The organism is Chitinophaga sp. CF418, from assembly GCF_900142925.1.
In the GTDB taxonomy this organism is placed as follows: domain Bacteria; phylum Bacteroidota; class Bacteroidia; order Chitinophagales; family Chitinophagaceae; genus Chitinophaga.
Map to the genome: position 1 here is coordinate 807,399 of NZ_FRCN01000001.1, position 57,671 is coordinate 865,069.

The 57,671-nt window shown below is 44.5% G+C and carries 57 protein-coding genes and 1 tRNA gene (2 of these 58 cut by a window edge); 25 read left to right on the plus strand and 33 right to left on the minus strand.

What is annotated here, in order from left to right:
* From F3I09_RS03320 to F3I09_RS03340, 5 genes are all read right to left on the minus strand, one after another.
* Window positions 1-2,051: the 5' portion of a TonB-dependent receptor gene (locus F3I09_RS03320; RefSeq protein ID WP_149693609.1), read on the minus strand. 376 nt of this gene lie to the left of the window's left edge; the window shows 2,051 of its 2,427 coding nt (coding positions 1-2,051); the start codon lies at window positions 2,049-2,051; its stop codon lies off the left edge, out of view.
* Window positions 2,052-2,153: 102 nt separating this feature from the next.
* Entirely contained in the window at window positions 2,154-2,456 is a 303-nt protein-coding gene (locus F3I09_RS03325; protein ID WP_149693610.1) for a hypothetical protein, read from the minus strand.
* A gap of 206 nt (window positions 2,457-2,662) precedes the next feature.
* A complete protein-coding gene (locus F3I09_RS03330) occupies window positions 2,663-4,237 on the minus strand; it encodes a DUF1501 domain-containing protein (RefSeq protein WP_149693611.1) in 1,575 nt (524 codons plus the stop codon).
* 21 nt (window positions 4,238-4,258) lie between these two features.
* Window positions 4,259-5,905, minus strand: coding sequence for a DUF1800 family protein (locus F3I09_RS03335; RefSeq protein ID WP_149693612.1), 1,647 nt, complete (start codon window positions 5,903-5,905; stop codon window positions 4,259-4,261).
* Window positions 5,906-6,099: 194 nt separating this feature from the next.
* Window positions 6,100-7,275, minus strand: coding sequence for an acetyl-CoA C-acyltransferase (locus F3I09_RS03340; protein WP_149693613.1), 1,176 nt, complete (start codon window positions 7,273-7,275; stop codon window positions 6,100-6,102).
* A gap of 110 nt (window positions 7,276-7,385) precedes the next feature.
* On the opposite strand from F3I09_RS03340, the gene F3I09_RS03345 reads away from it, so the two are divergent.
* From F3I09_RS03345 to F3I09_RS03375, 7 genes are all read left to right on the plus strand, one after another.
* Window positions 7,386-7,459 (plus strand) — tRNA-Lys (locus F3I09_RS03345).
* 404 nt (window positions 7,460-7,863) lie between these two features.
* Window positions 7,864-9,588 carry an HAD family hydrolase gene (locus F3I09_RS03350; RefSeq protein WP_149693614.1) on the plus strand — a complete coding sequence of 575 codons (1,725 nt, stop codon included), beginning with the start codon at window positions 7,864-7,866 and terminating at the stop codon, window positions 9,586-9,588.
* A 7-nt stretch (window positions 9,589-9,595) separates the two neighbouring features.
* A complete protein-coding gene (locus F3I09_RS03355; protein WP_149693615.1) occupies window positions 9,596-9,832 on the plus strand; it encodes an acyl carrier protein in 237 nt (78 codons plus the stop codon).
* Window positions 9,832-10,224 (plus strand): MaoC/PaaZ C-terminal domain-containing protein, encoded by a 393-nt coding sequence (locus F3I09_RS03360; RefSeq protein WP_149693616.1) that lies wholly within the window; start codon window positions 9,832-9,834, stop codon window positions 10,222-10,224. Before F3I09_RS03355 ends, F3I09_RS03360 begins: the two co-directional genes overlap by 1 nt.
* Complete coding sequence (locus F3I09_RS03365; protein WP_149693617.1) at window positions 10,221-10,937, plus strand: SDR family NAD(P)-dependent oxidoreductase; 717 nt, start codon at window positions 10,221-10,223, stop codon at window positions 10,935-10,937. The genes F3I09_RS03360 and F3I09_RS03365 overlap by 4 nt, the downstream gene beginning before the upstream one ends.
* A 12-nt stretch (window positions 10,938-10,949) precedes the next feature.
* The gene (locus F3I09_RS03370) at window positions 10,950-11,984 is read left to right on the plus strand and encodes a hypothetical protein (RefSeq protein WP_149693618.1); all 1,035 of its coding nucleotides are present in this window, start codon (window positions 10,950-10,952) and stop codon (window positions 11,982-11,984) included.
* A gap of 17 nt (window positions 11,985-12,001) precedes the next feature.
* Window positions 12,002-12,976, plus strand: a complete 975-nt coding sequence (locus F3I09_RS03375; protein WP_149693619.1) for a polysaccharide deacetylase family protein — start codon at window positions 12,002-12,004, stop codon at window positions 12,974-12,976.
* A 145-nt stretch (window positions 12,977-13,121) separates the two neighbouring features.
* Here the strand turns inward: F3I09_RS03375 and F3I09_RS03380 are convergent, their stop codons facing one another.
* Both F3I09_RS03380 and F3I09_RS03385 read right to left on the minus strand, forming a co-directional pair.
* Window positions 13,122-14,675 (minus strand): vanadium-dependent haloperoxidase, encoded by a 1,554-nt coding sequence (locus F3I09_RS03380; protein ID WP_149693620.1) that lies wholly within the window; start codon window positions 14,673-14,675, stop codon window positions 13,122-13,124.
* Between the two features lies 1 nt (window position 14,676).
* On the minus strand, window positions 14,677-15,636 hold the full coding sequence (locus F3I09_RS03385) for a transporter (RefSeq protein ID WP_149693621.1): 960 nt from the start codon (window positions 15,634-15,636) through the stop codon (window positions 14,677-14,679).
* A 458-nt stretch (window positions 15,637-16,094) separates the two neighbouring features.
* Here F3I09_RS03385 and F3I09_RS34560 point away from each other — a divergent pair, with 458 nt between their 5' ends.
* Window positions 16,095-16,229: a hypothetical protein gene (locus tag F3I09_RS34560; protein ID WP_255479288.1), complete on the plus strand. Its 135-nt coding sequence runs from the start codon at window positions 16,095-16,097 to the stop codon at window positions 16,227-16,229.
* A 119-nt stretch (window positions 16,230-16,348) separates the two neighbouring features.
* Here the strand turns inward: F3I09_RS34560 and F3I09_RS34565 are convergent, their stop codons facing one another.
* Window positions 16,349-16,471: a hypothetical protein gene (locus F3I09_RS34565; protein WP_255479289.1), complete on the minus strand. Its 123-nt coding sequence runs from the start codon at window positions 16,469-16,471 to the stop codon at window positions 16,349-16,351.
* A 140-nt stretch (window positions 16,472-16,611) separates the two neighbouring features.
* On the opposite strand from F3I09_RS34565, the gene F3I09_RS03390 reads away from it, so the two are divergent.
* Window positions 16,612-17,001, plus strand: a complete 390-nt coding sequence (locus tag F3I09_RS03390; RefSeq protein WP_149693622.1) for a hypothetical protein — start codon at window positions 16,612-16,614, stop codon at window positions 16,999-17,001.
* A 36-nt stretch (window positions 17,002-17,037) separates the two neighbouring features.
* On the opposite strand, the gene F3I09_RS33955 is transcribed toward F3I09_RS03390, so the two are convergent.
* The gene (locus F3I09_RS33955; protein ID WP_188133664.1) at window positions 17,038-17,190 is read right to left on the minus strand and encodes a hypothetical protein; all 153 of its coding nucleotides are present in this window, start codon (window positions 17,188-17,190) and stop codon (window positions 17,038-17,040) included.
* 93 nt (window positions 17,191-17,283) lie between these two features.
* Here F3I09_RS33955 and F3I09_RS03395 point away from each other — a divergent pair, with 93 nt between their 5' ends.
* A complete protein-coding gene (locus tag F3I09_RS03395; RefSeq protein WP_223233117.1) occupies window positions 17,284-18,318 on the plus strand; it encodes a class I SAM-dependent methyltransferase in 1,035 nt (344 codons plus the stop codon).
* 65 nt (window positions 18,319-18,383) lie between these two features.
* Here F3I09_RS03395 and F3I09_RS03400 read toward each other — a convergent pair whose 3' ends face one another.
* The 5 genes from F3I09_RS03400 to F3I09_RS03420 form a co-directional block, all read right to left on the minus strand.
* A complete protein-coding gene (locus F3I09_RS03400; protein ID WP_149693624.1) occupies window positions 18,384-18,749 on the minus strand; it encodes a hypothetical protein in 366 nt (121 codons plus the stop codon).
* Window positions 18,750-18,931: 182 nt separating this feature from the next.
* Window positions 18,932-22,066, minus strand: coding sequence for a PQQ-dependent sugar dehydrogenase (locus F3I09_RS03405; RefSeq protein WP_188133665.1), 3,135 nt, complete (start codon window positions 22,064-22,066; stop codon window positions 18,932-18,934).
* Between the two features lie 483 nt (window positions 22,067-22,549).
* Window positions 22,550-23,134, minus strand: coding sequence for a YdeI family protein (locus tag F3I09_RS03410; RefSeq protein WP_149693626.1), 585 nt, complete (start codon window positions 23,132-23,134; stop codon window positions 22,550-22,552).
* A 5-nt stretch (window positions 23,135-23,139) separates the two neighbouring features.
* Complete coding sequence (locus tag F3I09_RS03415) at window positions 23,140-23,553, minus strand: DUF1761 domain-containing protein (protein ID WP_149693627.1); 414 nt, start codon at window positions 23,551-23,553, stop codon at window positions 23,140-23,142.
* A gap of 78 nt (window positions 23,554-23,631) precedes the next feature.
* Window positions 23,632-24,324: a YafY family protein gene (locus F3I09_RS03420; protein ID WP_149693628.1), complete on the minus strand. Its 693-nt coding sequence runs from the start codon at window positions 24,322-24,324 to the stop codon at window positions 23,632-23,634.
* A gap of 261 nt (window positions 24,325-24,585) precedes the next feature.
* Here F3I09_RS03420 and F3I09_RS33960 point away from each other — a divergent pair, with 261 nt between their 5' ends.
* The 5 genes from F3I09_RS33960 (at window position 24,586) to F3I09_RS03440 (ending at window position 28,030) form a co-directional block, all read left to right on the plus strand.
* Window positions 24,586-24,762 carry a hypothetical protein gene (locus F3I09_RS33960; RefSeq protein ID WP_188133666.1) on the plus strand — a complete coding sequence of 59 codons (177 nt, stop codon included), beginning with the start codon at window positions 24,586-24,588 and terminating at the stop codon, window positions 24,760-24,762.
* Window positions 24,763-24,799: 37 nt separating this feature from the next.
* Window positions 24,800-25,807 carry a bestrophin family protein gene (locus tag F3I09_RS03425; RefSeq protein WP_149693629.1) on the plus strand — a complete coding sequence of 336 codons (1,008 nt, stop codon included), beginning with the start codon at window positions 24,800-24,802 and terminating at the stop codon, window positions 25,805-25,807.
* 78 nt (window positions 25,808-25,885) lie between these two features.
* Window positions 25,886-26,344, plus strand: coding sequence for a carboxymuconolactone decarboxylase family protein (locus F3I09_RS03430; RefSeq protein ID WP_149693630.1), 459 nt, complete (start codon window positions 25,886-25,888; stop codon window positions 26,342-26,344).
* Window positions 26,345-26,378: 34 nt separating this feature from the next.
* The gene (locus F3I09_RS03435) at window positions 26,379-26,720 is read left to right on the plus strand and encodes a YciI family protein (RefSeq protein WP_149693631.1); all 342 of its coding nucleotides are present in this window, start codon (window positions 26,379-26,381) and stop codon (window positions 26,718-26,720) included.
* 65 nt (window positions 26,721-26,785) lie between these two features.
* The gene (locus F3I09_RS03440; RefSeq protein WP_149693632.1) at window positions 26,786-28,030 is read left to right on the plus strand and encodes an RNA polymerase sigma factor; all 1,245 of its coding nucleotides are present in this window, start codon (window positions 26,786-26,788) and stop codon (window positions 28,028-28,030) included.
* 25 nt (window positions 28,031-28,055) lie between these two features.
* Here F3I09_RS03440 and F3I09_RS03445 read toward each other — a convergent pair whose 3' ends face one another.
* The 7 genes from F3I09_RS03445 to F3I09_RS03475 form a co-directional block, all read right to left on the minus strand.
* Window positions 28,056-28,838, minus strand: coding sequence for a succinate dehydrogenase cytochrome b subunit (locus F3I09_RS03445; RefSeq protein WP_149693633.1), 783 nt, complete (start codon window positions 28,836-28,838; stop codon window positions 28,056-28,058).
* Between the two features lie 68 nt (window positions 28,839-28,906).
* Window positions 28,907-29,263 (minus strand): YciI family protein, encoded by a 357-nt coding sequence (locus F3I09_RS03450; protein ID WP_149693634.1) that lies wholly within the window; start codon window positions 29,261-29,263, stop codon window positions 28,907-28,909.
* 77 nt (window positions 29,264-29,340) lie between these two features.
* A complete protein-coding gene (locus F3I09_RS03455; protein ID WP_149693635.1) occupies window positions 29,341-29,553 on the minus strand; it encodes a general stress protein CsbD in 213 nt (70 codons plus the stop codon).
* A 221-nt stretch (window positions 29,554-29,774) separates the two neighbouring features.
* Window positions 29,775-30,530, minus strand: coding sequence for an SDR family oxidoreductase (locus tag F3I09_RS03460; protein ID WP_149693636.1), 756 nt, complete (start codon window positions 30,528-30,530; stop codon window positions 29,775-29,777).
* 333 nt (window positions 30,531-30,863) lie between these two features.
* Window positions 30,864-34,061 (minus strand): sigma 54-interacting transcriptional regulator, encoded by a 3,198-nt coding sequence (locus F3I09_RS33965; protein WP_223233118.1) that lies wholly within the window; start codon window positions 34,059-34,061, stop codon window positions 30,864-30,866.
* A 441-nt stretch (window positions 34,062-34,502) separates the two neighbouring features.
* Window positions 34,503-35,279 (minus strand): alpha/beta fold hydrolase, encoded by a 777-nt coding sequence (locus F3I09_RS03470; protein WP_149693637.1) that lies wholly within the window; start codon window positions 35,277-35,279, stop codon window positions 34,503-34,505.
* A gap of 8 nt (window positions 35,280-35,287) precedes the next feature.
* Window positions 35,288-36,295: a hypothetical protein gene (locus tag F3I09_RS03475; protein WP_149693638.1), complete on the minus strand. Its 1,008-nt coding sequence runs from the start codon at window positions 36,293-36,295 to the stop codon at window positions 35,288-35,290.
* Window positions 36,296-36,675: 380 nt separating this feature from the next.
* Between F3I09_RS03475 and F3I09_RS03480 the strand changes: the two genes are divergently transcribed.
* From F3I09_RS03480 to F3I09_RS03490, 3 genes are all read left to right on the plus strand, one after another.
* A complete protein-coding gene (locus F3I09_RS03480) occupies window positions 36,676-37,521 on the plus strand; it encodes a family 16 glycosylhydrolase (RefSeq protein ID WP_149693639.1) in 846 nt (281 codons plus the stop codon).
* 78 nt (window positions 37,522-37,599) lie between these two features.
* Window positions 37,600-38,229, plus strand: coding sequence for a hypothetical protein (locus tag F3I09_RS03485; protein WP_149693640.1), 630 nt, complete (start codon window positions 37,600-37,602; stop codon window positions 38,227-38,229).
* 100 nt (window positions 38,230-38,329) lie between these two features.
* Window positions 38,330-38,881, plus strand: coding sequence for a hypothetical protein (locus F3I09_RS03490; RefSeq protein ID WP_149693641.1), 552 nt, complete (start codon window positions 38,330-38,332; stop codon window positions 38,879-38,881).
* Between the two features lie 61 nt (window positions 38,882-38,942).
* On the opposite strand, the gene F3I09_RS03495 is transcribed toward F3I09_RS03490, so the two are convergent.
* The 3 genes from F3I09_RS03495 to F3I09_RS03505 all read right to left on the minus strand — a co-directional run bounded on the left by F3I09_RS03495 (window position 38,943) and on the right by F3I09_RS03505 (window position 41,682).
* Complete coding sequence (locus tag F3I09_RS03495) at window positions 38,943-39,389, minus strand: hypothetical protein (RefSeq protein WP_149693642.1); 447 nt, start codon at window positions 39,387-39,389, stop codon at window positions 38,943-38,945.
* A gap of 566 nt (window positions 39,390-39,955) precedes the next feature.
* Window positions 39,956-40,873: an AraC family transcriptional regulator gene (locus tag F3I09_RS03500; RefSeq protein WP_149693643.1), complete on the minus strand. Its 918-nt coding sequence runs from the start codon at window positions 40,871-40,873 to the stop codon at window positions 39,956-39,958.
* A 68-nt stretch (window positions 40,874-40,941) separates the two neighbouring features.
* On the minus strand, window positions 40,942-41,682 hold the full coding sequence (locus tag F3I09_RS03505; RefSeq protein ID WP_149693644.1) for an SDR family oxidoreductase: 741 nt from the start codon (window positions 41,680-41,682) through the stop codon (window positions 40,942-40,944).
* Between the two features lie 167 nt (window positions 41,683-41,849).
* Here F3I09_RS03505 and F3I09_RS03510 point away from each other — a divergent pair, with 167 nt between their 5' ends.
* The gene (locus tag F3I09_RS03510) at window positions 41,850-42,500 is read left to right on the plus strand and encodes a DUF6304 family protein (protein ID WP_149693645.1); all 651 of its coding nucleotides are present in this window, start codon (window positions 41,850-41,852) and stop codon (window positions 42,498-42,500) included.
* 69 nt (window positions 42,501-42,569) lie between these two features.
* Here F3I09_RS03510 and F3I09_RS03515 read toward each other — a convergent pair whose 3' ends face one another.
* From F3I09_RS03515 to F3I09_RS03525, 3 genes are all read right to left on the minus strand, one after another.
* Entirely contained in the window at window positions 42,570-42,983 is a 414-nt protein-coding gene (locus F3I09_RS03515) for an OsmC family protein (protein ID WP_149693646.1), read from the minus strand.
* Window positions 42,984-43,120: 137 nt separating this feature from the next.
* Window positions 43,121-43,531, minus strand: a complete 411-nt coding sequence (locus F3I09_RS03520) for a nuclear transport factor 2 family protein (protein WP_149693647.1) — start codon at window positions 43,529-43,531, stop codon at window positions 43,121-43,123.
* 12 nt (window positions 43,532-43,543) lie between these two features.
* Window positions 43,544-44,083 carry a TetR/AcrR family transcriptional regulator gene (locus F3I09_RS03525; protein WP_149693648.1) on the minus strand — a complete coding sequence of 180 codons (540 nt, stop codon included), beginning with the start codon at window positions 44,081-44,083 and terminating at the stop codon, window positions 43,544-43,546.
* Between the two features lie 124 nt (window positions 44,084-44,207).
* Between F3I09_RS03525 and F3I09_RS03530 the strand changes: the two genes are divergently transcribed.
* The 4 genes from F3I09_RS03530 to F3I09_RS03545 all read left to right on the plus strand — a co-directional run bounded on the left by F3I09_RS03530 (window position 44,208) and on the right by F3I09_RS03545 (window position 49,121).
* Window positions 44,208-45,824, plus strand: a complete 1,617-nt coding sequence (locus F3I09_RS03530; protein WP_188133687.1) for a TonB-dependent siderophore receptor — start codon at window positions 44,208-44,210, stop codon at window positions 45,822-45,824.
* 11 nt (window positions 45,825-45,835) lie between these two features.
* Window positions 45,836-46,627: a DUF4249 family protein gene (locus tag F3I09_RS03535; protein ID WP_149693650.1), complete on the plus strand. Its 792-nt coding sequence runs from the start codon at window positions 45,836-45,838 to the stop codon at window positions 46,625-46,627.
* A 200-nt stretch (window positions 46,628-46,827) separates the two neighbouring features.
* A complete protein-coding gene (locus F3I09_RS03540) occupies window positions 46,828-48,153 on the plus strand; it encodes a cytochrome P460 family protein (RefSeq protein ID WP_223233119.1) in 1,326 nt (441 codons plus the stop codon).
* 92 nt (window positions 48,154-48,245) lie between these two features.
* Window positions 48,246-49,121 carry an NAD(P)-dependent oxidoreductase gene (locus tag F3I09_RS03545; protein WP_188133667.1) on the plus strand — a complete coding sequence of 292 codons (876 nt, stop codon included), beginning with the start codon at window positions 48,246-48,248 and terminating at the stop codon, window positions 49,119-49,121.
* A 313-nt stretch (window positions 49,122-49,434) separates the two neighbouring features.
* Here the strand turns inward: F3I09_RS03545 and F3I09_RS03550 are convergent, their stop codons facing one another.
* A complete protein-coding gene (locus F3I09_RS03550) occupies window positions 49,435-50,412 on the minus strand; it encodes a c-type cytochrome (protein WP_149693652.1) in 978 nt (325 codons plus the stop codon).
* Between the two features lie 313 nt (window positions 50,413-50,725).
* Between F3I09_RS03550 and F3I09_RS03555 the strand changes: the two genes are divergently transcribed.
* Window positions 50,726-51,616, plus strand: a complete 891-nt coding sequence (locus tag F3I09_RS03555; protein WP_149693653.1) for a glycosyl hydrolase — start codon at window positions 50,726-50,728, stop codon at window positions 51,614-51,616.
* A 99-nt stretch (window positions 51,617-51,715) separates the two neighbouring features.
* Here the strand turns inward: F3I09_RS03555 and F3I09_RS03560 are convergent, their stop codons facing one another.
* Together F3I09_RS03560 and F3I09_RS34570 are read right to left on the minus strand one after the other, a co-directional pair.
* Window positions 51,716-52,489, minus strand: a complete 774-nt coding sequence (locus F3I09_RS03560) for an aldo/keto reductase (RefSeq protein ID WP_255479290.1) — start codon at window positions 52,487-52,489, stop codon at window positions 51,716-51,718.
* On the minus strand, window positions 52,486-52,761 hold the full coding sequence (locus tag F3I09_RS34570) for an aldo/keto reductase (RefSeq protein ID WP_255479291.1): 276 nt from the start codon (window positions 52,759-52,761) through the stop codon (window positions 52,486-52,488). Before F3I09_RS34570 ends, F3I09_RS03560 begins: the two co-directional genes overlap by 4 nt.
* 218 nt (window positions 52,762-52,979) lie before the next feature.
* Between F3I09_RS34570 and trxA the strand changes: the two genes are divergently transcribed.
* Window positions 52,980-53,276, plus strand: coding sequence for a thioredoxin (gene trxA, locus F3I09_RS03565; protein ID WP_149693654.1), 297 nt, complete (start codon window positions 52,980-52,982; stop codon window positions 53,274-53,276).
* Window positions 53,277-53,293: 17 nt separating this feature from the next.
* Here trxA and F3I09_RS03570 read toward each other — a convergent pair whose 3' ends face one another.
* The 3 genes in view from F3I09_RS03570 to F3I09_RS03580 are tightly spaced (at most 7 nt apart) and all read right to left on the minus strand, a layout consistent with a single transcriptional unit that may run on beyond the window.
* Entirely contained in the window at window positions 53,294-54,406 is a 1,113-nt protein-coding gene (locus F3I09_RS03570; protein ID WP_149693655.1) for an efflux RND transporter periplasmic adaptor subunit, read from the minus strand.
* Window positions 54,384-57,530 carry an efflux RND transporter permease subunit gene (locus tag F3I09_RS03575; RefSeq protein ID WP_149693656.1) on the minus strand — a complete coding sequence of 1,049 codons (3,147 nt, stop codon included), beginning with the start codon at window positions 57,528-57,530 and terminating at the stop codon, window positions 54,384-54,386. Before F3I09_RS03575 ends, F3I09_RS03570 begins: the two co-directional genes overlap by 23 nt.
* Before the next feature lie 7 nt (window positions 57,531-57,537).
* On the minus strand, window positions 57,538-57,671 hold the 3' end of the coding sequence (locus F3I09_RS03580; protein ID WP_149693657.1) for a TolC family protein. The gene runs 1,267 nt beyond the window's last position; the window shows 134 of its 1,401 coding nt (coding positions 1,268-1,401); its start codon lies beyond the right edge, outside the window — the gene reads right to left on this strand; its stop codon occupies window positions 57,538-57,540.

The following is a 57,671-nucleotide window of genomic DNA, read 5'->3' on the forward strand; positions in this document are numbered from 1 at the left end:
ATATTAGGCAGATATTTTGTAGAATCGGAGCCATTGGAGATAGATGAACGTACATAAGAGAACGTGTTCTCAAAATGCAGCCAGTCGATTGGATGCGGATGTATGTCCAACATTAATTCTCCTCCATAAAGATTGGCAGTGTTCTGCTGATATTTGAATGCGGAATATCCTGCGTCATTATCTGTAGCCGGAATAGAGTCTGTGCCGGCTGCATTTACCAGCTTACGGGCAAAGATGAAATTGCTGATGTGATTATAGAATACACCGGCGGTAAGGGAAATGTGCTGTGAGTTAAACTCAAGTCCCAGATCGCCCTGTGTGCTCACTTCGGGCTTTAAGTCCTCGTTACCATATTCGTATTTGATAGTTCCTTCGTGCACACCGTTAGCTGCCAGTTCAGAAATATTTGGTGAACGGAAACCACGGGCAACATTCAGCTTCAGGGTTACCTGCTGGCTGGCGGCATAGCTTAAGCCTGCACTACCAGATACATTGGAGAAGTCACGATCGAAGGTTGCGAATTTTGTTTCGCTACCCAACTGCAGCCCTTTAATATTCATATGGCGGTTGTCGAAACGCAAACCTCCGCTTACTGTCAGTTTATCAAAGGTTTTGCTGGTTACTGCGAATACACCGGCATCGAAGAGGTCGTAAGACGGGATCAGGTATTCTTCTCCACCGATATTATTCTTCTGCTGCATACCATTCACTCCGATAGTAGTCTGCCAGCCATTCATTTCCGGCAGATAGTATTTCAGTCCGTAGTTGAATGTATTCAACTTCAGTAACAGGTCCGGTTCATCCGGTGCCAATACATTTCCCAGCTCCTTACGGCGGTTCCACTGATAGCCCAGCGTCAGTGCCAGCCGGCCACCATTATGCAGATAAACATTATTATCCCAAACCAGTTTGTTATGCGTGATCTTCTGGCGCGGTGCGCCGATGCTATAAGATTTAAAATCATCGTTCGTAGCTACGGCTTCGTCTTCTACCCCATTGTTGTTGACCGGTTTGATGAATTGCCCGTTCTCGTTACGGTCACCTTCTACCAGTCCTAATTCCTGGTTGAAGGAAGTAAAGCGAAGAACGGAAGATCCCCATTCTTTATTCAGCCCCAGGCTAGCACCGTAGTTGATGTTTTTGAATTTGGAGTTGAATACATAACCATCGTATTTATTCTTATAATCATGGGCAAATTTCTGTGTACCAAAAGCGCTCCAGCTCAGACCTCCCTTTGTGGTGCCGGCGATATCCGCATGGTAGGATATCTGTCCATTGTTGGTAAGGTAGTTAGCCGCTACATTACCTTTTATCTGACCGGCAGCAACATTACCAGGAGGAACAATATTCACAACACCGGCAAGCGCATCGGAACCATATACCAGGGAAGCAGGGCCTTTCAGCACTTCCACTTTGCTTACATTATAATCATCGATCTCAATACCGTGTTCGTCTCCCCACTGCTGTCCTTCCTGGCGTATACCATCTCCTACCACAACTACACGGTTATATCCCAGACCACGGATAAAAGGTTTGGAGATTGCCGGTCCTGTAGTCAGCTGACTTACACCTGGCAGTTTGGCAATCGCATCAATGATATTGGTAGAGATGTTGGCATCCAGGTAATCCCTTCTTACAATACTTACCGGTGTAGGCGTTTTTTTCAAGGTAGTGGCCATGTTAACACCAGTGATCACCACTTCATTTTTCTCAAGCAGCGTCTCTGACAGGGTAAAGTCCTGTTGTGTAACGCCGTTGATCTGTACTGTTTCTGTAAATGCGGCATAGCCTATATAATGCACTTCCACCAGGAATTTACCTTTAGGAAGATTTTTGATCTCATATTCACCCTGCGCATTGGCAGAAGCACCAACATGCAGGTCTGGCAAATAAATAGTAGCCCCGGGTAAAGGACTATGAGAAGACTTATCTGTCACTGTTCCTTTAAGCGAACTGCCGGCATCGTCGCCATTTAACATTGAGGCAAAACCGGAGGTATATGTAAGCAAGCTGGTAACTAAAACTATAATGAAGACACGTAAATAGTGCATAGAAAGATTTGTTTATAGACAATTATCTATACAGCAACGCTGTAGTTGCCATAATAGTAACAATACGGGCGAACGCCCTTTCATAAGAGTGTATGTAAAAAACTAAACGAGGGCTATTGCCGGGGGCGCACGAGGGGAAAGTGTTCTGTAGGGTAGGTATTCAATAACCGGGATAACCGGGATGACGTAGTGCCAGGAGATCTCTTTCACCAGTACATGATAAAACGTAGTGGTGTGTTCATAAGGTTCCGGCTCTATATGCAGGAAACCGCAATGCACGTGTTTAGCAGACAAAGCGGGACCATGCTTTGCTACCGGAGCTTCATCTTCAGTATCATGGTGCGGGAAAAACTGGTGTATAAATGCCCGGGGGGTAGTATTGAATACAAATACCCCCAACAGCATGATAGCCAATATTCTGTATAACACCTTATGCTTCAGATCATGAGTTTGAACGATAACAAAGATATGGAATAAATGCAACAATGTTGCCTATGAGTACGAATAGTCCATAGATGAGCGAAAAGGCTGATAGCTGGCTGACGGACTTATAATGAAAAAAGTCCATAGCAGGGCTGCTATGGACATTCGGCTATTTTTCGTGCTGATTATTAATACTTTACCTTCAGCATAGATCTTACATGCTGGTATACACCGTTCTGGAGACGTGCGTAGAAGATACCGCTGGCAAGGTTACCGCTATCAAAAGTGATGCTGTATTCCCCCGCAGGCTGGATCTTGTTCACAGGCGTTGCCACCAGACGCCCCATGGTATCAAAGACCTGAACCAGGGTATGTCCGCCCCTGGTTTTATATTTCAGGTTTGTGGTAGACACGAACGGATTCGGATAGTTGGTGATCAGGTTATTGCTGCCGTTATTTACATCGTCAATGCTCGTCAATGTACCGCAGGCGATACCACTCACGATAGGCAAACGCTGGTAATCTTTGAAGAGAATGGTCTGTAATGTAGCATTGTCCACGCAGAACCATTGTTCCAACAGGGAAGCATACACAGAACGGAAGTCGTACTGCATAGGCATATTATCGGCCACATTGGTCTCTGTAGGGATATCGGGAGAAGATCCGAGTACTCCCTGCAGCACATAGTCGCCGAATACGATCATTGGAGCAGCAGCACCGTGGTCGGTACCCATACTACCATTGGATTTGATACGACGGCCGAACTCAGAGAAGGTCATACCCACTACACGACGGGAGGCCTTAAGTTTGGTCAGATCGTCCATGAATGCCTTAATGGAATCCGACAGCTGTCCCAGGAGCACTGCGTGATCGCCTTTGGTCGTATCACCGGACTGTGTCTGATTAGCGTGTGTATCGAAGAAGGCGTGCGTTACCATGTAGAGGCGGGTCTTCAAACCACCTGCTACCAGGCGCGCTACTATTTTCAGCTGCTCTGCCAGCCTGTTGTCAGGATAAGGGCTCTGTGACGTAACATTCGCAGCGGCCTTTTTGATAGCGTCAGCAAATTTATTGGACTGCTTAGCGATCAGGCGTACATATTCCAATTCAACACCGGCATGGGTATTAGGAACTGGATCATTAATATCTTCAATCAGGTTATAGAAGTCGGTAGAACTGGAGATCGCCACCGCCATATTTGCATCATTACCCTGGAATACCGGAGAAGTGAGGGAACCGATCTGGATAGCCAGTGGCTCAGCGCCTTCATAAGCATCGGGGAAACCTGGGAACTGTGTTTCCAGGTAGCGGCCCGCCCAGCCGGTTTCGAGGATCTGGTTCTGATCGGAACCGCTCATCCAGATATCCATTGCGCGGAAGTGGGAATAGTCCGGAGAAGGATAACCTACGCTCTGGATCACGCACACTTTACCATTATCGTACAGGTCCTGGAGACCTGTCATGGCAGGGTGAAAACCTGTTTTAATATTGTTGGCCAGTGGCAATACCGCTCCTTCGGGGATAGCGATATTTTTACGGGCGTTCTGATAATCCCCGTATACATCCAGCGGAACTATCATATTAAGACCATCATTACCACCGATCATCTGGATCATCACCAACACGTGGTCATTATCTTCTGCAGATTTCTGCAACGCATTCAGCAACGATGAAGCGCCGAAAGCCTTTACAGAAAATCCATTTATAAAGGTAGGCAGAACTGTTGCCGGGGCGGAATATTTAAGGAAGTCTCTGCGTTTCATAGTTAATAGGTCTTTCTAAGATCAGGCTAATTGATATTCAGATAAATTCATCAGGTACTTGTACAGTGTCTGGAGGCGGCTTTCCACGATGTTGCGGTTAGCAGCTGTAGGAGTGGATTTCCAGGTATTCCAGGCATCTGTCCAATAGTAGTCGCTGTTAGGGCTCTGGCCACTGAGCAGGATGATGTTCTTTATTCTTGCCTTTGATGCGTCAGATAATTCGATACGGTATAAGAGGTCCAGTGCGTCCTGGATCAGCGTAACAGGATTGGAGGGATCTGAGAATTTTTCTGTGAAAGCCAGTACATCGATCTTTACACCACCGAAACCGCCGGTACTGATGATGGAGTCAGTCATCAGGTTACGCTTAGGCAGGGTGTCTGTATTGATCCAGATCTCATGAAACTGAGGCGCCAGGCGATAGGCTTCCCAGCCTGCTACCTGTGGAGGATCTCCAATGTCCTGCAGCATGCTGGCGCAATGGCGGCGGATAGCATCCAGAGACTCATGAGCCGCCATATAGTCTGTCGGGAACTCTATACCATATTCACGTACCAGACCTACGGCAAATTCCATAGGGCTCTTGATGAGCGCCGACATATTTAACGGATCGAAGAAGTGCTCACTCTTGAACAAGGCCTTGAGTACCGGTTTCAGTTCAAAGTTGTTAGCACGGAAGATCGCTGCCAGTGGTATGATCACATTCTGTTCCACTGCATCATCTATCAGGTAGTACACGAAGAAACGGTACAGTTTACGGCAGATGAACTTTGATACTTCCTGCTGCGCGAAAATGATATTCAGCAGATCATCCAGTTCGCTGGCGCCTTCGGCACCTGTTTTACCGGTGATCTTGCTACTATTATAAAAACTGGAGAATTCTTTGTTGGTGATCACGTGCTGTGTAGAGTCAAAGTAAGACTCTATTGTCAGCGGATTGATCCTGTAACCGGTTAATACGGTAGCGGTAGTTCTTACGTCTTCCTCTGTATAAGCAGAATCCGGGCCTTTACCCACGGTGAACAGCTCATGCAGCTCACGGCCATAGTTCTCATCCGGGCTTTCCTTTCCGTTCAGATAGCCGTTCAGGTATTTGAGCATAGCCGGGTCGAGGGTAACAGCTTTGGTCAATGCCTTGAAATTGCCGGTAGCATTATTTCTCAACATGACGTTGTGCTTATATATATAGCGGGCTTCATTCACCATATCCATTTCTGTTGCGAAATGGTTATGCCAGAAGAGCACCATCTTTTCCTGGATACTGCGTGACTGGTCTATCATTACCTTCAGCCACCATGCTTTATAGGAAGACCATCTTTTCCTGTCAAGATCTCCTTCTTCAGGAGCGGGAGCTGAATTCACCCAGGTAGCGCCGGGAGCGATACCGGTTTCGTCTTCTCCATATGTATTTAATGGCTGTGTGGTAACAGGGGTAACGGTATCGATCAACGCATCTACCGCTGCGTCCATGCCCAGACCTTTAGCCCATGCTACATCTTCAGGAGTGGAACCAAACATGGTGCGTTTTAGCAGGTGTACTGCCTGGGCGGTACCAAATTCTCCTGTATATGCTGTAATGCCAGAATCAGTACGAAAGCCAGTAGTCTTCGCTTGGACTGCTGTTTGCTGGCGTTTGGCAGGAAGCGTAAGGAATTGTCTGCGATCCATAGATAGTTATGATATGGTTGTATTGATATAGGGAAAAATGACTAATGTAGGCTTTTACACAGGTCCCATTTGCGGATCCAAATTAATAAAAACTTAAATTCAAGCAGATTATTTTATTTATTGCATAATACTCAAAAAGAAAAGGGGCTGACTACCATTAAATTAGTCAACCCCTACTCACTATATATCTTTTACTATAATCGTTCGATCACGCCGGCAATTCCTTGTCCGCCGCCCACGCAGGCGGTGACGATGCCATATTTCTTATCAAGGCGTTTCAAATCGCTGAGTATCTGCACTGTCAGCTTAGCGCCGGTACATCCAAGAGGATGTCCCAGTGCGATTGCTCCACCGTTGATATTCACCAGTTCAGGATCGATGCCCAGTTCACGGATCACCGCTACTGACTGGGAGGCAAAAGCCTCATTCAGTTCCACCAGGTTAATATCGTTCAGTGATTTACCTGCCTGTTTAAGCGCTTTCGGGATGGCCGCCACCGGTCCGATACCCATGATACGAGGGTGTACCCCTGCTGAAGAACAGGCTACCAACCGGCCGATAGGCTGTAGGTTCAGCTCTTTTACCATGGTTTCACTCATGACGATGACAAAAGCAGCACCGTCTGATGTCTGAGAGGAGTTGCCTGCGGTCACACTACCACCCGCTGCAAATACCGGTTTTAGCTTAGCCAGTGCCTCCGGAGAGGTATCTGCTCTTGGACCTTCGTCTGTATCTACTGTGTAAGTTCGGGTCTGTTTACGGCCCTTTTCATCCACGTATACTTCATTTACGGCTATCGGGAGGATGCCTTCCTTAAAATAGCCGTTCTGGATAGCTTTAATGGCTTTCTGATGGGATCCGTAAGCAAATGCATCCTGGTCTTCACGGGATACGTTGAACTCCCGTGCCACCGCTTCTGCGGTCAATCCCATGCCCAGGTAATACTCCGGCGTTGTACTGGCGACAGTGTAATTGGGAACTGTCTTCCAGCCGGCTACGGGTACGAGGCTCATGCTCTCTGTCCCTCCTGCTATGATACAGTGCGCCATTCCTGACTGGATCTTGGCGGTCGCAATGGCGATGGTTTCCAGTCCGGAAGCACAATAACGGTTCACCGTCATGCCGGGAACTTCTATTCCCAGTGCGCGTACGGATATCATGCGGCCGATCTGCAGCCCCTGTTCAGCTTCAGGTACTGCATTACCCACGATCAGGTCGTCTACTCTCTTAGGGTCGAGCTGAGGGACGCTCTTTAATAATCCGGTAATTACATCCACGGCCAGGTCATCAGGCCGGTAAAAGCGGAAGCCGCCCCGCTTGGCCTTGCCTACGGCGGTTCTAAAGCCGGCTACTATATATGCTGTTTCCATTCCTTTTCTCCTTTTCCGGGTGTAAAAACCCGATTTTTTTCTTTTAAGTTAAAGAAGTTTTGTGAAATAGAAAACAAGGTGTTAGATTTGCAGCCCGCAATAGCGGAAAAGACTCCTTAGCTCAGCTGGTTAGAGCTACTGACTCTTAATCAGTAGGTCCAGGGTTCGAGTCCCTGAGGGGTCACGGTAAAACGCTTCAGGTTTTAAACCTGAAGCGTTTTTTATTGTAGGTACCTCTCCGCATTAAAACCGAAAAGCTCTATTTTGGGTATATACACCATTCATAGACTGCAACTCAAAAATTTCAGGAGATTCACTGATCTTACTGTTCAGAATAAGCTCCCCCATTTTCATTCTTCATACAAGTTAGCCGGCCTTACCAATGTTCCAATATGTAAAGTTGGTCACGACTTTTACGTGATTGTTTCCCGGAAATCAAAAATCCCCTTTGTAGGTGTAGGGTAGTGCCATGGAGGGCGGGCGACACATTTCAGATTGCTAATTAACGATTTTTCACTACCTTGCGCCGACGTGAGGCAGGCGCTTAATTATTCTTGTTAACTAAAATATATTTTAACTTTAATAATAATGTTAATAGACTTTCAAACCTTAAAAAGTCAAGCGAAAGGAATTCAAAAGAATAATTTCAAGAAGGCCAAAATTGCAATTCTCGGGAATTATACAACACAGTTTCTCGCAAAGTCGATTGAGTACTCAGGTTTGAAGCATTCACTTGAATTTGAAATATACAATGCCGAATACGATCAGATTGAATCTGAGATATATGATTTAAACTCCGGCTTATATAATTTTAATGCTGATTTTGTTTTTATCACTATTTCTTCACTGAAATTACAAAGCAAATTTTACGCGCTGTCAGCTGAAAAGAAAGCCTCCTTTTGCCGTGACTATATAACTGATCTGACGAATCTGATCAATGTCTTAAACAGCCGCATAAAGACCAAAATTATTATCAACAATCTGGAAATTCTCAATGACCAGGTTTTTGGGAATTTCTATGCCAAAGTTGACCAATCATTTGTAAGTAATATCTATGATCTGAACGCGGGATTGCTGCAATTGGCAAGGACATTTGATAATCTGTATTTATTTGACCTGAATGGGCTAATACAATATTATGGTACCCGCCATATCAGGGACTGGAGCCAATATGTAAATGCCGACCTCCATTATTCACTGGACTTTCACGCAGCTATTTCCGAAAAGCTGGTAGCTTTTATTGGTGCTTTCTTAGGGGCCATCAAAAAATGTGTGATCGTGGACCTGGACAATACCATGTGGGGTGGAATTATCGGAGATGATGGTTTGCAGGGGATACAGATCGGATCACTGGGGATCGGAAAATCCTATACAGAGCTTCAGAAATGGATCAAGCAGCTGAAGGAGCGAGGTGTTATTGTGGCTGTTTGTTCCAAGAATACAGAATCCATTGCGAAAGAGCCATTTGAAAAGCATCCTGAAATGGTGCTGAAACTGGATGATATTGCGGTTTTCATTGCCAATTGGGAGAACAAAGCTGACAATATCAGGGCTATTCAGCAAATATTGAATATTGGCTTTGACTCCATGGTATTTCTTGATGACAACCCGGCAGAAAGAGCCATCATTCGCCAGAACCTGCCCGCGGTTTGTGTGCCGGAACTGCCGGAAGATCCGGCGTTATATCTGGATTACCTGAAATCTTTGCATCTTTTCGAAACAGCTTCGTTTTCTACAGGAGACAAAGACCGTACTAAACAGTATCAGGAGGAAGCCCAAAGGCAGCAACTTCAGTTTACCGTAACCAACATTGAAGACTATTTAAAAAGTCTCCAAATGGAAATTGTAATTGAACCTTTTGATCCTATGGATATACCCAGGATAGCTCAGCTTACACAGCGGTCCAATCAGTTTAATCTGAGAACTATCAGGTATTCAGAGGTTGAGATTAGAGATATGGCAACTGATAGTTCCAACTATTTTACCTGTTCGGTTAAATTGAAGGATAAATTTGGTGACTATGGTCTCATATCGGTGCTTATTCTAAAGCGTCTCAATAGCGAAAGTTTGTTTATCGATACCTGGGTGATGAGTTGCCGGGTGCTTAAAAGAGGAGTGGAAAACGCCGTAGTGAACTATTGTGTCGCACTGGCAAAAAATAATGGTTTCCATCAACTTGTTGGTGAATACATTTCTACTGCTAAAAATGATCTGGTAAGGGAACATTACCCCAGCCTGGGATTTGCCGACAAGGAAGGATTCTGGCACCTTGATGTACAAAATTTCAAACCTCTTATTCACTATATTAATTAGAATTGTTATGGACATTTTGAATGATGTGAATGCCATTTTTAGAGACGTATTGGAAAATGATGATTTGGTAATAACCCCTGATACTACTTCTGCTGATGTAGAGGAATGGGACTCGCTGAATCATATACAACTGGTAGTTTCCATAGAAAAACATTTCAAGCTGAAGTTTTCTGCCAATGAAATAAGAAACTGGAAAAATGTTGGGGAAATGTGTGACGCTATCTCCCTAAAATTGAGTGCATAATGCAGGTAGGCGACAAATATCAGTATGAATTTGAAGTTTCCCGCGAAACCTATGATGGGTTTCTGGGGATTTTTAATGACAGGAACCCCCTTCATACAGATAAGTCATTTGCTAACTCCAAGGGCTTTAAGGATGTGGTGATGCATGGAAACATATTAAATGGGTTCGTGTCTTATTTTGTCGGAGAGCTGCTCCCTACCAAGGATGTCATGATCATACAGCAGGAGATTAAATTTCATTCTCCGGTTTTTTTAGAGGATACGCTTTCCTTTTCGGCTACGCAAAGTGCCATATTTGAATCTGTAAATGCTGTAGAATTTAAGTTTGAATTTATAAACAAGAACGATAACAGGAAAGTAGCTAAAGGAAAGTTATTAATCGGATTGATATGAACATTTTAGTAACCGGTGGAAGTAAAGGCGTTGGAAACGCTATTGTCAATAAGTTGGCTGAAAAGTCTGGAGACCACATCTATTTTACTTATCTTAATTCCGAAGCTGCCGCATCTGAACTGGAGGTAAAGTATCCGAATGTATCAAAAGTACAATGTGACTTCAGCGATGAAAATTCGTTATCATCATTGGTCGACAAAATGGAGCAATGGAATATTGATGTGCTGATTAATAATGCTGCCGTTAACCCGCAAAAAAAACATTTCCATAAATTAGATGAAGCATCCCTCGTCAGGGATTTCAAGACTAATATAGTAAGTACCATTACGGTTACACAAGCTGCTATCAGAATTTTCAGAAAAAAGAAGTCGGGAAAGATAATAACGATCCTGTCTTCCGCGATCATAGGCAAACCTGCCGTAGGGTGGTCAGAGTATATTGCCGGTAAAAACTATTTGCTTTCATTGTCAAAGTCATGGGCAACAGAAAATAACCGGTTTAATATCACCTCGAATTGTGTTTCTCCCTCATTTATGTTGACAGATTTTAATCAGGACGTAGACGAGCGCCTGGTTGAAGAGATTATTTCGTCGCACCCTCTGGGCAAGCTCATACTACCGGCGGAAGTTGCGGATGCAGTTGCCTTTCTTACTACCTGTTCACAACATATCAATGGGCAGAACATTGTTATGAATGCCGCAATGGACATTTAATTTTCAATTATCATGGCTCCCAACGAACTGCATTATTTCAGGATAGCTACAGTAGATGACAGGCAAGCGTTACGCACATTTCTTGCTGACCAATGGAATCCCGAGCTTATATACCTGAAAAGCGACCTTCTCCTTGATTACGACTTCCGGTTTGAAAACAACCTGAACTTCTTGCTGGCACTGAATCAGGATGATCAAATTGATGGAATCCTGGGGTTTATTTTATATGGTCAGGAATACAAAAACAGCGATGTTTTTACGGTATTGTGGAAGGTAAGGCCCAAGAGTGGAGATCCGATGTTGGGTATGACGCTGTTGGATAAACTGATCTCCGAATTTGGTTTCAGAATTGTTTCTACTGTAGGTGCTAACGCTAAAACCCTGCCTATATATGAATTTATGGGTTATAAAACCGGTCAGCTACAACATTATTTTATACTGAACGATCAACTCTCCGAGTTCAATATCTGTACAAATACTCCCAAAATAGGTGATGATAATAAACCAATACCGCAAGCCGGTAAGCAATTGGTATCTTTTGAATCCTATGATAAGCTGACCGTATGCTTCAATCCGGAAAAATATAAAGAACGCATACCCTATAAATCCCCACAGTATATCAATAAACGTTATTTCAACCATCCCTTTTATATCTATAAGGTTTTAGGCATCGCTGATGTGAACGGTGTGGTCAATAGTATTTTGGTGGCAAGGGAAGTTGCCCAGAATGGATCAACAGTATTAAGGGTGGTTGATTTTATTGGTGATAAAGCCGATTTGACAGGCATTGGCACTTCATTAAAGGCTCTTTTATACGGGAACGGATATGAATATATCGATTTCCTTCAGTATGGAATTGATCATGATATCATGTTGGAAGCTGGCTTTCAGTTGAGAGATAATTATGAAGACCTGATCATCCCCAACTATTTTGAACCGTTTAAACAAACTAATATTAAAATTAACTTTTTCACTACTGCCAGCGAACCGTTTTATATTTTTAAAGCTGATGGTGATCAGGACCGCCCGAGCAGGATTAATGCATAACAATTAATTGTATCAGAATGAGCAAGAAATGTACGATCATCATGTATCATTATGTTCGTGATCTTAAGCATACACGATATCCTGAGATCAAGGGTTTGGATCTGTCCTTATTCTATGAACAAATAACATACCTTGAAAAAAATTATTCCATTATTAAAATGGAACAATTGATTGACGCCATTGACAACGATGCTGAATTACCCCCTAATGCCTGCCTGCTCACCTTTGATGATGGATACATTGATCACTACACCAATGTATTTCCATTCCTTGAGAAGAAAAAATTGCAGGGTTCCTTTTTTTTACCGGTGAAAACTGCACTCGAGAATGAAATACTGGATGTAAATAAGATTCACTTTATACTAGCCAACGTCGCTAACAAAGAGTTGATTGTCCAGGAAATTTTCCAGCAGCTGAATGAGTATAGGGAAACCTACAACTTGCAATCTGATGAATTCTATTTCAAAAAGCTGGCAGTGGCTAACCGATATGATTCTGAGAGCATAATTTTCATTAAACGCATGCTTCAGGTCGAACTGCCGGAAATTGTCAGGAATGCTATAACAGATGCGCTCTTCCGCAAATTTGTGAGTGCAGATGAAAAGGCCTTCAGCAGAGAGCTTTACATGGGTATAGAGCAGGTAGAATGCATGCAGAGAAATGGAATGCATATTGGAGGACATGGAAATAACCATTATTGGTTAGGTTCGTTGAGCAAGGAGCTCCAACGCATTGAACTGACGGAATCAGTTAAATTGGTAGAAAAGATAGGCGGAAATTTGGATTACTGGACGATGTGCTATCCGTACGGGAACTATAACAATGATACCATTGACCTGCTGAAAGAATTGAAGTGCAAGGCTGCCCTTACTACAGAAGTAGACATCGCAAAGGTTTCAGATGCCCGAAGGTTTGAACTGGCAAGGTTAGATACGAATGATATTCCCAAAAATGGAAATGCGCAGGTGAATGATTGGTTTGGGAAATCCTGAGGCTTCGCTTTGAACGGAAAATCAAATATATCCGGAACTTTTTCTAAAAAATGAATTTGATATCTGATAATAGTTTCAGGTCTGTTATTAAGGCAAAAAACGTAGCGTCTGCATCAGTGCAGACGCTACGTTTTTTGCCCGGAAATTACTCTGCGCCATCCGCCTTGGCTCTTTGTATTGCATAGTTGCCCACATTCCTACCCACGACTAATCCCACTCCACAATCACTTTTATTGTAGTGAATTCCGGCATAAAACCTGGACCTGGCAGCTTCCTCAGCCATCGCATCATAAGCAGCAGCCCTTTCCGGAATAATATATCCCAGTATCCTTGCAGCTGCGCCACTAAATGTTGAATGCCCTGATATATAAGACGGAAAATTCGGTACGCCTGTAAGTGTCTTTATGTTTGGATTCATCTGGCATGGACGGGGATTAAAATAGGCAAACTTGGTATCCCAGCAAACGATCGCTGCATCCATTTCAGTCATGGCAAGAAGCGCCATATTCCGCGCCCAGCGAACTTCACTAAAATTCTTCCTGATGAAGTCTTCAGCAGCAATCGACATCCAGTGGCCGGGCGGCGTATAGGTGCCAGCACCGTCGGCCCAAAAATCTATAATACGCATCTTCTCACGGGATGGATGTGAGGTCTGGTAATATACCTCTTCGACCTCTGCTTTCATGTCAGCGCCGGAGGTTGAAGGTGGCGGACCAGGACGTAATGCGATAACTGTCAGTGAATCGAAAAGGAAGGGTTTCACTTTTCCGAACAAAGGCAGCATAGGAGGACGTTTGGGAGTTTCAAGACTTTTCCAGGGAATCTCTCCCTTTTCAGTACAATCATCTTCTAATTGTTTCCAAAGTGTAGCGTTGCCTACAGCAGCACCAGCCCTGTCTCCTCTTGCTCTTGCCACAAATTTCTGCGCCACTGCTTTACCCAAAGCTTCACCAGCCTCTATATCGCTACGAACGTTGGCGCCTGCAATAATGCGAGCCCGTTTCTGCTCTTCTGCTTTTTGTTGAATGAAATCCTGATCGCCGGGAAAAAGTAGCTTCATCATTTCTGCTGCTACACCTGCTAATACTGCATCTTCTGAAGGATAAGAAGGGAGATCGGATTTCGGAATAAGCACATTCAACGTACTATCCACTTTGTAAGGTGCAGCACGATTGTATAAAGTCTTGTAGTACCAGGCTGCGATGAGTGCATCATATTGCGCAGCTGATACATAAGCGTAAGCTCTTGCTGCATATGGAGGATTGGCAAACGGGAATTGAGGGTATGCCAAAGGATTACTGGCACTGGGTATAGGATAAGTGCCATCCTCATTTTGATACGGTGGCAAATTATGTTTAGCTACCAGTTCGCGCAATATCTCATTCCACCGTAGTACGGCCCCGGCACTCCAGTATTTTACTATTCTTTTTTCTTCACTGGTCAGGTTTGCCTGCCAGGATTTTATTTCATTGATCTGTGCAATGTAGTCGGGAGACGTAGTAGCTCCCGGAGCCGCCACTGCAAATTCTGATGGCGATGTAAGTAGTACAGGCTTCCATGTTCCTGCGTTCAGATCGATGTTGGATGGAGAAAGAGCTGTAATATCATCTGTTCTTCCTTCGATATCCTTGTTGCAGGCAGTAATGGCTATTGTTGCCGTTGCAAGAACGATAACAAAGTAAAAAATTATCTTCTTCATATCAGTTAGCTTTTAAGGTTGGAGCAGTAGATTTTGACTTCCGTGAAAAGTCCAGAATATAAAAAACGGAACCATAGACAGTGGTTGTCTGTCCCACATTTCTACCGGCAACCGTAGTATTGCCACCTGCTACTATTGATAATTGTGGCAAGGGAGGAAGGACGTATTTAAAATTTCCACCGACAGTAGTCGCATTCATTTTGTTGCTGGGAAAAGGCATATTATTCCGGGTAATATCAAATCCGCCCAATGTAGTCCAGATATTTACTACAGCCTCCGCTATCCACCGTTGATTTCTAAAGCCGGCCCGAAAATTATAATTGGAGGCATCCGGCATTTCTACCTCATGAGTATTGTGCATTTCGGTAGTATAATAGGACTCCCGGTCAATTTTAATATTATCCCGGAGCAGGTAGGTGGCAGAAGCTGTGGCAAAAAAGTCTCTCCACTTGTAATCCACCATTAGTCTTCCTAAAGCTGTTTTGCTATGGAGACCAATGGAAAGCGGCAGATAATCGGGCGTATAATCGCTTAAAGGAAAAGACACGCCGGCAAGCCCCAGGACAGATAACTTTCCGTTGCCCAGTTTTGTTTGAAATGGCCGCCATTTCAGAAAAAGGCTAAGATCCTGCATCCCATCCAGGCCTTGCAATGTTCCGGCAGATGCTTTTGTTTTGACATAGGGCACATTAAAAAGTACACTTAACTTCTTTGAGATTCCATAGTTACCCATTACGGCGAGCATCCTGGTAGATATGGTCCCCAGATTTTCATTGTCTCTTTTCCGTGTTCCTTCCCAATAATTTTTCCAGCTGCTGTAGCTATACATAGGTCCTATACAAAATTCATTCTTCGCCATCATGAGCGCATCAATATCTGTTTGTGCAGACAACGAGTGAGGTAATAGCATGGCAAATAATAGCATTGCTGCTACTGCCGTTTGAGTAGTTAATTTTTTCATTGTTCAAGATTTTGGTCATAAAACCTCATAGGTATGTCACTTTCATAACGTACACTATTGTCCTACGAAATATAAGAGACTAATTGAGATATAAACTTCCTTCGGTATAGAACAGCATGACGATTCATCGTAAACTGCTTTAAATAAAATAATAAACGAATACGGGAATATTATAAGTTAATACTTACAACAATATGTTCACTGTATGGAATATGCCTCGAACTTCCACATAAAAATAACTTTATTTCGGAATATTGGAATAGTAGTTCTATCGATTAAATTTTCAGCGCTTTCAGATTTAGCGCCCACGAGCGTTTCTTTTTGCACATCACATATATCACATTCATTATCAACCATTAATAAATCACTGAAAGATAATAGTCAATTTCCACGACCAAATATGTCCACTTCGGCCAAAGTGGCTTTTATTTCGGTCTTCCCAGCAGTAATTTGCAGTTATGGAAAACATTAAACAATACGGGAAAAGGGTAATCGCGATCTTACTGCTGCTTGCACTCTTCGCGGCAGTTCTACTTGAATTTTCTTCCGCAGGTCAAAAAGCTGCTGCAACCTGCATTGTAGGGGCGCCGTAAAAGCACAACACCCTCCATCTTAAACCTTCTCTCCATCGCGCCGGCCTATAAGATATCTTTTCAAAACATACAGCGGATCCACTGTACTTAAGCACTTCCCGTTAATTGACAGCTATGAATCACATTGTCTTATATCGTTTATTAATAAGCAATAGTTCATCTTCCTTTAAACCTAATTGTTGCAAGATGCCATTACATTCAGCCACTCTTTTTTCATCACCCACAGCCTCTGCCAGTTCCATACGCCCGCACTATAACCAGGCAGCCCATACTGGAATTGGTCTGCTTGTCCATTCCTTAAAATATCTCTCACCTCCTATTCTATTATTATAACCATCATAAATGCTGCGTATCTTTATTCCGGTTGATTTAAAATAAATTTATGTCAAACGCTATCCTTAACAATTCCAATGATCCGCTTCTCCAGGCGTTTATAGCCGGAAAATCAGCACATACCCTGATGTTGCTTCACCATTTTATAGACCAATATCAACAACTGGGCGATATATACCTGTATCCCACCAAATCTATGATCGGTATTGGCAGTGGAGATATACGTATAGCATGGATCACGCAATTAGGGAAAAACTTCGTACATGTTGTGTTTCCTTTTGAACAACCCCACACAGACAATCTCTGTTTCCAGAAAATAGCACCGGTACCTGGCGATGCCCATCAGTTTAACCATCATTTCCGCATGCTTTTTCCGGGAGATATTAATGAAGAGGTATTACAGTTCATGCGATTATCACTGCAGATCAGGAAATCCTAACCGAACTGGCAGATCAAAGTAATTATCCTTTACCAATCACATACCATCCCGTGCCATTCCTTTCACTTCGTAAGCAAACCGGATATCTGTCTGCAGACAATACCTGGCGACCATCATCAGCATCTCTTTGCATAGTTTTTGTACCTCTATAAATGTTACAGAGCGCCAGGCATTTCGAGATGCGCTCAAACAGTTGAGCTGATAACAATAAAAAACATGCAGCTTTCCGAAATCATACAAGAAAAGATCAGCAGAAACGGTCCGATCTCCTTCCGGGATTTCATGGAAATGGCATTGTATTATCCTCAGTTAGGATACTACACATCTGATCGCAATAAAATTGGCGCAAACGGAGATTATTACACCAGTACTGATCTGAGTGCTGTTTTCGGCGCCATGCTCGGCCGTCAGCTTGAGGAAATGTGGAATTTGATGGGGCGCGAAGCGTTTACTATAGTTGAATATGGAGCGGGAACAGGTGCACTTTGTCATGATCTGTTGGATTACCTGAAAAACAACCAGCCGTTTTACAATCAACTGAGATATTGCATAATTGAAAAAAGCCCATTCATGCGGGAGATAGAAAAAGCGTACTTATCCGAAAAGGTAGAATGGTATGATTCTATTGCTGATATTGGTGACTTTACGGGCTGCGTTCTATCTAATGAACTGCTGGATAATTTTCCGGTTCATGAGGTTGTTATGGAGGATGAACTCATGGAAGTGTTTGTAGACTATGAAAGCGGATTCTCCGAATTGCTGCATCCGGCACAAGAAGTACTTAAAGACTATTTAAAACAGCTGCATGTAACTTTACCCAAAGGGTTCCGGACAGAAATCAATTTACAGGCAATAGACTGGCTCAGGGAAATTGCACATTCATTAAAGAAAGGATTCGTGTTAACTATTGATTACGGCTATTCTTCTGCTGAACTATACCGTGAATACAGATGCCAGGGCACGCTCCTATGCTACCACGAACATCAGGTTAATGATGATCCCTATCACCACATCGGGGAACAAGATATCACAGCTCACGTGAACTTTTCTGCGTTGAATCATTGGGGTTTAAAAAATGGATTGGAATGTTGCGGGTTTACAGAACAAGGTTATTTTCTGCGCTCTCTTGGACTAATGGATTATTTACGCACGCCCGATCAGAATGTCGAAAGTGAATTGCTCTCCCTTCCTGTAAAAGCCATAGCCATCCATCGTTTACTGAATAATATCGGAACACAACTGAAAATATTCATCCAGCGGAAAGGGCTGATAGCAACAGAATTAACAGGCTTTGCACTGGCCAGGATGTTCATATAAATGAAAATTACAAACCCTGTAGGGAAAGCCACCTACAAGGTTTTGTAATTTTTCGCAAATACAGGTTATTGTTTTGTCAGCGTATACGTCATCCTATCTCCCTGTGTAATCCCATTCTCTACATAACAGATCAGCGTTTTACAATCATAACTGGTAATAATCCCCTGTTGCAGTACACCATTTATGTCGATGGTATGACCATCCAGCTCCCAGGTACCCTGTTCAACCTCATGTGATGGACAGACAGTACCGGCATCCTTGTCAATCATTGATGTACTACCTGCTGTCCCGGAGCCCGATTCCACAACCCGGCAGGTCTTGCCACCAGCCAGACCGGATTCCCAGGTTTTGAAATACCGCCGCGTATTTCCTCCTATCGTTGATTCTGTAAGTACCCGCCCTCCTAAAAAAAGCAGAGGCGTAAAAGGCATCACCGAAGATGACTACCGGTTATCTGTTGACTCGACCCATAAACCGAAATGATATTCTATAATCACTGTTGCCTGGAAACAGAAAACCCGCTCCAAAAGTGAGAGCGGGTTTTCCGTTTAAGTTCAATAGCACATGTCCTGCAACGCCCCATTTGGCCGAGGACCTGAGGAAAAAAGGTTCCTTATTCCCTGATAATTTTCACGCTGCTCACCTTACCATTATGAACCAGTTTTACCACATACATACCCGCCGGTAATGAAGCCGCAGATACTGTTTTTGTGTATGTTCCCATTGTAAACCTTCCATTCACAGGCACCAGCAATTGTTTACCACTCATATCATATACAGCCAGTGTAGTGTATCCATTTGATGGCAGGTTGAATTTCACCGTAAAGGATGCTCCGGCAGGATTAGGGAATACTGTGATGGCCGACAGGCTTACCGCTTTGCTGGCTGCCAGGCCGGTTGTTGTCTTAATTTTCACCTCCGCATAGCTATTCCACTCATTTACGTTGTTACCATGTCCGAGAATACGCACATACTTCGCTGCTCTGCCTGTAAAGCTGAAGCTCTCAAAACTGAGTGAAGTACCACTACTTTGTAAGCCGGTAGCTGCATTAGTCCAGTTGGTACCATCCGGGCTGACCAACACATCAAATAGCGCACGACGGGTATCACCTTTGTAAAACGCAATATCCACACCTGTAACAGTAGCCGTGTTACCCAAACAGAATTGTATCCATTGTCCGTTTCCGGTTGCTGACCAGCGGGTATTCAGATCGTTATCAATTGCATTTGCTGCCACATTTCCATCATCGCTGCTTGCAACCACCGGAACACAGTTTGGATCGCTTGTAGAATCCGCAATCACAGCAAGTTGCGGACGGTTGGCCCCTGATTCTTTCGAATTCAGGAGTACGCGCGGATCGTGCGCCTGCTGACTTTTCAGTGCCAGTGTTATCTTTCTCCGTCCTGCTGCCAATTCACGCTGTACATAGCTGGTCACATCCCATGTGTAATATCTCGCCGCCTCATTTGTAAGTATGGCAGATGACAACAATGTAGTATCAGCTGCTGGCTTATTATTCCAGGTGATCGTTTTTTCAGACCAGGTAGTATTACTTACCGGATAAGCACCTACCGGTACATTGGTAACTGCACCACCAGCATCCACATTACCAAATACTTTCAGTACCACCGATGATACGCTTGCAGCATTGGCCAGATCGAAGGTAAGATAAGACTCACGACCATTATTTGCCTGTCCTGCGGGAGCTACTTTAGTGATGAGAAGCGTAGAATCGCTGACGCCAAAAGTAGTAGCAGCATTTGTTCCGTCCCTTACATATGCATCCTGTACCGGCGAAAGATTAATAGCGGCAGGTGCTATTTTAAATATTGCCACAAAGGTAGTATCATTATCAGTGATCCTGATATTCTGCACCCTTGCACCTCCATGTGCCCAACTATCGAAAATATAGGTTACTCCATTAAGTGTTTGCGGAGAAGGAGCATCCATTGCTCTTACCATACCGGATAACGTTGGTGAAGAATACGGTGTGGTAAAAGGAATATTATTGAGACGAAGCTGCAGACCCGCAGGCTCTGTTTTCAGCGTTATATTGGATGTGACAGGAAGCATTTCCACATAAGTGGTATCCGTCTCTCCCCTGCTATCCTTTACGGCAAGATAAATACGATACCAGATATCTGTTTCCGTATGACCTTCAGCTGAAATAACAAAAGTTCCAGCTTTAACACTGTCCGTCAATTGCGGTCCCGGATGGACATGATTCGCATGATGAAAATCAACCCACCAGTGAAATGCATTAGCAGGAAGCGTACCATCTTCCGTATCAGTACCAGTACCCGCAAATGAAACGGTATCTCCGGCGCGGAATTTAGCATTGTTAGCAGGCGCAGTAATAGTAGCAACAGGTAAAACGTTCGGTTTGGCAACAGTCAGTCTTGCATTACTACTGGTAACACTACCTGCACTGTTGGTCACTACTACACTGTAAAGACCAGAATCTGCCGGTTGTACATTGGTAATCGAATAACTGGCTGCCGTTGCATTAGTGATATTGCCTCCGTTCTTTCGCCACTGATAGGTAGGTGAAGGATTACCGGTAGCGACTACGCTAAAGGTCGCCGTTTGTCCCTGTGGTATTGTAAGGGATTGTGGCTGTGTCGATATTGCAGGCGCCTGTGTACCTGTGTAAATAAGTTTGTAAAGTGCACTGTTATCCCTGCTGAGGAAATAAAGATTGCCATCAATACCCTGTTTAATATAGACAAGTCCTCCGCCAAAACCGGTAGCAAAAGCCGTCCTTGTGGGAGATGCAGGATTTAAATAGTTAATCCATCCACCGCAATAGTCCAGGAAAAAATATTTACCGTTGTAGGTAGCAGGATAGTTGCTGATGGCACCATTGAAAAAGGTTCCACCATTGATGGCGCAACCTTGTCCATCGGGAGGAGTGCCGTCCCTGTTGGTGCTATACCTGTAAATCGGATTGGTTAAACCTGTACAGTTGGATGAACAGGTACCTTCCTGATCCGGCCATCCAAAGTTGCGACCACCGGTAGAAGCATCATTGATTTCTTCCCAGGTGGATTCACCAACATCATTGATAAAGATCTTGCCGCTTACGGGATCAACGGCATTCGTAAAAGGGTTACGCAGACCATATGCCCATACACGGCTACGGGCCGCACCACCACTAAAAGGATTCCCCGTAGGCACTGAGCCATCGGTATTAATGCGCAACAATTTCCCCATATAGCTGTCGAGGTTCTTCGCATTGTCGCCGACTTTATTATCTCCTACAGAAACATATAGCTTACCATCATTACCAAAAGATAAGCCTCCTCCATTATGATAAATGGCGCTTAATGTCGGAAGATCCAGCAATACTGTTTCAGCGCCGGCAACATCTCCTGTCATCGTAAAACGGCTCACACGGTTATGTGGCCCGGAGGTATTGGTGTAATACAGATAAATGTAATGATTGGTGGAGAAGCCGGGATCCACGGCAATCCCGATCAATCCCCGCTCTCCACTGGCATTAACAGAAAGCGTGATAGCAGGTGTAGATAATAAACTACCGTTTTTGATAACACGTAACTGACCTGTTTCCTGACACACGAGGATACGGCCGTCAGGTAGAAAAGCCAGCGCAGCTGGGCTGCTGATGCCACTCGCAACCTGTACGCGTTGAAAATTGGCAGGTAATGATTGCGCCCTGATCGAGAGCGATAAAAACAATAAGAATAGCGGTAGTAATAAGCTTGTAATAGCGTACTTTTTTTCCATAATAGTTTTTTGAGGGAATGAAATATCAGGTAATTCAGACATACTTCTTCTGTCACGTACAAGCTTGTAAGCTATACGCAGCAGTATGGTTGCATGCAGACATGCACATCCTGTTAACGGGATGCAATTAACTATTGGATTCTCATAACGTAATTTTTTAAGGATGAACAATAGGGTGATTATATACACAGAATATAGGAACAAGGCATGCTACAATACTTTGCTACATGGCGTTTCCGAATAATATAGGTTACAATTTTCTCTACCGGATTTTATAGGTTCATCAGCTACATTACTGAAGTTATGCAAACGTTTGCTACAAAAGGCATACTATTTTCACATTTCCCAATACTATATTTCATCAATTGGGTTTACGCCGGTGCGAAACCGTTCCCTGGCAATCCATTTTTCTGAAAGAACATCAGTTGAAAGTATGGGAGCACAATTATATAGCCTAAAATAAAGAAGAAAGCGGGCCCGAAATCATGGGGCCCGCTTTCCTGGCTTCAATTGCTGAGCCACAAAAGCTACTATCTCAGTAATTCTTTTTTCCCTCGTTTCTGTCCGTTTCGCAAGAACGAGCTTTTGCAAAAAGCCCTTTCTAACAGACCGGCTTAAACTCACAAAATAAGCCTTTGAGCCCGGGTGAGACTTGAATGCTTTTTCAAGGTCTTTGGGGATCTTCAATTCTTCTACATCATCCAAAATTGACCAGCTCCCGTTTCGCTTTGCTATTTCAATACTTTCATATCCGGCTTGCATCATAAGACCTTCGCCTATCAACCGCTGCACCTTCCCTTTGTTAATCTTTGACCAGACACTATTCGCTTTTCTCCGGGTGAAGAACTGCATAAACTTTTCATCGTCAATCGGCCTTGATGTACTATCTATCCATCCGAAACAAAGTGCTTCATCTACAGCATCACTCCAGGTTATAGTAGCAGTATCTGCCTTCTTTTTATAATAGATCAGCCAGATGGATTGTGTTGTGCTGTGATGCTCTTGCAACCACTGCCTCCATTGCAGGCGGTTTGCCGGGTAAAAAGTCTCTATTACCTTATCCTGCATGATTTCTATTTCATAGTAACCAAAATAATGCTCACGAAGAGAATCCCCACTAAATGATAGGTACCACTAATAATCCCATAAAGGATCGGCCGGGGGATATTTGGGTTGATTGCAATATTCACTGTATTGGCAAACAGGTATCCAATACCAACAAGCAAAGAGAACTTCAAGGCATCGCCCAAAGAGTCAATATGCAGCGCATAGATCAAAACAGCGCTTGCAACTGTAATCACAAGAGAACAAAGTGCAGGCCCGACGATGAAAATAGGTTTATTCTGTAACGTTTCGTTTTCACGCCCCAAAGAAATCCTGTACTGCTTGCTGAAGAATAAAGTAAACCATAAAGCGCCGAGCAGAAAATACCCAACAAATGCGACTAATACACTGATCCAGTTTAGATTTGCTAATTGACTAATCATAAAAAATCTCTTTTTTTGTTTATGCCGCAAAGCTACAACCGGTGGTATGACAGCCTTATGTCAGGGGTACAAAAGAAATTAATAATAACGGTCAAAATATTCCTGTAAGGTCATACTGTGAGGGGTAAACTTCTCAGCAAGAATGTGCAACTTTTTAATCCTGTCCAGCCGGAAATACCGGAACTCATTACGTAAACGGCACCAGGCTACCAACAACCAATTCCCCTGTGTACTTAATAAGGCAAAAGGTTCAATCAACCTGGTTGTTATTTGCTCCGCTTCATTAGTATATTCAATCTGGGTCAGATTAAAATTGGTAAGCGCAAATTGCAGTTCCGATAAATTATTGCTATTTCTTTCGCTGTTAATATTCTGATCAAACCGGGTTCTTTCTGCAAGCAGGTTAGCTTTGTCTCTTACACTATACCCCAATACTGCCTTTATCTTGTCAATAGCTTCCATGTAATCTTTGACAAACGAAGCGTCCTTGTTCTTCAGCACTAATTGTTCTGCCAGGATCAGGGCATTGGCCTGGCTTTCAGTAAACATCACAGGAGGAACTCTGTACCCCTGCATTAAAGTATACCCTTTGCCCTCTTCCGTCAGAATCGGCACACCTGCCTGTTCCAGTGCTTTTATGTCCCTGTAAATAGTCCTGATACTAACAGAAAATCTGTCAGCCAGCTCTGTTGCCGTCAAAAGACGCTTGGTCTGCAATTGGATCAGGATTGCCGTCAGTCGGGAAAGTCGTTTGGTATCGGTGTCATTCATTATAGTCTCAAAAATATTATATTTTTCCTCCCCCTTTAATCCCCGCTTTAGCATAGACAGAAAATTCTAACTAATAAATACGGGGTATCTTTACAGTAAATACCGCCAAAACTCCACTATATACCGTGGAATATCCGCCTATTCACGATATAAAGTGAGTCCCTCCTATCCAAAACCCACACAAATAAATAATAATCAACAGCTTAATCACATGGCACATCGATTGTATTCACTTTGTCAAATCACCTAAAACTACAAGTTATGACAGCACTTACCCAAATCCTCCACAAGCTTTTTCCGGAAAAAGCAACGCCGGTAACGCTGGTACAAACAGCGCTGCAAGAAACACATGAATACAATGCCTGTGAGGGATGTGAATTTCTGGACGAACCTGCTATGCTGGAAGAGCCATCTGAGGATGAAAATGAAGCAGAATAACCGGACACGCCATTTTTTTTAAACATCAGGTTATTATATGCACATTGGCAAATCCTATAAGTTTTCTGATTTTCTCATCTGGACAAGAAGAAAGATATACATATTGCTTATCCTGGGTACTCTCCCGGTAGTACTGTACCAGGTCCTTGGAGTAAAATGGCTGGTAGTCCCCTGGACTGTAGTATCACTTCTGGGGACTGCCACCGCCTTCATCGTGGGCTTTAAAAACACCCAGACATACAACCGTACCTGGCATGGACATGAGATCTGGAGCAACATTGACAGCAGTAGCAGAGCCTGGGGCATTATGTGCAGGGACTATCTGCAGGATACAACGAAAATCCAGACGCTTTTCCACCGTCATTTTGCATGGCTGACGGCTCTGCGTTATCTGTTACGGGAAGAACGCGTATGGGAAGTGGCTGACAATCGCCCAAATACAGAATACCAGCGGTACTATTCCATTCCCGAGCGACAAACTCCCCTTGAAGATGAGCTGTCGAAATATTTATCTGCCGAAGAACGGATCTATATTTCCGGTATCCGGAACAAGGCATCACAGCTGCTGGCATTGCAAAACAAGACTGTTAAAGAGATCTATGACGGTCAGGCACTGATACCCCTCCAATTCCAGGAAATGCAACGGACGCTGAACACACTCTACAGCCTGCAGGGACAATGCGAAGCCATCAAGGAGACACCTTATCCCAGGCAGTACTCTATTATCCATACCCTCTTTGTCAGGATATTCTGTGTACTGCTCCCGTTCGGCATGTTGCAGGAGTTCGACAAGCTGAATAACATTGTAACAGGCGTCATGAAGGGACATATGATCTGGCTGGTAATTCCCTTCAGCCTCCTTACCTCCTGGATGTACACTTCCTTGGAACAGGTAGGCGAAAGCACCGAGAATCCCTTCGAAGGCAGCCCTAATGATGTTCCCATTTCACAGATCTGCCGGAACATTGAGATAGATCTCCGGGAGATGCTGGGTGATAAGGAATTACCTCCTCCAATAAAAGCGCAGAACGACATTCTTATATAATAAGTCAAAAAAATTTCATCGGAATTTGTCCAATAAACAAAAACCGATTGTCATTAACACAGAATAAAACCTAGTACAATGAAACAACGGGTCAATTTTTATCAAAAGGGGGCGAACGCCTTGAAAACACTCTTTAATGTTGGTGCGTATCTTAAGAAGTCTCCCCTGGAACCACAGTTGCTGGAACTGGTCGACTTCCGGGTATCCCAGATTAATAGCTGCGCTTATTGCCTGGACATGCACTCAAAGGATGCCCGCGCTCACGGGGAAACTGAGCAACGCTTATACAGTGTAAGCGCATGGCGCGAAACACCGTATTTCACAGAAAGAGAAAGGGCCGCACTGGCATGGGCAGAGGCTGTTACCGCCTGTAAAGTGCCTGATGAGGTTTATGCGGAGGTAAAGGATCACTTCACTGAAGAAGAGCTTGTTGACCTGACGCTGGCCATTTCAAACATTAATACGTGGAATCGTTTTAATATTGCATTCCCAATGCCTGATGCCGTAGGTACTTACACGGTTGGGCAATTTGGTTGAGCAATCAATTACTGATGTACTAAATCCACATTTTATGAATGAATTCTTATTAGTGTTCCGCCGGGACTTCAAAACGAAAGAAGTCCAACCTTCGCCCGAAGAATTGCAGGCACACCTGAGCCGCTGGCGGGAATGGTTTCGCAGCCTGGAATCGCAGGATAAGCTGGCCAGACCTTTACAGCCCTGGGAGTCTAATGGACGGGTACTGAAACACGATAAGAGTGTGACGGATGGTCCCTATGCTGAGATCAAGGAATCCATTGGTGGCTTTATAGTCATAAAGGCCGCCGACTATGAGGAAGCCGTGGAAATCGCGAAAGGGGCCCCTATCCTTGAACTGGGAGGAACTGTGGAGGTACGTATGGCAGTGAAATAAAACTGTTTAACACAACAAATAAAAATGCCTTCTTATTTTTGCAGAAGGCATTTTTATTTGTTAGCATGGAAGAGAGAGCGCTGTTACCTCATTTATTCAGGACTGAATACCAAAAACTGGTTTCGGTACTGTGTTATCTGTTTGGTATCGAACATATAGCAGTGGCAGAAGATATTGTAAGTGATACATTTCTTGCCGCTACCGAATTGTGGAGTGTAAAAGGCGTACCTGATAACCCAACGGCATGGTTATATACGGTAGCCAAAAACAAGACAAAGAACTGGTTGAAGAGGAACTCATTCTTTCAGCAAAAGCTCATGGTCGACCTGCAGCACAACACACCACAGGGAGAAGAGATCGAAATAGATCTTTCCGAACAGAATATCACCGACAGCCAGCTGGCAATGATATTCACCGTATGTCATCCTTCTATCCCCACCGAGTCACAGATAGCCCTCGCACTCAACCTGCTCTGCGGATTCGGGGCGCAGGAAATTGCCGATGCCTATCTGACCAATAAGGAGGTAATCTACAAAAGGATCAACCGGGCAAAGGAAAAATTAAAGGAAGCGGACATCAAAATACAACAGCCAACACTTGCAGAAATTAATGACCGGCTGGAAACCGTACTTAAAACATTGTACCTGCTTTTTTCTGAAGGCTACTACTCCACCTCCAATAACGCTGTACTGCGAAAAGACCTTTGTATAGAAGCCATGCGGCTGAATTATCTGCTGGTGGAACATCCCCATACCAATAAACCTGTTGTAAATGCGCTGCTGGCATTAATGTGCTTTCACTCTTCCCGCTTTGATGCGAGATTAAATGATACAGGGGGAGTGATCCTGTATGAGGACCAGGATGAAACGCGCTGGAACCGGGAGTTGATAGAACGGGGTGAGTACTATCTGAATGAAGCTGCCGCTACCCCAACCATCACTAAGTATCACCTGGAGGCAGCCATCGCTTATTGGCATACCCACAAAGCCGATTCCGGAGAGAAATGGGAAAGCATCCTGGACCTGTATAATCACCTGCTGATACTGGAATACTCACCGATTGCCGCATTAAACCGCGCCTTTGCGCTCGCTAAAGTCAAAGGCAAACAGCAGGCGATCCCGGAAGCAGAAAAGCTCCAGTTAACCGGCAACTATTTTTATCACGCATTGTTAGGCAACTTATATACTGATATCGATGACCATAAAGCGCTGCAATACTATGAAACGGCTTTGCAGCTGGCCAACTCGCCAGCTGATAAAGAGCTAATGACAAAAAATATTGATCAGTTAAACCATAAGCAAAACAACTAAAAGCCTCCTATTATCCTTCTCAGCATTAAAGCAGGCTTTTTATATAGAATACAATAGGCATCGACGCAAACGCCAATGGAATAATGACCGCAAAGAGCCAGATACCCGTGAACTGTATGATAGGCGTGTATCTTTTATGTACCATCCCCGCCGTCCGGAAAGCACTCTGAAAACCGTGGTACAGGTGATAGGACACCGCCACCATAGCTACCAGGTACAACAACGAATACCACCAGAGGCTAAAGCTATGCGCTACTATCGCATACAGATCTTTTGCACGTACGATCTCGACATTATTCTCTGTAGTCACTGCATATTCAAAATCCGGTGAAACCGGCTCATAAACGGTAGAAGTCAGTTTTCCTCCGGTCAGCAGTTCTTTCCGGTATTCCCGGTAAGTACCATCCATGAATTTATACCTGGCCCAGAAGTTACTCATATGTATAATGAGGAATAGGAAAATGATGCTGCCCAACAGTCCCATATTCAGGGAGGCCCACTTAACGGGAGTTTTGGGCGCAACAGCATATTTCACAGGACGCGCCTGACTGTTTTTCACGGTCAGTACAAGCGCATAGAAGGCATGTATCAGTATAGAGATATACAGCCCATAGCTGATAATTTCAACAGGCAGGAAGTGGGTCATAAAATGGGCATAGATATTAAAGGCATAACCCTCATCACCGGCAAATAATGTGAGATTGCCACCCAGGTGTACAATAAGGAAAAGACAGAGGAATAATCCTGTCATGGACATGATCAGTTTTCTGCCAATGGAAGATTGGAAGAATTGCGAAAACTTTATCATAGCAAATGGTTTTAATAAAGCCTTTACAACATTGCAAAGGCTTTATTTGTTCTTGTTCAGTAATGCTTTCAGGCAGCGGTGATCGCCATACGCACTTCAACGATAGCACCGTATTTGATGATCGGACAGCCTTTTGCAATTTCTACTGCTTCGTCATAATCTTTGGCTTTTATCAGGAACAGGCCACCAATAGATTCTTTACCTTCAGCATATGGCCCGTTGGATATATGATCTTTCTTTTTGTCATGTTTAATTACACGGCCGTCAACATCCCAACGTTTTGGAGGGGCTACCAGTTTATCCTGTGCTGCAATGCCGGCTACCCATTCCTGATAAGGTTTGAGCGCTTCTTTCATCTGCTCTGGGGAAGGCGCCGGGTTAGCACTAGTCAGATCTCTGTGGATGACTAAGAGAAATTCTTGCATGTCTTTGCGGTTTTAATGTTAATGTTAATAATGATGATATGTTAATTGACATCAATACTGATGATGAGATTCCATGCTTATAGCAGTGTTGTCTGCTGTAAATATGCCTGTTGCATACCTTTGATGATAAGAGCAACATCTTCTTCAGATTTACCGGTTTTCCGCTCAAGTCTGACATACAGCTCCTTTTCTTTTCCAGTTTCAAAGACCAGATCTTCGTCAGACAGTTCACTGAAACGCTGTTTGAGTAATTTCTTCAGTACCGACCATTGGTATCCCCGGATGTTCATTGTTGCATATTTATTTGTTATAGGATGGTTATCTAACCTGCCAGGCGCTGATGTGTCATTGCGTTGTTGACCGGATGTCGCAGAGGATACCACGCCGGCGTTAGGGAAGAACTATGCGCGAACGGGTGGAAAGCGCATACCTGTTACAACAGCCGCAACGAGCTGACACCCGTCATCTTCGTTACAGACAGCACATGGCAAGTTGTCAAAGCAGGAGGTTTCTATACTTTAACCGGCTGGTTAGCAAACCATGTCTCGAAATCAATTTTGCCAATACGTGGATCAGGGCCAGGAACCAGCGACTGATCATTCAGCTCAGCGCCAAAATACAGGGCATGTGCATCGGCAACTATAGCGCGTGAATCTCCCATTTTGTTCAAATAACGACCAACCAGCGTTGACAGGCCCACTCTTTCCGGACCGGCAATCTCTATAATGCCATTGAGCGGCGCCCCCACAGCAACGTCCGTTACTGCGGCAGCTACATCATCTGACGCAATAGGCTGTATAGCAGCTGGCGACAAATGAATAGCCTCTCCTTTTGCTCCTGAAGCAGCAATACTGCCCAGGAACTCAAAAAACTGGGTTGAGTGTATAATAGAGAAAGGAATACCCGACTGCCGGATAAGATTTTCCTGCACTAGTTTTGCACGCATATAGCCGCTATCCTGCAGTCTTTCAGTACCCACCACAGACAAAGCGATGTGATGCTTAACCCCTGCTTTACTTTCTGCTGCCAACAGGTTATGACCTGCAGTTTGGAAGAATTCCATTACAGCCTTGTCTTCAAAAGATGGAGAGTTAGCCAGATCTATTACCACATCTGTTCCCTTCATAACCTCCTCAAGACCTTCACCTGTAATAGTGTTCACACCCGATGCAGGAGATGCTGCAATTACTTCATGGCCAAGTGCACGAAGCTTATTTACTGTCTTAGAGCCGATAAGGCCGGTGCCGCCGATTACTACGATTTTCATGATCTGAATTTTTATTAGTGCCTGTATTCAGGCTGGAGTTAAAAAATTTTGTTTAGCCTTCTCCGTTATTCCCGGCTTCCCTTTCTTTGCTGGTTTGGCGGGGAATACTTTTAAGCGTTCATTGACTTTCGCTTATTATTTTACAAGCCGGATGCCAACCACTTAATCAATTAAAAATCAATTCACTACAAGGAAAACAGCATCTTTCCTTTCACTTTATTAAGAGAATTGTTACCGGCTTTCACTAAATACCGTGAGCGTATCATCCGTATAAAATAAAAAAGGCCGGAACAGTATATGTTCCAGCCTTTTTTACTTATTAAATAGCCTATTTTAAAAATAATCTGCTTTTGAGATACCCAGTTTCTTCATCTTGGAATGAAGTGTGGTACCCGGCACCTCCAGGATTTCTGCTGCGCCTCCAGCGCCCGAAATCTTGCCGCTGCATCTCTTCAGCACACCAATGATATGAGCACGCTCGATCTGTTCCAGCGTAACGTTATAGAATCCTGTTATCTGCCTGTCTTTTTCTTCATGCCGGGGCAGGTGGATCTCTGTTAACGTATGCCCTTCGCATAAGAGGACGCTTCTTTCTATCAGGTGCTCAAGCTCCCTGACATTACCCGGCCATTCATAACTTCTTAATTCCTGCAATACCTGGGGAGATATGCGGCTCACTTTCTTACCGGCATTCTTACTGAACCTGGCGAGAAAGAAATTGGCCAGCGGCTCAATATCTTCCGGCCGTTCTCTTAATGGAGGCAGACTGATGGGAAACACATTCAGCCTGTAATAAAGATCGGATCTGAAGCGGCCCGCCTGCACTTCCTCTTCCAGGTTACGGTTAGTAGCTGCAATAACCCGCACGTCCACCTTAATAGTGGATTTGCCCCCTATCCTCTCCAGTTCCCGTTCCTGCAATACACGTAATAATTTAACCTGCAGCTCCAATGGCATTTCTCCTATTTCATCCAGAAACAACGTGCTGTTGTTTGCCAGCTCGAACTTGCCGATCCTTTTGTCTATGGCGCCGGTAAAAGCGCCTTTTTCATGACCGAAAAGTTCGCTTTCTATCAGATGGGCTGGTAAAGCAGCGCAGTTCACTTTCACCATTAATTTGCTCTTGCGGGGGGACGCATTATGAAGCGCCCGCGCAATCAATTCCTTCCCAGTACCTGTTTCACCCAGTAAGAGTACCGTTGAGCCGGATTCCGCCACCTGTGATATCAAACGGTAAACCTTCTGCATCTCGGCGCCACTGCCCACGATCTCCGAAAAATTGTAGATCGTTTTGATCTGCTCTCTCAGATAATCATTCTCCATTTCCAGCTTCTGCTTATAAGCAAGGATTTTTTCATTGGCCCGGATATTCGAGATGGCGATAGATACCTGTGCACAGATCCCCTTGATAATGGTTAGATTGATCTCATCCATCAGCAACCAGAAAGTTCCCACATTTACATTACCTACACGCAACAGCGCACCGAAGGCATTCTTTGCCCCCACGTCATTCCAGAGCTTGATATATTTACCCGGATTGCCCAGTCGCAACTCTTCTTCAACATTAAAGACAACCGTTCCGCTTTCCAGCACTCTCGCAGTAAGTGGCTCATTTACGTCAATATTTTGGGATGCCAGCATTTTGAAAGTCTCGCTTACCTTTTCAAACATACTTTCATCATATATATAAGGGCTGAGTGTAACCCCATCATCCTCTATGATACGGATCATAGCCAGCTTTACCTTCAACACTTTCTGCAGCACTTCGGAAATCGTCACTCTCAACTCATCTTTTGTACGTACGGAGGCGATGTTATGACTGAATTCAACCAGGAAAGACTGCTCCCTTTCCTTTCGTAATAATTCCTCATTTGCCATGATATTGGACATGGCAACCGAGGTCTGTGCACATATGCCCTGTAGCAGGGGCATATTAATGTCTTCGATACCCAGCCATAAAATACCAAGTTTCGTATCTCCCGTACGCAAAGGTGTGCCCACCATCGTTTTGAGCCCCATCCTTTTCCAGAATTGCACGTATCTGGGTGTATTCTCCCGGTTGACCTCCATATTTACACTGAAGAGAAGGGGTATTTCACTATTGAGCACTCTGTTTTGCAGCCCATCCTCAATAGGGAACCTTGCAGAGCTTATTTCCTGCAGTTCTTCATCATCATCCGGAATATTAAGGGCGTCAAAAATATAAGCGGTCATTGTAGACCGGTCATCATTAAGCTTACGGATAACATAGCCCAGCTGAGGCTTTAATTTTCTGAGACACCTACGCAGCACTTCCGCGAGGTCTTCCTTACTTCTTACACCAGCTATATCGCTACTGAAATCAAGCAGGAATGATTTTTCATTCTCTCTTTTCAATATCTCCTCATTGGCCGATATATTACTGATCGCAGTAAAGACCTGGCCGGATATACGCTGAATGATACTTACTGCCTCTTTCCCAAAGGTGCCCACCTTGTCAGCGAACAACATCAGACTATACTTGGACGAACCGTTGTCGCCCAGTATCTTCACGATCATTTCCCGGGCACCCGTTTCATAATGTATCTTAAACCACAGCGGCGCCTCATCTATGTCGAAAGACGCCATATCAATGACCAGGGGCTTGTAGTAAAGGGAGGCTATATCGTATATACCGTCTTCGACAGGCGTCGGCATGTCAAGCGCATCTCCAAAATCCGACAACTCCCGCACAGTAGCTTCTGCATCGGCGAGGTAAGCTTTATAGTTCTCCTCTGATTCATCCATCACCGTCATCATACTATGGGAAAAACCAATGACTTCCCGGAGACCGGAGTTGATCACATTCAGCATATCCCGGCGGTTCCTGACCTTCACCATTTCATTACTCAAGGACAACAGCACCTCGTTAAGCATCTCTTCACGCTTTATCTCCTCATTCTTTATGATATTAAGCACAGCACCTGAGATCTGCGGGGCAATGCCCTTTATGATGCTTTTAAATTCGTCAGTAAAGCCATTGACATTTACAACATACATATGCAGAAAACCGATTACCTGGTCCTTGCTTTTAAGAGGGGTCATTAAGATCTCCCTTACGCCACCTTCATAATTAACCCTTAAGAAAGGAGGGCTTCCCGGAACATCCATGATATCTTCCAATATAAAAGCACTAGGCTCGTCGTTTTTCAGCACCTGCTGGATAAACGGCTCGTCCAGCGGAAAATGTCCCGTCACCAGCGAAGAGTAAACAGGGTGGGTTTTAATGGGAGAAGAAGTAGGATCGAGCAGAAAAGGTGTATAGACCCGTGCTTCATGGTCTATCAGACTAACAATGGAATGGGTAAAAGGGAACATTTCCTTCAGTCTGGACGAAAATAAAATGATCAGATCATTCTTCTCCCGAACCTTCGTGATGTCATCTCCCAACTCCAGGAGTATCCTGCGCTCATTTTCCAGCAACTTTACCCGCTGGTCTAACACAGTGATACGGTCTTCCCCACTCCCCATTTCCGGTTTTCCATTCGCCATTGTGCTCTTCATATTTTTCATGCTATATATTAACAGATTGATAATTGGGTTCAGCTGCTTTATATACATGACAATTGAAAAATGATATCTGGACAAATTCTGCCTGATATTTTGCCACTCTTAAAATTTACTCATTTTAAGTTGAAAATCAAAATATTGCGAGACAACTAACTTCCATTATCATATTCAATATGTTATTTTTTTCTGCTACATAAGAATATGCGGCAGTCAATGATTTCAGGGGCCTTCCGCAACAAACAATGCGTCTTTTGCGGTCAGGGAATAACTCTACTGAACAGTTTGCATTTACAATATTTTAACAGCTAAAAGAATTGATGTCCTGTTATACCTGCAAGGAGATCACTTTAGATGTTATATGAAACATGCAGCAAATCCGGGGAATTCAAACACCCGGATTTGCTGCCATTGATATTTCTGAATTGCATAGCTACGAACGCAGGCCTATAATTGTCCCGCAGCGCGGATGATGAATGCAGCCACCTTGTCTGGCTGAGACAACATAGGAACGTGACTGGATTTCAGTTCAAGCGTAGTTGCCTTTATCATTTTTGCTTCCGCCCGCGCCAATTCGGGAATAACCATATGGTCTTCCTGGCCAATAATGAACCATGAGGGTTTAGTCTTCCAGGCTGGGCCAGACACTTTATCTGTTGTTGCTTTTGCTGCCCACGGCCCCTGTGTGGCAAAAACGATCTTTCTCTCCTCCGCTTCCAGGTCCTGTGCAAAATGCTCATTGATCCCTTTGAGTGATAGTGTCAGGAATCCTGAAGCATCCTGTTGAAATTCCGCGCCGCCGGGTGCAGGAGGATATGGCTTCAGTACGTCAACTACCGCCTGGTTTTCATCAGGGATCAACGCACAAACATAGAGCAGTCCTGCTACCTTAGGATCCTTCCCTGCTTCGGAGATCACCATACCACCATAAGAATGTCCCACTAAGAGAACCGGACCATCCAGTTGGGCAATAGCCCTTTTGGTTGCGGCGGCATCCTCTTCTATTGAAGTAAGCGGGTTTTGTACAGATATCACGTTAAATCCTTTGGCATGAAGTATAGCAATCACTTTTGACCAGCTGGAACCATCGGCAAAAGCCCCGTGAACCAATACCACATTTTTAGTTCCTTTTGATACTGTTTGTGACTGTGCGGGCTGTAACAACGAAAAAAATGTAATACCACCGATCAACGCGGCTGACATGAATTGTTTAATAATCGACATAAAATTTATTATTTAATTAGAGAGTACGAATAATGATCAGGAGACATTTCTGTCATCCAGTCTTTTATATAAGTGAGTAATACCTCTGAGCGGGGCCAGGATTCACTCCTGCCAAATGCTCCTGATACTGCCTGCCCTAAGGCAATGCAGTAAGATGTATGCAGCTGAAGTAATAACCCCATTCGATAACCGGCATCGAAACAATCCCTTCCATATCCCGGCATATAAATATTTTCGAATGATCTCCCTGCGAACTGGGACTGCTGCTCCCTGGAAAATAGTATCGTGCGGTTGGCGTAGAGAACGATGAGGGAGTCTATCTTCATTGTATTAAAAATGAACAAATGTCTTTCTCTTGCTTCCTGCAACCTGGCACCGTGAACAGTTACATCATATGCAATGCCATTCAGTTTGCTCCATAATTTGTCGGCCTCCGTATGATCAAGCACCAACGTAACCTTCCCATAAGATGAATACGCCCCCATGATGTCAAGGATTTCGTCTACTTCAAAGACGAATCTTTTACTGATATCTCCCAGTCGAAAAACAAACTGAAAATCCCGTTTATCAAGCGGCCTTATCACATCAGAAAATATCCCGTCCCAATATTCGGATGCGCCATCCACACCAGCCCAGTCAGCGAATTGAACAATCGAGCTACTGCTGAAAAGCGTTTTGAGCTCTTCTACCATTGCATCACTTTTTATATTGTTCCAGCTGGCGGCTTCATCATTGCTTTCATCGTGTCCTACCTGCCAGCCATCTGGCATAGCCAGTCTGCTGAAGAATGTATCTAATATTAAATGGCGTATTCCAAGCCTTTCCCAGAACTGGGAAGGAATTGGTTTGTTAATCTTCGGGGCAGCTGCCTGAAAGCCGCTGAGAAAAGGATTAAAGACCTCATATTCCCCGATATGATTGATGTATACATCCACCGATTGATTGAAATCCTGAATGCTGCCGGCCAGTGCTGCCAGCATGGAACCGGCAGCAGGTTCATTATTTTTCAGGTACATATCTGTTATATTTAGTTATAAACATGTTCTGTTGAATCCTCAAATGCTTTTACCCCCTTATTTGCTTTAACTCCTTTTCCGGTTCGTCAAAACATCAGTAAGTGGTTTCGGGGCTTTTATATTACAAGTGGCAGGCCAGCATACAATTACATAATTATCAATCATTTGTAAAAACAACTAAAAAAAACCTCACGCTTTATTTCGCGAAATAGCGAACGGATATGCTATATTTCGGGTCAAATAGAGCTGCGACGCGGAAGGTTTACTTTAATGGCTTTTTTAAGGCAGGAGTGTCTTATATTTCTATTAAATAACTATGACCACAGGTTTATCTCCCAATATTAACCCACATGATTTCACACATTTTTAAACTTCACATTATGAAAACGCTAATTGCATTTGTATTTATAATAACGGCCCCGACATTGTTTGCCTGCCGGAAACAGACAACTCCCGAACAATCACCCCGTCTTTCGCTGGTAGCACAACAACAGGCTGTAGCAGCAGCAGCTACCTGGGAAACGGTGATCGACAATTCCACTTTTGCGAGCTACTCCGCATTTGAAGCGGCCTGGAACTATCTGTATCCATGGGGCTCAGATCACAATGGTACGGCCCGTATGTACGGAAGTTCCACAGATCATAATCATATCTATCTGAATAATGGTGTGCTCACTATAAAAGCGACGCGTATCACCTGGGATGAAGGCAACAGCAGCAGCGATCCGCACCTGCCCATCCGGTACCATTCCGGCGCTGTCAACACGAAACTACATGTAGAAGTCAATGACCAGTTCCCGAACTGGGAAGTAAAATGCGATTTCCAGGTACCTACTGTCAAAGGCTCCTGGCCTGCCTTCTGGCTGACAGGCGTTAACAGCTGGCCGCCGGAAAGTGATATTATGGAATTTAAAGGCGACGCTACAAACTGGCAGAATACATTCAGAACATCCTCCGATGTATCCAGCACACTTACAACTGTATCTTCTCCCGGCAGCTGGCATACTTACCGCGCGTGGATCACGAAAGTAAGCGCCACTAATGTTGATATTCATTACTACATTGACGGTGTATGGAAAGCGGTACATAATGCGAACTTCGTAGGAAAGCCGTTGTATGTGATCATTAACATGCAGATGGAGGGTTCCAGCGGTAGTCCCGGCCCTACCACAGATACCTATCTGAATGCGAGGAACATTTATATAGGCAGGACCAGGGAGTATTAAGGAGGGGGAGACCTGTGGTGTTTACTACATTTGTAAAAATAGTATGTTTGCACATTCAGCAGCTTACCAAAAATATCTATGAAAACATTAGCGGAAGTCAAATCACTTTTTGAACATAAAAGTTACGATGTCAGAAGTGACTTCATTAATGAGTATGACTTCAAAGATGATCATTTTGAATATTACCGGCAGTTTATTATGACAGCTACCACTGTCAGGGATCATTTGTACCTATCCGACCTGATTGATCTCGCAGGCTGGTTGAACATCAATGATAAAGAGCTAAGAGACCGTTATTACAATTACCTCTTTACCAGGCAACATTATGTCGTTAAGCTGGCGGCGCTGGACTACTTTAAACATTGTTCCAAAGAACTGCTCCCAGCTACTTATGAACAAGATCTTGCTTCATTATCTCATAAGAGAACTTCAGATATCTTAAGGAATCAGATACAATGTAATCTTGTGCTTATAAACACAGAGAAAAAAGATTTATATCTTTTACAATTGCTCGAAATGCTTACACGTACAAATGATTGGAGAAGCTGTTACAGAGTATTGATGAACCTGAAATATTGCAGGTTTGATAGTAAAGACAAGTTGGTTATTTATGATCATATAAGTGAATTAGCCGGTAAAAAGAATTTAGGGGAAGGTGTAGAGGGATTGTTAAAGGAGATGGGTACGGAGATCCGAAACAATAAATGATGGGAACACTTTTTGAGACAACCGCTACTCACTGCTATATACTGCAGGTTCCGAGAATCTCACGACAGTGGGTCTATAACCAATCAAATACAATACAAGCATGAAAAACAGTATACTGATCGTAATACTATATTTCCTTTCCTCCTTCAGTTTTCCAGGAAAAGAAAAAAGATGTAATTCCTGCTCGTATGAGGGCTCTATCTCAAGAGTAAAATTCAATGAAAAATATGGGAGATATGTTTCAATTGGGTTTGCTCAATGCGAACTCGTACCAGGAATCGAAGACGAGCATTGTAAAACTATAGACAACTGTTTTTATTTAGAGGGAAGGATACATAAATCCTCCAATTCTTCTGTCGGGAACCTTAAAATATTAAAGGCTGTTAAATACTACCACGGCGGGTATACCGTAACAGACACCTTAGCGAAGGTCGGCGATGATGGGAAATTTGCGTTCAAAGTGTACAATAGAAAATACGATGAATACATTTTCGTTGAATTCCGCGACGGCATATATCTGAACTATGAAATGAGGGGCTTTAACAATCGTAGCGACACTACAGCCAAATCCATTATGGGACCGGAAACACCAACAGAATGGTTGAAATTAAAAGGCACATATAAAAAGCTGGAAGTACGTTATATGAGGTAATAGATATACCACAATGAATGCTTCAGCATTCATGTGGAGAGAATGAGCATCTCTGATTCCTTTACCTGAATTCAAAAGTTAGAACCTCGCCAGGTATCCAGCTACTATTGAATCTGAATGCCAAAGTATCCTTCTCCAGGATCAATATATCCGCATAAACCGTATCGTTGGACGCCAGAAGCAATTTACCATCACTACCAACCTTCCAGGCATTCGCAGCCTTTGAACAGTCTTTCCAGTCTTCCGACCATTTTGCATCAGCATAAATCCCTGTATTAATGTTAGGATAAGGCTGATCTTTGAATATTATATGGTAGCAATCTGAAAAATTATTCATGACCACAGTAGGTTGCCCAGTGTGCTCAACTGTTATTGTTTTTGTAGACCAGTATCCCACCAGTTTACGTTCTGTTTCATTCAAATTTGCAGTAGGTCTTTTGTCTTTGCTACAGTTGGTGTACAGAATCAGTACCAGCAAACCTCCGGTAAAAAAGGATCTGATTTTCATAAAAGCTGCGTTTTAATGAAAAACAATTTTTGCAGTGTCCCAGGTATGTCGATGCTGGCAGTTATCAGGAGAAGTCAGTAGCCTAAGTTACGAAAAATACATGGTAGCTATAACCAAATATCTATTGATTTTCAATTAATATGTAAGACACCAGGAACAGCTAAATGCCACTCCCGTGAACGGGTATGTTTCCATCAGACGTCATTGAAAAAAGGGGGATAAGATCAGTTTACACCTGTCTGTGCAGCCCCGGCTCGTTTCTCCCAATGACTCAGTTCAAACCCTCAGGGGCAACACAGCTATAGCTGCCAGACCGGTTATTTACGGCCTGCATCAAACTTGCATATGACTTGCATCTTCCTCCGTTCTTCCTCCGTTCTTCCTCCGTTTAAAAACGGAGGAAGAACGGAGGAAGAACGGAGGAAGAACGGAGGAAGAACGGAGGAAGATCCTGATCATATGCAAGCCATATGCTGGACACATACTGGAAACATGCACCACAGATGACCTCGATATTGCCATTAAGGCTAAATACAGTGCGATAACTGCTATACAACAACATCCATTCAGACGAAAGACTGTCTGAATTCCAGGGGTGTCATATTCATCTTCTGCCTGAACAACTTGTTGAACGATTGCGGATGCTCAAAGCCCAGTTCATACGCAATCTCCGCGATACTCAGGCTGGTATGACTCAAAATATGTTTCGCTTTTTCAATGATATGATGATGGATCTGCTGTTGGGCACTCAGGCCGGTGAGAGACTTCAGCATATCGGTTAAATATCTCGGAGAAACGTTCAGGTGATCTGCCAGTTCCCGGACTGATGGGATGCCGGTTAAAGGTGATTTATGGGTATCAAGACGATCAGACAAGTACACCTCCATCTTGCTGATCAGATCATTGTAAACAGTTCTACGGGTGATGAATTGCCTGTTGTAATAACGGTTGCTATAGTTCAGAAGCAGTTCTATCTGGGATACCAGCACATCCTGACTAAAATGATCAATGTTGTTATCAAGTTCGTTTGAAATGGTGTCAAACAAAGAAGCAATGACCTTCTTTTCCTTGTCAGACAGGAACAGAGCCTCAGACACTGCATAGGAAAAGAACCCGTATTGCTGGATGCGGTTGCCAAGGGTATAATTCCTGATCAGGTCGGGATGGAAGAAAAGGGCATACCCTTCATAGCTGCTCTCTTCGCCAGACACGGTAACGATTTGATTGGGCGCTAAAAAGGCAAGACCGCCCTCTTCAAAATCGTAGTAACTCTGGCCATATTTCACCTGACCGCGAAAACTGGTCTTAAATGATATCTTGTAGAAGTTGAGGGAATATTTCTCCCCCACATCTGCAAAGGCGACTTTGGCATTACTATAGTTTATCAATGCTACAAGCGGGTGTAGCGGAGCGGGGTGCCCCAGCTGTCGCATTAACTCAGATATGCTGTTGAATATATGTAGTTCAGATGAAGCCTTTTTCATGTGCAAACCAGTTAATAGGTATGAAACCTATACAGGCGCCATCCCAGCGCCTGTATAAAGTTAGGTAATTAATCCTGGGCCGCAGGACGGATAACAATGTCACCCACATCCACATTCGCAGGCTGTCCGATGGCATATGCAACCGCGCTGGCAATGGCGTCAGGAGAAATGCCGAGGGTATCCATCTTTTCGAGAATAGCAGTTTTCATCCGTTCATTCTTCAGATTGTTTACAAATTCCGTCTGTACGACCCCTGGGGAGATACCAGTTACACGCAGCCAGCCGTCAGACTCCTGGCGTAATGCCTCGCTGATAGTACGCACTGCGTTCTTTGTACCGGCATAAACACCCTGCAGTGGAACGATCTTAATACCGGAAGTGGAAATAATATTGATGATATGCCCTGCACCCTGCTCACGGAAAGCCGGCAGCGCAGCTGCAATACCATATAATACTCCTTTCAGGTTCACATCGATCATTTCCTCCCAGCCATCAATATCCAGTTCGTCTATACGGGATAACTGGCTCATCCCGGCATTATTGATCATCACATCCAGCCTGCCAAAGCGGTCACGGGCTAATTTCACAAGACGGGCCAGGTCGTCCCGACGCTTCACGTCAGTAACTATATAAGCTGCCTCGCCACCGCTTGCTATTATACCGGCAACCAGTTCTTCCAGGTGGTCAGCCCGGCGGGCGCCCAGCACTACCTTTGCGCCCTCTCCTGCCAGCATCAGTGCTATAGCTCTGCCGATTCCGCTACTTGCACCGGTAATAGCCACCACCTTTCCTTTAATTTCGTATTTCATAATGTACATCATATTTTATACAGCAAAAGTCCATGGAAAAGGAAAGGAAGTTGTAGCCAAAACTGTAAATGTTGTAGCCGGAATGTATTTGTGAGAATATCGGGGGGGACGAGGTTATGAAAAAATCAACGCTGAAGCCCTACCTTTACAACTCCAAATCAACTCCTATGCATTCGGAAATCCCCGCTGTCTACACCGACAAACATGGCTCTATCCAGACGACTATTAACAACGATTCAGTAACCTTAAGCATTGAACTGGACGGCATTGTTTTCTCCGGAGATACCTTTATTTATTTTCAACCAGAAACAACACTTGCATTACCCGGTCGCTTTACCCTGGGCGAACTTGGCCAGTTGACCGACTATACATTATCCTGCCGTATTCCCATATCCACCTGGAAAGAAGGGATACAAATACCAGGGGTTCTTTTGACTCAGGTAGAGTACAAAGAAGCTGCGACCCGACTCGACTACAATGCGCCTTATTTTCATTTCAGCTTCGAGCTTGAAGAGGAAACTATTCAGATAGGGAAGCTATCACAATTTGAAGGCGTATTTGAAATATTAAGAGAAAAGCTACCAGAGAATATCGACATAAAAACCTGTTATACATGCCTGTATTCCGACTATAGCGTATACGGTAATGATATTTTTGGCACTATGTTATGTTTCAGGAACGCAAAAGATAAATATGTAAAGGTGAAAGACAAGGATGAGTACATGGATATGATGGATGATTTCGACAGGATAGTGCAGGAAACCTATCTATGTGAAGATTTTACTCCCCGTATCAAAGGAACAGGATACAGAGGCTAATAAAATGCAAATCCTCACCGGTCGACCGGCGAGGATTTAGATGTAGATATATATTGATTGTTGAACCTATTAAGCTACCAGCTCAGCCTGCAGGGAAATCTCCAGATTTAAGGCCCTGCTTACCGGGCAACCTGCTTTTGCACCTGCAGCCACTTCCTGGAATTTCTCATTGGTAATACCCGGCACTTTTGCTTTCAGCACCAGATCAGAACGGGTGATGGTACCATTGTCCAGCGTAACTGTGGATGTTGTTTCCAGTGTATCTGCTTTAAAACCTGCCGCTTCCAGATCGAGGGTGAGTTTCATGTTGAAACAACCCGCGTGTGCGGCTGCTATCAATTCTTCCGGATTGGTACCTACACCTTCTGCAAAACGGCTGTTAAAAGAGTATTGCGTTTTGTTCAGAACAGTGCTCTGAGTAGAGATATTACCATTACCTTCTTTGATAGTGCCATTCCAGATGGCGGATGCTGTACGTTTCATAGTATTGAATGTTTTAAGAGTGATTTGGCTTGTTTGTTGATCATTAACTGATGACACAAAATTAAGCCGGCCGCCAAGGGTAATCAATGCACATTTTGCCACTATTCTTGTACTTTTTACCCCTGCCCCCATTTTGGCTATAATCTCCTCTCCGATTCCTGTATAGGCAGGTCATTAATACTGGCGAATCTGCGCTGCATCAGACCGTTCTCGTCAAATTCCCAGTTCTCATTGCCATAAGCCCTAAACCATTGGCCGTCCTTGTCCTGGTACTCATATTCAAACCTTACCGCGATCCTGTTGTCAGTAAAAGCCCATAACTCTTTCTTTAGTTTATAGTTCAACTCCCTCTTCCATTTCTCTTCCAGGAATTTCTTCGCTTCAGCCCTGCCATTCAGGAATGTGGAACGGTTCCTCCATTCTGTATCAACTGTATAGGCCAGTGATACCCTTTCAGGGTCCTGTGAATTCCATGCATCTTCTGCCAATTGCACTTTTTCTATGGCTGTTTCCAGCGTAAACGGTGGTAACGGATATCTCTTTTCCATGATCTTTATGTATTAATTGATTAATGAATTGACTATTTTTCTTGCCCTGTTCACCGGCCACTGATCCCGGTATAACTGGCTTTCCACAAAGGCGCCTTCATATAAGAGGTAAATATGGTCGGCCAGGTCTGCATTTTCCAGCAAGTCCTTAAAAGACTGCCTTACATTGCTCTTATGAGCGTGAATAACATTCCTCACCTTCGTATTATCCACAGGAATTTCTGAAAGAATATTCAGGAAAGCGCAGCCCCGGAAATCCTCTTTTTCATTCAGCAGCGAGATCAGATCAAAAGAAGCGAGCACCTTCATTTTAGCACTCCTCTTTTGTGCCGTCAGCGCCTGCATCTGTTCCTCTATATAATCATGACGCTTCTCCAGTACTCCTACACACAGATCCTCCTTCGATTTGAAATGCTGGTAAAAGCTGGCCTTGGCCACATCCGCTTCTTCAATAATCTGGTTTATACCAGTTGAGTTATATCCCTGCTTCAGAAAAAGCTCATAAGCGGTTGCTAGTATCCGCTCGCGTGGGTGTAGTGATTCTTTACTCATGACACAAAGGTAAGGGGATTTTCAATACAAACAGACAAGTCTGTCTATTTATTTTTTCGCGCCCATTTTTTGCATTGGTCCGGCACAATATGGCGGCCGTCTTTCATCTGTACTGGATGTGAAGATGAAAGAAGGCAATAACAAGGATTACCAGGTAAGCGGCGGGCTGGGCCTGATCAGTAGCAGATTGCTGGTAGAAGGCCCTATTCAAAAAGATAAATCATCATTCATGATATCTGGCAGACGAACTTATGCCGACCTTTTTGCAAAGCTTTCTTCCGACATGAAAGATGTCAAATTATATTTCTATGACCTGAATGCAAAAGCCAACTGGGCTATCAACAGTAAGAATAAATTATACTTCTCCGGATATTTTGGCAAAGATGTATTCAGCGTGTCTTCATTGTTTGGAAGCGATTGGGGCAATGCTACCGCTACACTAAGGTGGAACAGTCTATTGAGCAGCAAATTATTTTCCAACACATCTTTCATTTATAGCAACTACGATTTCAATGTAGGTTTTAAAACTGATGCCAGTGAGATGAATTTTAATTCACACATCAAAGACCTGAACCTGAAGCAGGATTTTACCTGGTATGCAAATGCCAGGAATACTTTGCGCATTGGATTTAATGTTATACAGCACACAGTCACTCCTACAAAAGCCGAAGGAACGGACATTGTGAATAATAAAAGAAGTCGTAAAGGATTAGAGAACGCAGTATATGTGAGCAATTCCTGGAAGGCTTCTGACGTCATTAACATTGACTATGGATTGCGGTTTTCATTTTACAATGTGTTGGGTGGCAACACTTATAATATTTACAAGAATAATCAGCTCATCGACTCAATAAAATTAGCTAATGGAAAATTTGGCAAGAACTATTACAACCTTGAGCCAAGAATTTCTGCGAGCTACAGTCTGAACAACACCGCAGCTATAAAAATCGGTTATGCCCGTAACACGCAAAACCTGCACCTGATGAGTAACTCGACCGGAGGCAGTCCTACCGATGCATGGATTGGGAACAGTTACAACATTAAGCCCGAGGTAGCCGATCAGTTCAGCATTGGCTTTAGCAAAAACCTTCACAACAATGCGTTTGAACTGAATACCGAGACGTACTATAAAACAATGCAGCACCAGATAGACTACAGAGATGGCGCCGACATAAACACTGTTCCTGATATTGAAAGTGAATTGCTCTTTGGTAAAGGCCGGGCTTATGGCATAGAAATTTTATTGAGAAAGAAAAAGGGAAACCTGACAGGATGGGTTGGTTATACGCTTTCTAAAACCGAAAGACAAATAAATGGCATCAACAAAGGCCAGTGGTATAACGCAAAGCAAGACCGCACTCACGATTTATCAATTGTAGGTATTTACACGCTTTCGCCACGATGGACATTATCCGGCACATTCATTTACACCACCGGCAACGCCGTAACATTCCCTACGGGCAAATATGTCTTAAACAATATGGTCATCTATCAATATGGAACCCGCAACGCCGACAGAATGCCCGCTACACATAGACTGGACATCAGCGCCACTTATGAAAGACCGGCCAGGAAAAACTGGCAAAGTTCATGGAGCTTCGGGCTGTACAATGTATATGGCCGCCGTAATCCATTCGCCATCACATTTAAAGAAAATAAAGACAATCCACAAAAAATAGATGCTGTACAAACCTCCCTCTTTCAATGGGTGCCCAGCATAACCTATAATTTCAAATTTTAAGAAAGCATAAAATGAAAAATATTGTCAGTATAATATTCATCGCCTTACTTCTTACAGCCTGCGAAAAAACAATTGATTTAAAATACAAAGACAATTTATCCAGGATCATCATAGAAGGGAATATTACGAACGAAGCGGGACCGTATTATGTAAAGATCACAAAGTCCATCAAATTAACTGAAACCGGTACTTACCCTACAATTGATGATGCCGTAGTAACTATCAGCGATGATGCCGGAAATAGCGAAACCCTCAGCACACTGGGAAATGGAACATACCGTACCAACCTATTGACTGGTGTGGAAGGCAGAACATATACACTTACTGTACAGGCAGAAAATCAAACATACACTGCACAAAGCACGATGCCGCAGCATGTACCTTTTGATTCTATCAGAATAGAGACGGATATTATTACCGGTGAAACAGAATACAGTGTGATACCGGTTTATACAGATCCATTTGCAAAAGGCAACAATTACAGGTTTGTGTTATGGATAAACAATAAACTAATCAATCAGCACTTCGTACAAAATGACGAAGTAAGAAATGGTGCTGCTAATTCTGTCAGGCTGGAAATAAATGATGATGACATTGAGTTTAAACAGGGAGATTCGATCTCGTTACAAATGCAATGCATTGATAAAAATGTGGCATTGTATTACAGAACATTAGCATTAATATCTGACAGTGGCCCCGGCGGAGGCGCCACACCGAACAATCCACCCAATAATATTTCCAATGGGGCATTAGGGATATTTTCAGCTTATACAGTAGAGCAAAAGAGTAAATCTTTACCATAAAACACAAGTTTTCAACCGTTGTCGGGGCTTTTGCCCCCCTATTTATACAAGGGCTGTTATATAACGGCCTTTTTTTGTGTTTACCTCTCCACCCTCCAATTTGCCACCTTCAGCTATCTATTCTCCCCGTACAACAATTTTTGCTTGTTATTGGTATTCTCTACGGGCAATTTTGCCAGTGAGAACAAATCGGCCCAACAATGTCTATATCCACCTTCTTCAAAAAAAAACTTGTAAACATCGCCCTGATCATCGCCGGTGGTCTGCTCTTAATACAATTTATCAGACCTGGTATTAAGAACCCTCCGGTTACAAAAGACATTCAGGCGCCGCCTGACATAGCACACATCCTGCGGGTTTCCTGTTATGACTGTCATTCGAATGAGACCAAACTGAAATGGTTTGATGAGATAGCGCCCGCTTCCTGGCTGGTAGCCGGCCATATCAAAGATGGCAGGAAAGCGCTGAACTTCTCCCATTGGGACAGCCTCTCTGCCGGCGATCAGAAGGCTAATCTTTTCCTGTCTGTGAACCAGGCGATGTTTGGAACAATGCCACTTCCCTCTTACACCACCTTTCATGGAGATGCGAGACTAACAGAAAGGGATATCAATACCCTCAAAACATACGTCAGAGGCCTCGCACCTGTTAAAGTATCTGATACGGCCCGTATTGCCGTGGCACAGCAACAATTCAGCAAGTGGGCCGCCGGAGCGCTTCCTTCTGTTCAAGATATACAACCTGCTCCCAATGGCATCGCATATATACATGACTACAGGGACTGGCAGATCGTGAATATCTCAGACAGGTTCGATAACGGTACCATGAGGGTCATCCTGGGTAACGACGTGGCGATCCAGGCTATTAATAAACATCATACCAATCCGTGGCCTAATGGCACCATATTCGCCAAAGTAGCCTGGGAACAATTGACTGACAGCACCCTTGTTGCCAATACCGGCGAACTCAAACAGGTGGAGTTCATGATAAAAGATGATAAAAAATATACCGGTACCGCAGGTTGGGGCTGGGCAAGATGGAAAGGGAATGACCTGAAACCCTACGGCAAAACACTGACCTTTACCCAGGAATGTGTGAACTGTCACCAGCCTATGAAAGGCAATGACTTCGTCTTCACACCTACCATGGCAGATGCAGACAGGCCTGATAAAGTGGTCAGCGGAGCACAGCAGCAACTGATTGCTTCCGTGATCGATAACAAACGGCAGACGCATACGGTATTATTCGGGAATAGCATTGCCGTACAACATGCCAGAAGCGGCGGTATAGGCTCCTATCCTGCCGGGGCAGTACTCTCACTCGCCACCTGGTCTCAACAGGAAGATGCGCACTGGTTCGGCGCAAAGATCCCGGAACACCTTCAGACAGTAGAAACAGTGAAAGTGGGTGCGATAACAACGTACGAAGGCTATCAGGCACCGTCCTGGAAACAGCTGCCGGCGGCAGACCATTCAGACAGGATCAATTATATTACACACCTGAGAGCATCTGTCATCTTCAATTAAACACTGCAGATTGTATACTTTGAAAAACAAATAAAATATGTTCCTTTACCATGTTTTTCCTAGATTTATACAGACCACCAAAAAGCAGTCTTATGAGTCATCTTAAAATAGGATGGGCCGGTCTGGGCAATATGGGAACGCCAATGGTAACGAACCTCGTCAGGGCCGGTTTTAAGGTAAAAGTATACAATCGCACTACGGCGAAGGCTACAGCATTGCAGGAGAAGCTGGACGTAGAGATAGCCAGGAGTCCAACGCACCTGGTGGAAGATGTGGATGTTGTGATCACCATGCTTACTGACGATGCTGCGCTCAAAGAACTATATGAGGGGCCGGATGGCATTCTTTCCATACCCCTGCCTGTAGATATGCTGGCCATTGACATGAGTACCGTTTCTCCGGATACTACCCGGCAGCTGGCGGCCTTATGTGAGGCGGAAGGCATCTGGTATATGGATGCACCCGTATCCGGCAGTGTAAAACCTGCCGAGGAAGGACAACTGGTCATTATGGCCGGAGGTCGTCCGGAGGATTTTGAACGGGCCAAACCTATCTTTAATGCCCTGGGGAAGGCAGCATACCTGCTGGGTGAGAACGGAGCCGGAAATTATGCGAAACTGGCCATTAACACCTTCCTGGGTATTACCCTGCAGGGGTTATCAGAAGCCGTCATATTTGCAAAGAATAACGGCGTTTCCCCCGAACAGCTCCTGCCATTGATCAATGACGGGCCTTTAGCCAGCGTGGTATCCAGGAGTAAATCACAGAATATCATCAATCATGATTTTACGCCTTCATTCCCTTTAAGTCTCCTCGCCAAAGATATACGGCTTGCAAAGGCACAGGGAATGGATACCCCTGCAGTCAATACCCTTTCCAATACATTGCAGGAGGCATTGGCGAAAGGCCTGGGGGCAGCCGACATGATGGCCATTTATCAATATCTTGAACAGGAATATGTTGTATAAAAGCATAGGCCGGTCTCTCGACCGGCCTACTCACAACGTGTGTGTCTTCTAAGGATAATCAGGATAATAACACTTCATCACTCTTAAAGTATCACCTTCAGGCTTCAGGTTTTTCAATAATTATATATAGCAGGCTGTCTCATTTTTCTGATATACTATATTCATTCTATTTCTCATATAAAGCGATGGTTGTCATTCGCTGACCCGGTTGTCTTTTTCTTTCAATCCGGTTCGCAAAGTTATGCTGGTCTCTTTATTGCTTATGCCACCGAATCCGGTAACATCGCACCCCCCAATTAAGGGGATGTTCCCCTCAGGGGGTGAATTTCTCTACCTGATGATGCACTGGTTTCAGGGTTTTCAGGTATGCATAAATAGATCTCAGGTCACTGGTATCCATCCCTGAGTAGTATGCCCAGGGCATCAGGGTATTAAAATCTCCTTTCGCAACAGGCTGATTACGTATTGCACTATCTGCAAATAATTTGAACCGCGCCACAAATTGCGCTGCTGTCCAGCTACCTATCCCCGTTTCTTTATCAGGCGTTATGTTGGCAGTACGCGACATCCCACCGGTAGGCAATGGGAAAATATTCCCTCCTGCAAAGGCATCTCCTGAATCTTTTCCCTGCACTTTATAGGTATGACAGTCTGCACAACCTGCCGTCATCACCAGGTAACGACCATATCCTACGGTATCACTACGATCCACATAGGTAACAGGTACAGGATCGGAAGGCGTCAGATTCATCAGCAGGCTGACAGGGAAATCGGCTGAAGATGCCGGTACATCATTAGGGATAGAAGGCATGCTGCGGAGATATGCTATGATAGCATATACATCCTCCGTTTGCATCTTCCCGTAGCTGGTATAAGGCATTAATGGGAAAAGCGTTTTTCCATGCCTGTCCACACCACTGGTGATAGCCCGGTATATCTCACCATCTGTCCATTTACCCAGACCATAAGGTGTAATATTCTTTGAATAGAACACGCCGGGGAAACCAAACTTATGATCAAAACGTATTCCTCCGGCCCCCATGGAATCAGGAAAATTAGGGCCGGCCAGTTTTGAAAAATCTCGTTGTGAATGGCAATCCGTACAACCGGCTACGTTATACACCAGATAGCGCCCCCGTTCTATGCGGGCTGGCGTACGTTCAATAGTAATATCAGGCGCTGCTCCAACATTAGGAAGCGCAAACCGGAGGTAAGAATAGCCACTGATGATAATTAATACAGCTAACAGTACAATCGCGCCTAAAGCACGCAGGATCGTTTTCTTGTTCATAAAAAGTGTAATGGGTGTTTTTTCTCGAACTATTTATCAGACTTTCTCGGATCAGGGCCACAAAGTTATTGCAGCATGTGTGTAGTTGTTGTTACCGAAAACGGTTGAAAAGCATCCCCACATTAGGGGATAGCATATATACATTGCAGGTTACGCACTGTTGGATATTGATTCTCAGACAGTAACTATCGTACTACGGTAACGCCTATTTTTGGGGCATTGATTAATAACATTAAATGATATTAAAAATCAATATCATTGTACTGTATATCCAAGTACAACCATATTCTGAAGCCAACTTAAATATCCTGGAATGACCAAATTAAAACTCGCGCTCTTAATGAGCCTGTCCCTGTTCATCGCCTGCAGTAAAGACAAAGATGCATCTCCAACACCCGGTGGTGGAAGTGAGAATGGCGGTGGCTATGAAGCGCCTAAAACCGGTAAAAAAGGTGCAGACTTCAGCACCAATACCACCAACGGCACATGGTATACCAACGTTGTAAATCTGAAAAGCCACTGGTTCTACACATGGGGAACTCCCTTACCAGCCAGGACTGTACCACAGAATTGTGAATTCGTATCTATGTTCTGGGGAAAAGGCAATGTGACCGATGCGCTGATCGATTCTGTTAAAAGAATGAAAGCTGCTGGTACTGTAAAATATGTGCTGGGATTCAATGAACCGGATCTGGGGGATCAATCCAATATGACGGTGCAGGAAGCGCTGGACCTCTGGCCTAAGCTGGAAAACATCGGCCTGCCGTTGGGCAGCCCTGCTGCGGCATGGCCTACACAAGCCTGGATCTATGAATTCCTCGATAAGGCGATCCAGCAGAAACGCCGTGTAGACTTCATCTGCGTACATATGTATGTAGGTCTGGATGATGTGCACTTCGTGAAAACCCTGCAGGATCTTTATGATAAATACCACCTTCCTATCTGGATCACCGAATTTGCTACAGTGGATAACAACTCAACTACCATAGACGGTAACATGTACAGGCCGGATCAGGTACTGGCATTTATGCAACGCCTGCTGCCTAAACTGGAAGCATTACCATTTGTACACCGTTACTCCTGGTTCTCCGGTTCTCCTACCAGCACAAGGTTATGGCCTTCTGCACTGGTGGGCGCCGATGGTAAACTGACCACACTGGGACAATGGTATGCAGACTATAAACCAAATACAACAGTGAAGTAATCATCACACTATCTTATTACAGAAAGACCCGCGTCCATACTATGTATAACGCGGGTCTTTTCTTTTTATAAACAAGGGAGCAATATTCCGCCTCTCTTCTTAATAAAACTTTGGCAAAGGATTTAAAGCAAGATTACCCCGCTGATGCCAGTATGGATAAATTGTCGGCGCCTCACTTGCAGCATCCAGTTTTTTCACCTGTTCCACCGTCAGGTTCCACCCTACTGCTGCCAGGTTCTGTTTTAATTGCTCTTCATTCCTGGCACCGATAATAATGCTGGATACTGTTGGTCTCTGCAATAACCAGTTAATAGCTACCTGAGCTACTGTTTTGCCTGTCTCTGCAGCCACTTCATCCAATGCATCCACGACCTTATACAGTAGTTCGTCAGGGACTGCAAATGAAGGGACAGGACTACCTCCCTGTACTACACGACTGTCGGCAGGAAATGGCTGGTTACGGCGGTATTTTCCTCCCAGCATGCCCGCTGCCAGTGGGCTCCATACCAGTGCGCCTACTTTCTGATCAATGCCCAATGGCATTAATTCCCATTCATATTCCCTGTTGACGAGTGAATAATATACCTGGTGGGCCACATATTTATTCCATCCATATCTGTCTGCAACGGCCTGGGATTTCATCAGGTGCCATCCCGAGAAATTGGAGGCTGCAATGTAACGCACCTTACCACTCTGTATCAGATCGTCCAGGCTGCGTAGCACCTCTTCCACAGGTGTATTCCCGTCAAATCCGTGCATGTGATAGATGTCAATATAGTCAGTATTCAACCGCTTCAAACTGGCTTCCACGTTTTTGATCAGCTGAAAGCGGGATGATCCCTGGTAGTTGGCGTCCCTGGGACCACTACTCATCGGAAAAGTGGATTTTTGGAGATAAGCACTTTATCGCGCTTTCCACTGATAGCCTTTCCCAATATCTCTTCCGAAAGTCCGTCAGAATAAATATCTGCGGTATCAAATAAATTAACGCCGGCGTCCAGGCAGAGGTTTACCAACCGTGTCGCCTCTTCTGCCTGTGTACTTCCCCATGCCTTGAAAAACTCATTACTTCCACCAAAAGTGGCGGTGCCAAATGTCAATACCGGCACCTGCAATCCTGATCCTCCTAAAAATCTGTATTCCATCTTGTTTACGTTAACTATTAAAGAATTAGATAGCCGTACAAAGATCACACTTTCCCGATTTCCCGACCTGTACAAATCATATATATATCTGTAAATATAGGAGATGGTGCAGCACCTATCCATGCTATCTTCTAAAATAGCAATGACTGCCACAAGTACAGTCGCAGGTACTTTTGCATATTTTTTGTGTTACCATGTGCATACTAACAGCATAAAATATGGCAACGTTTTCAGAGCTTATAAATAGTGATAAACCGGTATTGGTGGATTTCTTTGCAACCTGGTGCGGCCCCTGTAAGATGCAGGCGCCTATACTGGACCAGCTGAAACAGAGAGTAGGCGATGCCGCTACGATTATCAAAGTGGACGTAGATAAAAATCCGGCTGCGGCTAATGCGTACCAGGTACAGGGAGTGCCCACACTGATCCTTTTTAAACAGGGCAAGATAGTATGGCGCCAATCTGGCGTGGTACCGGTGAATAATCTGGAACAAATTGTCAGGCAGAATGCGTGACAACCGGCCTGCTGATCTTACTTATTTACTTTCCAAAAGGCGGTACTACCGGGTTTCCGTTCATCGGTAGCCTTCATTAACAAGGTATCTCCCGGTTGTATGCCTGCAAATATCTCGGTTCCCTTATCTGTAGTGAGCCCTTGCCTGATGTCTACCCATTCGGCTTTATCTTGCCTTACCCGGATCACAAATTTCCTTTCCTGTGTAGTTGTTATTGCAGTGGCAGGTACAATCACAGATGGCATATCCCGCTGTAAGGCTATTTTCACATATGCAAAAGCGCCGGCTTTGAGTTTCCCTTCGCTGTTGGGCACTTCAAACTCCCATAGTTCCGTACGGGTAGCGGGATCAATGGCACCCGATTTACGGGTAAGCTTTGCCGCAAACCGTTCCAGCGGATAGGCATCTACCCTGAAGTCTATACTACCAGCAGCCCGGGCTGCTCCGGTGTATATCTCAGGCACAGCAGCACGCAAACGTAACAGGTGAAGGTCCTGTATGGTAAGCAAAGGCGTATTCGTTCCTGTAAAAGCACCGGCGTTTACTTTCCTGGCCGTAATAATGCCATTGAAAGGAGCAGTGATATGCAGATAACCAGATACATCCCTGTACGCCTGAGACTGTTTCTCTGCGGCCACATAAGCACTGCTGTCGGCCATCATCTGGTTCCTGCTGCGTTCAAGATCGACGGGCGCTACTATACCCGGTGTCCTGGCCTGGGAGGCACGGTACAATCGTTCATAATTGTCCTTGCTGGAAGTCCACTTCGCCTTCGCCGACGATACACTGGCTTCCGATTCCGCAAAACGGCTATTTACTTCCGGTGCTTTTATGACTGCCAGCACCTGTCCTTTTCTGACTTTATCGCCAAGATCCACTTTCATCTCCTGTACAAATCCTTCCACTTTCGCATACAGATCTGCATATTCATAAGGCAGCAGTTCAGCAGGAAGCTCCACTGTTTTATGCAGGGTATCCTGCTGTACGATGAATGCTGCTACGGTATCCTTCGCTGTACCCGCCTCAGTGGCATCTGTTTGTTTTGGACCACCACAGGCAGTCAGCAGATAAACAGCACAGATAACAAGGGCTAATGGCCCGGAAGCTTTATTTTTTATCTTCTTTGTCATAATAAATACTGTCTTTATCGTCCGGATCGAGAGATACAAACCTGTAAGGTCTTTTCCCTGTATATGACCGGTAAATATGAGGAAGGAAAAACAATACACTTACAGCAGAAAACAACAAGCCTCCTATCACTGCAATACCCAAAGGCGCGGTCTGATCACCACCTTCAGACAATCCCAGCGCCATCGGTATCATCCCCGCTATCATCGCAGCACTGGTCATCAGGATAGGACGCAACCTGTTCTCTGCGGCCAGCATATAGGAATTGCTATCACCGGCACGCCTGTAATACTCGGCATTTGTAATGAACAATACACTATTAGCAATAGCCACTCCTGCGGCCATAATGATGCCCATATAGGATTGTATATTCAGGGTATTGCCTGTTATAAACAGAAAGAGCAATGCGCCTGCAATAACTGCAGGAATAACTGACAATGCGGCCAGCGACACACGGAAAGACTGGAAGTAAACCGCCATCAGCATAAAAATAACCACAAGCGCTACCAGTAAACCAAACTGCAGGCTTGTCAGCGTTTGCTGCAATAACTCCGGCTGACCGCGTAACAGTATGCGTGCGCCGTTCTGTAATTTCCCCATGTCTGCAATAGCCTTATTCACACGTTTGAATACCGATCCCTGGTCCTGCGATTGTATATTGGCGGTGATAGTTATGTAACGCTGCTGATTCAACCTGTCATATTCCCCTGCTACGCTGGTGTATTTCCAGGATGCCACTTCGTTGAGATAATGGGTTTTACCATCAGCTCCTGCCACTGGAATTGCTTCCAGCTGCGCTGTGTTGTTCATACGGAACTCGGGGTATTGTACCTGCACCTGGTAAGCTGTTCCCGTAGTTTTATCCAGCCAGTAACTGGGATTGGTAAAACGGCTGGAAGAAGTGGCTGTTACCAGCGATCTTGAGATTTGTTCTGTACTGAGTCCCAACTGGCCTGCTTTTACGCGGTCTATGTCTAACCTGATAGCAGGATATTCAAGTGGAGTGGTAATCTGCAGATCCCGTAACGCCGGTATTGCTGACAATTTCTTCAGGAGTTGCACCGCTGTAGCCTTTCCTTCCACCAGGTTCCTATTCGCTACGGCAATCTCCACGGGATTGGTATTGCCAAGGTTTAACACCTGCTCAACAATATCGCCCGGTTCAAAAGAGATAGTAGCAGAGGGCATTTCTTTCTTCACAGCAGCACGCAATAATTCCATGAAAACCGGCATCGCTATGGCGTCTTTTCTGAGCTTTATACGCACAACCGATTCCTGTGGCCCTCCCGTCCAGAGGTGAATGTAGTTCACCGGGTAACTGGAAGGCTGGGTACCTACAAAAGCGGAAGTAAGTTCTACGTTGCCTTTACCTGCGATACTGTCTGTCAGTGCCAGTAATTTTCGGGTAGCGTCTTCGGTGCGTTCAAAACGGGTACCTACGGGTAAGCGCAAACGGACCTGCGTCTGGCCACTATCTGTACGGGGGAATAACGCCGTACCGGTGGCGTTGAACAGCAATATGACCAACAGCAAAGACATCCCTATGAACAGTACAGTCACCCAGCTTTTATCAAATACCGGCTTGCTGCCCTTAGCAACATACCAGCTTTTAAAGCGGTCAAAGCGGCCGGGGGAAGCGGTTGTATTCAAATGAGTTTTCAGGAACCAGTTTGAGGCTACCGGCACAAAGGTCTGCGACAAAAAGAAAGAGGCGATCATAGCAAAAGCTACTGCCAGAGATAAGGGTAGAAACATCGCTCCCGGCACACCGTTCATAAATACAGCCGGCACGAACACCGCCAGTATACTGAGCAGGATGAGTAGCTTCGGACCGGCAATTTCTTTGGCGCCATCAGCAATAGCTCTCGCCTTGCTTTTACCGGCTTCCATATGACGGTGGATATTCTCTACTGTAACCGTGGCTTCATCCACCAGTATTCCCACCGACAATGCCAGGCCACCCAGGGTCATGATATTGATCGTTTGCCCTGTGAGGTAAAGTAATGTTGCAGAGGTAAGCAATGCAAGCGGAATGGTCATTACTACAATCAATGCACTGCGCCGGTCTCCCAGGAACAATAATACCATCAGGCCAGTCAGCAACGCTCCTATCCCACCTTCGAACAACAAGCTTTTCAGGGAGTTGATCACATATCCTGACTGGTCAAATGCGTAGGTTACTTTAATATCTGAAGGAATAGCAGCCTGCATATCCGGCAATGCAGCCTTTACCCGCTGCACCACATCCCAGGTGGAAGCATCTGCCCGCTTGGTAACAGGAATATATACCGCCCGTTTGCCGTTCACCAGCGCGTAACTGGTAGTCACGTCGGAGCCCATACTTACTGATGCAATATCTCTCACATATACCGCGGGACCTGCCCCCAATTGTAAAGGCGTATTCTGCAGGTCCTGCAGGGTTTCAATAACACTGTTCTGTGGTGTGATATAGGTTGTATCTCCTATACGGATATTTCCCGCAGGAGAGATAGTGTTGGATCTCGCCAAAGCCTGTACGACCTGGTCGGGCGCAAGACCGTAACCTCTCACTTTTTCGGGATCTACTGTGATCAATACTGTCTTTTGATTCCCCCCGAAAGGAGGTGGTGCCGATACTCCCGGCAAAGTAGAGAACATAGGACGCACTTTGAACAATGCCAGGTCAGCAATTTCTCCCAGGGAGCGGTTCTCCGAACTGAATACCAGTTGTCCGACCGGTACGCTGCCTGCATCAAAACGGGTCACAAATGGCGGCACTGTTCCCGGTGGCATAAATGCCCTCGACCTGTTCACATAGCCTACCACTTCCGCCATTGCCTGGCTCATATCAGTTCCCTCGTTGAACTCCAGCTTAATAATAGCAGCACCCTGGATGCTTTTGGAAGTGACATATTTTACACCGGTGATGTACAGGAAATGGTATTCATAGTAAGAGGTAACAAAACCTTCCATCTGTTCAGGAGAAAGGCCGCCGTAAGGCTGTGCCACATACACCACCGGCAATCCCAGGCGGGGAAAGATGTCTATTTTAGTGTTCCTGACAGACAGCACTGAAAAGAAGACAATCCCGATAACCGCCACGAGAATAGTAACAGGATGCCGTAATGCCGAAATAATAAGCTTCATAATATCTTCATTTTATGCTGCCGGTAAATTCATCCAGGTTGCCATTGGCGATGGAGATTTCCAGCAAGGCACGCCATACCTGCAATAATGCCCCTGCCTCGTTTGTTTCTGCTTTTAAGAGGTCATATTGCCCCTGTATCA

Excerpts from the sequence above, each read along its gene's own strand:
- F3I09_RS03365 (WP_149693617.1), top strand. The coding sequence starts at position 10,221 with ATGAACATTTTAGTAACCGGTGGAAGTAAAGGCGTTGGAAACGCTATT.
- F3I09_RS34565 (WP_255479289.1), bottom strand. The coding sequence starts at position 16,471 with ATGGAACTGGCAGAGGCTGTGGGTGATGAAAAAAGAGTGGCTGAATGT.
- F3I09_RS03415 (WP_149693627.1), bottom strand. The coding sequence starts at position 23,553 with ATGATTAGTCAATTAGCAAATCTAAACTGGATCAGTGTATTAGTCGCA.
- F3I09_RS03535 (WP_149693650.1), top strand. The coding sequence starts at position 45,836 with ATGAAAAATATTGTCAGTATAATATTCATCGCCTTACTTCTTACAGCC.
- F3I09_RS03475 (WP_149693638.1), bottom strand. The coding sequence starts at position 36,295 with ATGTACCTGAAAAATAATGAACCTGCTGCCGGTTCCATGCTGGCAGCA.
- F3I09_RS03545 (WP_188133667.1), top strand. The coding sequence starts at position 48,246 with ATGAGTCATCTTAAAATAGGATGGGCCGGTCTGGGCAATATGGGAACG.
- F3I09_RS03335 (WP_149693612.1), bottom strand. The coding sequence starts at position 5,905 with ATGGATCGCAGACAATTCCTTACGCTTCCTGCCAAACGCCAGCAAACA.
- F3I09_RS03495 (WP_149693642.1), bottom strand. The coding sequence starts at position 39,389 with ATGAAAATCAGATCCTTTTTTACCGGAGGTTTGCTGGTACTGATTCTG.
- F3I09_RS34570 (WP_255479291.1), bottom strand. The coding sequence starts at position 52,761 with ATGGAATACAGATTTTTAGGAGGATCAGGATTGCAGGTGCCGGTATTG.
- F3I09_RS33960 (WP_188133666.1), top strand. The coding sequence starts at position 24,586 with ATGACAGCACTTACCCAAATCCTCCACAAGCTTTTTCCGGAAAAAGCA.
- F3I09_RS03455 (WP_149693635.1), bottom strand. The coding sequence starts at position 29,553 with ATGAACATCCGGGGATACCAATGGTCGGTACTGAAGAAATTACTCAAA.
- F3I09_RS03430 (WP_149693630.1), top strand. The coding sequence starts at position 25,886 with ATGAAACAACGGGTCAATTTTTATCAAAAGGGGGCGAACGCCTTGAAA.
- F3I09_RS33965 (WP_223233118.1), bottom strand. The coding sequence starts at position 34,061 with ATGAAAAATATGAAGAGCACAATGGCGAATGGAAAACCGGAAATGGGG.
- F3I09_RS03380 (WP_149693620.1), bottom strand. The coding sequence starts at position 14,675 with ATGAAGAAGATAATTTTTTACTTTGTTATCGTTCTTGCAACGGCAACA.
- F3I09_RS03390 (WP_149693622.1), top strand. The coding sequence starts at position 16,612 with ATGTCAAACGCTATCCTTAACAATTCCAATGATCCGCTTCTCCAGGCG.
- F3I09_RS03530 (WP_188133687.1), top strand. The coding sequence starts at position 44,208 with ATGAAAGAAGGCAATAACAAGGATTACCAGGTAAGCGGCGGGCTGGGC.
- F3I09_RS03560 (WP_255479290.1), bottom strand. The coding sequence starts at position 52,489 with ATGAGTAGTGGTCCCAGGGACGCCAACTACCAGGGATCATCCCGCTTT.
- F3I09_RS34560 (WP_255479288.1), top strand. The coding sequence starts at position 16,095 with ATGGAAAACATTAAACAATACGGGAAAAGGGTAATCGCGATCTTACTG.
- F3I09_RS03575 (WP_149693656.1), bottom strand. The coding sequence starts at position 57,530 with ATGAAGCTTATTATTTCGGCATTACGGCATCCTGTTACTATTCTCGTG.
- trxA (WP_149693654.1), top strand. The coding sequence starts at position 52,980 with ATGGCAACGTTTTCAGAGCTTATAAATAGTGATAAACCGGTATTGGTG.
- F3I09_RS03510 (WP_149693645.1), top strand. The coding sequence starts at position 41,850 with ATGCATTCGGAAATCCCCGCTGTCTACACCGACAAACATGGCTCTATC.
- F3I09_RS03370 (WP_149693618.1), top strand. The coding sequence starts at position 10,950 with ATGGCTCCCAACGAACTGCATTATTTCAGGATAGCTACAGTAGATGAC.
- F3I09_RS03325 (WP_149693610.1), bottom strand. The coding sequence starts at position 2,456 with ATGCTGTTGGGGGTATTTGTATTCAATACTACCCCCCGGGCATTTATA.
- F3I09_RS03395 (WP_223233117.1), top strand. The coding sequence starts at position 17,284 with ATGGAAATGGCATTGTATTATCCTCAGTTAGGATACTACACATCTGAT.
- F3I09_RS03435 (WP_149693631.1), top strand. The coding sequence starts at position 26,379 with ATGAATGAATTCTTATTAGTGTTCCGCCGGGACTTCAAAACGAAAGAA.
- F3I09_RS03440 (WP_149693632.1), top strand. The coding sequence starts at position 26,786 with ATGGAAGAGAGAGCGCTGTTACCTCATTTATTCAGGACTGAATACCAA.
- F3I09_RS03525 (WP_149693648.1), bottom strand. The coding sequence starts at position 44,083 with ATGAGTAAAGAATCACTACACCCACGCGAGCGGATACTAGCAACCGCT.
- F3I09_RS03550 (WP_149693652.1), bottom strand. The coding sequence starts at position 50,412 with ATGAACAAGAAAACGATCCTGCGTGCTTTAGGCGCGATTGTACTGTTA.
- F3I09_RS03460 (WP_149693636.1), bottom strand. The coding sequence starts at position 30,530 with ATGAAAATCGTAGTAATCGGCGGCACCGGCCTTATCGGCTCTAAGACA.
- F3I09_RS03425 (WP_149693629.1), top strand. The coding sequence starts at position 24,800 with ATGCACATTGGCAAATCCTATAAGTTTTCTGATTTTCTCATCTGGACA.
- F3I09_RS03490 (WP_149693641.1), top strand. The coding sequence starts at position 38,330 with ATGAAAAACAGTATACTGATCGTAATACTATATTTCCTTTCCTCCTTC.
- F3I09_RS03540 (WP_223233119.1), top strand. The coding sequence starts at position 46,828 with ATGTCTATATCCACCTTCTTCAAAAAAAAACTTGTAAACATCGCCCTG.
- F3I09_RS03555 (WP_149693653.1), top strand. The coding sequence starts at position 50,726 with ATGACCAAATTAAAACTCGCGCTCTTAATGAGCCTGTCCCTGTTCATC.
- F3I09_RS03410 (WP_149693626.1), bottom strand. The coding sequence starts at position 23,134 with ATGCAGGATAAGGTAATAGAGACTTTTTACCCGGCAAACCGCCTGCAA.
- F3I09_RS03450 (WP_149693634.1), bottom strand. The coding sequence starts at position 29,263 with ATGCAAGAATTTCTCTTAGTCATCCACAGAGATCTGACTAGTGCTAAC.
- F3I09_RS03350 (WP_149693614.1), top strand. The coding sequence starts at position 7,864 with ATGTTAATAGACTTTCAAACCTTAAAAAGTCAAGCGAAAGGAATTCAA.
- F3I09_RS03470 (WP_149693637.1), bottom strand. The coding sequence starts at position 35,279 with ATGTCGATTATTAAACAATTCATGTCAGCCGCGTTGATCGGTGGTATT.
- F3I09_RS03400 (WP_149693624.1), bottom strand. The coding sequence starts at position 18,749 with ATGCCTTTTACGCCTCTGCTTTTTTTAGGAGGGCGGGTACTTACAGAA.
- F3I09_RS03485 (WP_149693640.1), top strand. The coding sequence starts at position 37,600 with ATGAAAACATTAGCGGAAGTCAAATCACTTTTTGAACATAAAAGTTAC.
- F3I09_RS03570 (WP_149693655.1), bottom strand. The coding sequence starts at position 54,406 with ATGACAAAGAAGATAAAAAATAAAGCTTCCGGGCCATTAGCCCTTGTT.
- F3I09_RS03375 (WP_149693619.1), top strand. The coding sequence starts at position 12,002 with ATGAGCAAGAAATGTACGATCATCATGTATCATTATGTTCGTGATCTT.
- F3I09_RS03330 (WP_149693611.1), bottom strand. The coding sequence starts at position 4,237 with ATGAAACGCAGAGACTTCCTTAAATATTCCGCCCCGGCAACAGTTCTG.
- F3I09_RS03480 (WP_149693639.1), top strand. The coding sequence starts at position 36,676 with ATGAAAACGCTAATTGCATTTGTATTTATAATAACGGCCCCGACATTG.
- F3I09_RS03355 (WP_149693615.1), top strand. The coding sequence starts at position 9,596 with ATGGACATTTTGAATGATGTGAATGCCATTTTTAGAGACGTATTGGAA.
- F3I09_RS03520 (WP_149693647.1), bottom strand. The coding sequence starts at position 43,531 with ATGGAAAAGAGATATCCGTTACCACCGTTTACGCTGGAAACAGCCATA.
- F3I09_RS03420 (WP_149693628.1), bottom strand. The coding sequence starts at position 24,324 with ATGAATGACACCGATACCAAACGACTTTCCCGACTGACGGCAATCCTG.
- F3I09_RS03360 (WP_149693616.1), top strand. The coding sequence starts at position 9,832 with ATGCAGGTAGGCGACAAATATCAGTATGAATTTGAAGTTTCCCGCGAA.
- F3I09_RS03385 (WP_149693621.1), bottom strand. The coding sequence starts at position 15,636 with ATGAAAAAATTAACTACTCAAACGGCAGTAGCAGCAATGCTATTATTT.
- F3I09_RS03500 (WP_149693643.1), bottom strand. The coding sequence starts at position 40,873 with ATGAAAAAGGCTTCATCTGAACTACATATATTCAACAGCATATCTGAG.
- F3I09_RS03340 (WP_149693613.1), bottom strand. The coding sequence starts at position 7,275 with ATGGAAACAGCATATATAGTAGCCGGCTTTAGAACCGCCGTAGGCAAG.
- F3I09_RS03505 (WP_149693644.1), bottom strand. The coding sequence starts at position 41,682 with ATGAAATACGAAATTAAAGGAAAGGTGGTGGCTATTACCGGTGCAAGT.
- F3I09_RS03445 (WP_149693633.1), bottom strand. The coding sequence starts at position 28,838 with ATGATAAAGTTTTCGCAATTCTTCCAATCTTCCATTGGCAGAAAACTG.
- F3I09_RS03405 (WP_188133665.1), bottom strand. The coding sequence starts at position 22,066 with ATGGAAAAAAAGTACGCTATTACAAGCTTATTACTACCGCTATTCTTA.
- F3I09_RS03515 (WP_149693646.1), bottom strand. The coding sequence starts at position 42,983 with ATGAAACGTACAGCATCCGCCATCTGGAATGGCACTATCAAAGAAGGT.